This window comes from Ruegeria sp. AD2(2025) (assembly GCF_056542385.1).
The window spans coordinates 56,732-114,402 of the sequence record NZ_JBQFZS010000009.1; the positions used below are offsets into that span (position 1 = coordinate 56,732).

Genomic DNA, 57,671 nt, shown 5'->3' on the forward strand with positions numbered 1-57,671 from the left:
GTCACTCTCTCGCGCCCTCAAACCCGTCACACAAAAAACGGCCACCCTCTTCCTCGAAAGACGGCAGCCGTTGGCACCAGACTTGTGATTGGGAGCGCTGCGCCCTCAGTATTCCGAGGGCAGCAGAATAGTCAGAACACGCCGGGTCTGATCAGGGTCGCTCGGCACCTCGGTGCCATAGCCGTAGTCGCGATCATAAAGATCAATGCGCCACCAGACCGTCTGGCCCTGTACCTCGAACACACCCATCTCATGCAGCGCATAGGGATCGGCATCCGGGCTGAAGGCATCAAATTCGGCGGTGAGCTGGATTGCTTCTTGCATGAAGGCAGGCCCGTGATCGACCACGCCAGGCGTGACGAGAAGACGACCGGCGATCGTGCCCGGTTTGGCTGGAGCGTCGATAATTGCACGGCGGAACTGGTCGTTCTGAGACGCGATCAGCGCGGTTTCGGCATTGGTGTCTGGAACCGCAGCGGCGGTGGTTTGTTGGGTCATTTGGGGAACTCCGCAACGGGCACCGGGAGCCTCTCTCCCGATCTCAAACCCGTCCCTCCTCCCCTGCCCGCCTCTGACTTTACCGGTGCAACAGTTGAGCAAACTGGCACCGGTGCGTCGAGATGTCCGGCACCATTAACCTCGCATAACCCGCCCCCAACCGGTTGCGTGCCAAGTGAAAAATCGTCAGAAAGGGCGCATCGTCGGTGCACCGACGCGGGGAAATCAGCAAGCCCTGTAAAATTTGAATGCACAGCCAGGCGGCCACAGCGCACGCCAATGGATTTTTTTACCCAACGGTTCTCGGCCGGATGGCGTAGAAATGTCCAGGACTTCGGTCTAAACACTGCGCTCCCCTGCCCTGGCCGGGGGTCTTGCTGACATCCGGCTGCATGCCGGTCTTCCCGATTTTTATCCCCGCGCATAATCTCCAACCACGATCCAATATAGTCGGCATGGCGCACGGTGGGCACGATCCCCAGGGATGCGCAGCTGAAGGCGGCGGTCAATTCCGCGCATTATCCTGACAGTCAACTAAGAAAAGGCCCTTGTTGAGCAATCTCAACACTCAAAAACACGAGATCTGAGACTAGCCCCAAAAAATGGCGTCCAACAAAAAAGGGAAAAGCACTGCGGTCAGGAAACAGCTCTAACCTAACATCTGCTTTATGGGTAAGTTGTATCTCTGCAGTACTCCGATGTATTCAGCTAATCTGCTCAATAAAATTCAAAGGAGCACATCTATTTTTCCTTGGGCTTGGTCCTAAAATCACCGTCGATCTGAGGGACAACTTCTTGCAGTTTCCTAAGAACGGTATCGCCCACATTCGGTCCGGACAAATGAATTCCAATCTCTGACGTCAAGTCCTCGTCACCAACCGTCGCCGATGCCCAATTTAAGCTAGTGACGACCGCATCATCGCCATCCCATATCAGGAATTTTCCGTGAATCGGCGTCCGCTTCTTCTGCGTGTCTAAGTGTACGAATTTGACACCTTTCGGTTCGTACTCGCGACGCAGTGCGGTCACATCGCTTCGGAATTGGGGTTTTCGGATCTGAGTGTAGACTACCCGCATGTCAGTCACGTTCCGAGCAGCGTTTGCAGCTGCTACCAACATGGCCTGTTCTGCACTTGATCCAAATCGATGTGAGCCAACAACCAAACGGCCCCTCGCTTCCGTGGCGGCCCTTCTTATAATGCCAGCATGTTCGTTCGCAGGAACAATTCTAACCGTAACTCCCTCAATGTCAGGGGACAAAGACGTCTGAACGATGGCGTCACCCCAACGGTTCAACGCTCCCAGAAATGATACAAGGTCATTCGAAAGCGGGGTATTAGAGAAGGCTGTACGGCACACAGCCGCAATCTGAGCGATTAAAGGTGGGTGCCGCAGCACAACCGATATCTCTACAGCTCTAAACGGTGTCGAAAGCCAGTTGCACGAGCCTGTTACCGCCAGATAACCTCCTTCTCCATCGTCAGCGATCAGAAATTTCGCATGAGACATAACTGACTGCTTGTGCATCCGGATCCGGCTCGAATGCCGAGATGATGCAATGCGCGCAGAGAGAAGTTGTGCCCTCTCCAAATGTTTGCCTGCATCTTCTCCTGCGACACCATACAGAAGATCGACCTGTACACCTCTTTCGGCAGCGTTTTCAAAGATGGGCCAGACATCCTCGACGTTTTCCACGTCAATAAAGGTGGAGAGGATCACGACACGGTCGGTTGCTGCCTTGACGATCTTTTCGAGAAGAGACTTGTGACTGGAGCCGCCGATGACCACATCGTCTGGGTCCCAACGAATCGTCTGTGGCTCAAGAGACAGCCGCTTTCGCTCCGTTACTGGTGCAACCTTGGCCAACGCCCCACTACGTCGCGATTTCACCAGAATGGCGACTTTCCGCGCGTCATCTTCCGCTAAGTTTGCTAGAGTTTCTTGACGAATTTCTAAGTACCCTTCGCGGATATCGATTGATTTGGGATCTATTGAACGCACGACTTCGTTTGGTCTCAACCGAACGGTTTCTGTCAAACGGTCGTAAATCGTTTCCATTTGCTCTCTGTTGTTCAACTCATGAGCGAGCGGGATCAACATCCCAGCATCTAGCCGACTGTCTTTTGAAGGTACAAATCGAACGTCGGAAGTTCGCATGATACTACCGGTCAGAGGCAGAAACACAGCACTTATGGGTCGCGGGCGTACTTCTTCATCGACACGCGGCTCTGCGCCAGATGCTATTAGATCTGCACCCAATCCCGTCGCTCTGAAGTAACCGATCCCTTCTTCGAATGTGAGCTCAACAAGTCCAGCACGCATTAGCCGCGAGATCGTCGCCGTAAGGATTTGCGCTTCGATCGCCAATTGTTCACCCAATTCGCCCATCGAAGCTTGCGCGCGAACAAGCTTAAGTAATACCGCTTCGTGTAGCGACGTCCATCGCTGCTGCCGCGCAACAAATGCACGAAACCGCCATCGTACGGCTGATAAGAAAACAGATTGCATTAGCCCAACTCTCCCGGCTTCAAGAAGCGGACCCCACTCGAATTGTTATCCCGTTCCCGTAGTTCCCTCACCAAATCTCGAACAAACACCCATTTGGGGTCTTTTCCACTAGGGTTCATTCCTTTGGCTGCGAGATCCATAAACGTCATGCTGGTAACGATAATTAGTTTGTGCTTTGCGCGGCTAATCGCGACGTTCATTCGACGGCGGTCCCGCAAGAAACCGAGTCCTCCGCCTCCTACCTTACTGTTGTTGCGAACCAAACTAAGTAAGACTACATCCGCCTCACTTCCTTGAAATGCATCGACTGTGCCGACAAACCCAAGATCCTCTCGGACTGGCCGAAATCCTTTAGGAGCCCCAGAATGAGGGAAAGCTTGGAGCAGCTTTTGCCGTATCAACTCCACCTGACCTTTGTAAGGCGATAGGATCGCGAGGGTGGGCTCGTCACCATTCTGGGAATTTCCCTCCAAACATCCTAGGGCTTGGATTATCTCATCTGCCTCGCTTGGATTCGAAAGGGATTTTCCTTGTCGTTGTTCGAAGGCATACTTTCGATCGGTGCTTTGAAGGCTGGGGAAGTCAATCACAACGATTGGGTCAGAGGGCAACACACCAGTCACCTTGAACGGGTCATCCCGCACCTCTGCATCCTCTGCAGTTGTGAGTTTACCCGTATAGAAAACTTGAGATACCACCTCGGCTATGGTTGGGTGCATCCTTCGCTGTTCGGTAAGAGTCACTGAAACTCGTCGATGACTTTTCCCGTTCAGTTCCGCTTCTCTCTCGTCCTCTGTTACCAACGTACGAAAGGGTTCCAGCAGTCGGTTCGAACGACCGATAGTTTCACTGAAGCGCGTGTCATCTTTCACTAGTGCTCGTAGCATCGGTAGGAGTTCTTCGGCTTCGCTTGAGAGGTCCAGGCGATCTTCGGCTATTTCGAGAATTTTCTTGGCGACTTCAGGCTCGAAACGTCGCGCAACCTGGTCGGCCCTGTGAGGGGGGAGTTGGTTGTGATCGCCAATCAGTACTTTGCGAGGTGCGAGGGACAGGGCACCAGCCAACTCTGGTCCCAACGCGCGCGCGGCTTCCTCTACGATGAGCCAATCGAATTCTTCTGAACCTTCGGCAAAATCGCTGATCGTCATCGAATTCAAACCGGCCAATACTACGTTTGCCGAGTGCATCACGAGGTCGCCAACGCGAGCAATCATCTGAGGTCGTGAGCTTTGCTCTGGGCTATATTCTGTCAGCGTATCGTCTAATGAGCGCCGAAAGTTTGCGAAGGACAGTTCCTCGAGCGCATTGCTTCTGCGTAGTTTCGTAAGCGCATCCAGTGCCGCCGCGTCGAGTTCGGCAAACCGATTTTCGTCGTTTCCGATCCTTACTGCAATGACGTCGTCGGACAGCACAGTGGAAAGCGTTTCGTGGATGTTCTTCAACGCTTCATGGCTTTGAGCTGTAACGAGTATGCGTGCATTTGGTTTGCTGACCAATATCTGCTGGATCATGCGTGAAACAAGATAGGTTTTCCCTACCCCTGGCGGCCCCACAACGTAGACGTATGGTTCCGTCTGAGCGATCAACTCGAGCGCCCGTAATTTAGGTTGATCTAACGTTGCATCAGGCGGACCAGATAATTCAGCTGCCGGACGAATACGCCTGCTGTTCCAGGGGTCATCAAGACCAACGGTCACATCGGTTCGACCATCTAGCAGCACAATATTCCGAAGACGTCGACGAATTTGGCTTTCTGTGCCAAGTTCGCGTGGCGGCTTGAGGTAGAGCTTACCTTGAGGGATCTCCGAACATTCGAAGACGTACTGCTGCCCACCGCTACTGGCAAGCTCCGCCTGAATGAAATCAATATCAATATCACCTGCTCCACTCCATCCCAGTTTGGGAGAATTCGAGAGCCGCCAAGGAGTGTCATCAGATCTGTCCAACTTATCCGCAAGACGTTCAGCGTCAGGACGTAAGCCTGCCTGCTCGACTAATTTTTGGTGATCTGCGCTTGATTGGAGCCGAAGAACGACACGCCCCGCATTAGCGTTTGTCTGCTCTAGAGTGACTGGGAAAGCATCAAAGGTCGCGGCAACCGCTTCGATCACTTCGATAGCAAGTAGGGCATCTCTGACATCCGCGGGTGCAAGCTCATCGGCCTCAGGAGGTCGTGCAAAATGATCCCATTCAATCGCCGATGCCCCTAATCGTCGAGCCGCTTCAATTGCTTCCTTCCGGTTTGGAACAACTTGGACTGGTGAGTCCAGCTGCCTCGGCTCAGCGGCCCCGGTCCCTCTACCGTCGTTGGGAATCAAGAACTTGAGGTATCCAATCCGCCAATCGGTAGCATGCCGCATAGGCTCGACGATGTAGCGGAATGCACTAGTTACAAGTTCACATTGTTCTCGGTCATCACCCTCAAAACGCGCTGCAACGCGAACGTCAGACCGTAGGTCTGCTTGAATCCATCTGCAATGTGCTTCAAAATCATCAGGATCAATCTCTATCTCGGGATGTGCTGTCAACTTAGGACCGAGAGTAGTCGGATTGGGTAACAATATCAGCTGGCCGCGCCTACCACTTTCCAACCGTCGAAGGTCTGCAATTACCGCTTCGATATCACGTGCGACGATCTGAGCATCAAGAGGCTGGTTCGGCCGCGGTACTCGCAAAAGGTTTAGAACACCATTCTCAAGAGCCGTTGTATTTGTTCCGCCAACGCCTGTTTCCGGATCTGGGTGTTCTTCACCAAGAAGCTTGGCAGCTATAGCTCCGAGCGCGGCCCAATCGGCTCGGAACGAACACGGAAGGTTTAGACGACTCCGGGACCGGGCCACCCGCCCAGTGTCCTTTTCTGACTCCAAGCGCACGCTCCACTCAAAGCCGCTCAGTCGAAAGTCCGGCTCGTTGCTGCCTTCGGAAAAAATGCAATCTAGAGTAAGCCGTCCATGAACGATAGCCTGATCATGAAGAATGCCCAATGCACGTGCGACACGGGAAATATTTTGCCAAATCAGTATCCGCTTGCGACCGACAGGGACTTCTTGAGAGCGTCCACGGCGCATGCTCGGAGAGAGGGGATCACCGCGGTCGGCTAAAAGTAGTGCAAACTCCTGATCGTCCTCAAGTTCCTCCAACACATCGACGATAAGGTCGCTTGCGTCACGATAACGCATAAGACGACGCACTTGCCGCATTTCGTGCCGCCATAGAGAACGCAACTCGTCGTCAATATCTCCCCCAGTTTTTTTCCATGTCCGCAGCCTTCTTTCGGCAGAGCCATTGGCGTTATCATAGACGCGCCAAAGCGTCCCTTGCAGCATGGCTTCATCGCCCGGTGCGACGGCGTCATCGTCGAACTCAAAGCGATCTGTAAGTGATTTCATCAAAAATAATTCCCTGACCCCAAAAGTTTGTTCAAATACTACTCTCTTCCACTTGCTGTGAGCCTATGCTTTCGCCTTTGGAGTTATGAGCCATATTTCGACTTTGCAGAACAAGTCATAGTTGCGCAACATCCGATGGCTAAATCAGCTTCAATTAAAGATGTCATTGCTCTGAAAACTCCCTGATCACATCACAAATACGCTCGTGCTCCGACTTCAGAGATGACCGTTGCACATCCGACAGTCGCTTCTCCTTTAACAGCGATTTGGCGTCTACGGCCGCTTTCTGCCAGGCCGGAAGATGCCGGGCACGGATGCAGGCGTTGGGATACTTCGATGGTTGACACAGCGCGGTCTGTGGCTTGCTCTGATCGGTAGCGGCCTTGAGGCAAAGCGCCAAAGAGGGATCGAAGAAGCAATCTGCCAAGACACCGACATGCAAGGTGCGCGCAATATCGCCCAGCATCGTTCGCAATCGCCCCCGATCAGCGATACGTGCAGGCAATGCATCAAATTGCTGTGCTGTTTCGTGAAACGAAATGCCCAAGCGCGGGGCTGCAGGTCCAGCAAAAGTGTCGCCGATCTGGTGTGCATCGAAATACTCCAGAATGTCCTCCAGTTGGCCGTATTGGCGTTCTTGCTCGACCTGCAGCCGAAACCCCGAATGGCTTGATCCGGAATATCCCTCAAAAGTGGCGACTGAAGCATGTTTTTACTGGATCATGCCGGCGAGACCCACGATGTTTCACTGATTGCATCTTCCGGTAAGGCGAGAAATAAATTTGAATTGAAAGTGCATACACTCTTTCCCGCAAAGGACTGTCGTTGCGATTTAATAAGCCAGAACTAGAAACACCAAGGCGCTATTCATCCTGCGCGACCATAAATTCGAAAAGTACGTTGAAACCATGACCCTCAATAAAGAGAACATTCTCCGCTACTGGCGCGCCTCCCTCGCCGATGGGGCACTCGGAGAAGGTAAGTTCCGACACGAAGATCGCAGCAAATTTGTGTCGCTATCACCTGAAACACTCAAGTCCGGAGAGTTACCATCGGACCAAGTCGAGGAAATCTTCGATGGTAAGGACAAGGACGTCGATACAGTCTCGGTCCGGTTCTGGCCGCTGGTGACCGCACGAAAGAGTTCTCATGGTTCCGCCGTTGGGGACAGAATGCCGGAAATCGTGGCTCCGGTGGTCACGGAAGGCTACATAGACCGGAAAGGGACTATCACACCAACCCGGAACGCAATCGCGCGGGATGTTCTGGCTCCGATCCCGCAAGGCGTTTTCTCCATCGGCACGGTCGAAGATCTGGACGGCTTCCTGACAGAGCATCCACTGTTGCTGAAAGACGGTGAATCTCCCTGGAAGCAATACTTGGCTCATTGTCGCAAGATGGTGGATTCCGTTGCTCAAGATTGGCCACGCGGTGACGATGACTACAAATCCATTGGTGAAGGGTTTCTCGAGACGTCCGATGGCGCATCGGCAACGGTGCGTCGCATTCTGAACCTTTACGATGTGCTGCTGAAAGAGAAGCCGGACACTCCGCTGCTCACCCAATACGCCCTGCCCTCTCCATCGGATACCGCTGAAACACCGGGCGTCGATAGCAATTTTGGAAGACGACTTGGGCATTCGAATGACAAGTTTGCGCTGGCCGATCAACAGAGGCAGGTCCTATCCTGCCTCTCGGATCAATCTCCGGGCAATGTGCTCGCCGTCAACGGCCCACCCGGAACCGGCAAGACCACCATGCTCTTGTCCGCCATCGCCGATGCCTGGATCCGGGCCGCCGTGGCTGAAGAAGAACCTCCTGTGATCGTCGCCGCATCCACCAATAATCAGGCGGTGACAAATATTATCGACGCCTTCGGAAAAGACTTCGCACGCGGGGAAGGTCCGTTTGCAGGGCGCTGGTTGCCCGACATCGAGAGTTTTGGCCTGTTCCTGCCCGCGGCATCCCGGGAGGCCAGCGCCTCGGCAAAGTACCAAACCGAAAGGTTCTTTCAGAAGCTGGAAAGCCAGGACTACTACCTGAAGGCCAAACAGGCCTATCTGGACGCGGCTGCAGATGCCTTTCCGGAATTGGTCGAGCCCGATGTAAAGAAGATCGTGGCAGCGTTGCATAGGCAGATATCGGCGGATGTCACACTGCTCACTGACGTGGAGAGCGCTCGAGCGTCATTGGATACCAGTCGCAGAGCTGTAGAAAAAACACTTGGCTCCGACCCGGAGGCTGCGGAAGCAAAACGGCGCACTACCCGGAACCTGCATGCAGCAGAAGTCGAGAGCATGAAAAGCGTGAGGATGGCCTGGGACCAACATCAGGCGGAAGAGTCATTCCTCGTCTCCCTTTTTGGCTTCCTGCCGTCCGTTGCACGAAAAAGGCTGCTGCGTGCGAGGTTGGCGCTGGATAAGGCCGGGTACAGAAAAGACTTGTCTGACTGCCGGGATATTGATGCCCTAGACCGTGCCATACACAGTGCTGTGACGGAAGCAGCGAGGGCCTTGGAGGACAGCGAAACGGCTTTGGCGAGGGCGCAGACGCTGCGCAAAGTTCTGAAAACCACGGAAGATAACTGGGAAAAGGCGGTGACGGCACTTGGGGTCACCAGCCCATTGCCCGTTGAAGATTTCGCAAAACTTGATCGTTTTGCGGATTGCAGCATTCGGTTCCGCCTGTTTCTGCTGGCCACCCATTATTGGGAAGGCCGCTGGTTGCTGACAATGGAAGAGAACCTGAAGGACATCGTCTCCTCGCACAAGAAAACCGGAAAAGCCGCGGTAGTACCACGCTGGAGGCGGCGCATGATGTTAACGCCCTGTGCGGTTTCGACGTTTGCCAGCCTGCCCGGCAAGATGATGTTCACGAAGGGACCGGTTGATGGCTTTAAAGAGCATCATCTTCTGAATTTCATCGACCTGTTGATTGTTGACGAGGCGGGACAAGTCTTGCCCGAGGTTGCGGCTGCATCTTTTGCGTTGGCCAAACGTGCCCTCGTCATCGGCGACACCCAACAAATCGAACCGATCTCTTCTGTGCCCGGCCCGGTCGACATCGGCAATTTGCAGGACTGTGACATCCTGCCGTCCGATTTTTCTTCTGAGGATCTGCAGGCTGTCTCATCCCGCGGCCTGCGAACGGTTGGTGGCAGCGCCATGCACCTCGCCCAGGAATCCTGCGCGTTCACCCCTTACCCGGAATTGGAGAAGGGTCTCTATCTGTTCGAACACCGGCGCTGTTATGATGAGATCATCGGTTATTGCAATGCTCTGTGCTACAAAGGCGCGCTGCAGCCCAAACGTGGTACGGCCAAGGACAACAATGGGTTGCCTGCCATCGGATACCTTCATATCGACGGGATCGCGACGAAGTCAGGTGGCAGCAGATCGAATGCGGTTGAAGCACGTACCATCGCGGCTTGGCTGGAGGACAACCGTTCCTCCCTTGAAGCGAAATACGGCAAACCACTTGAGCAGATCGTCGGTGTCGTCACGCCTTTTGGACGACAGGTACGCGAGCTTCGGCAGGCATGTGCGGCGCATGGGATCGATGCCGATCTGCGTACTGGGATGACGATCGGCACTGTTCATTCTTTGCAGGGCGCAGAGCGACCAGTTGTGTTGTTTTCGCCAGTCTATTCGAAACACGCGGACGGATCATTCATCGACATATCCCCGAGCATGCTGAATGTGACCGTTTCCCGTGCGAAAGACAGTTTTTTGGTCTTTGGCGACATGGACGTCTTCTCAAACGCCGCGCCGGGCACACCCCGCGCCTTGCTCGCGAGTTTCCTGTTCGCGGAGGAAGGCAACACGCTTCATTTCCAGTCGGAACCCAGGACCGACCTGCAACCAGATTTGGGGCAGTTGATCACTTTGCGCGATGCTACCGAACACGACACCTTCCTTCTGAAAGCACTGGCCTCCGACGCGGACCGGTTCGTGATCGTTAGTCCATGGATCATAACCTCGACTATGAAACGTGCAGGTTTGTTCGATGGCTTGCGCGATGCCGTAGCACGAGGGGCTGAGATCGAAATCTTCGCTGATCCCAAATTGAACGAGAATCTAAACAGTGATGGCGTCAGCCAGCTTGAAACCGCGGAGCGTGCATTGTCCGATATCGGAATCAAACTGCGAAAGACCAGACAGCTGCACAGCAAGATCGTAGCGATTGGTACCAGTCAGCTGTGCATCGGTTCATACAACTGGCTAAGCGCAGACCGGCAAGGAAAATACGCTCGCCATGAGACATCGCTCGTTTACCAGGGGCAGCGTTTGAAACGAGAGATCGACGTCATCACCGACAGTCTGCGACAGAGGGAGGTTGGATGATCAGCCTCCAGAATAATTTGGACAGCAATAGATAAGCAATGGGACAAAAGGAAAACAAACCGGATCCTTTGGTGGTGTTGAAACAAGCGCATCGGAGATTAGCGATACTCCGACACCTGTCACGCGCACCTCGATACCGCTTGAACGAGCTACTGCTCGACGATCTGCTGACGGCCATAGGATTGACTGGTAGTGTTGAGGAACTCCGAAGCGATCTGGAACTTATCGTGGCTTCAGGTTTAGCAGAAAAAGAAACCGTGGGCGAAATCCAAGTTTTCAGACTTACGCAATCTGGCCTCGAGGTTGCCGAAGGAATGCGATCCGTAGAGGGCGTGCTGAAGCCACCACTAAATTGCCATTATTAAGTATGCAGAGGCATCTATCGAGCGAACCCCGAAAAGGGCGCTACCGCACAATCAAAAGCATCAATCAACCCAATGAATGGCGAATGCATGAACCAAAAACCGTCCGAAACGTTCCAATGGGGTGACCGAGTCGATCACAACCGATTTGGCCTCGGAACCATCTGTGAAGAGCCTCAGGGCGACAAAATTACCGTAAAATGGGACGATCCCAATCGGAAAAACTCCAGTGTCGTTAGCTCGTTTCTGCGTCTCGTTACGCGTCCCGACGAAAAAGGCGGCGCATTTTGGCACAATGAATACGTGAAACTACTTGGAACCGTAAAGTCCGCGCGCGCGGCATCAGATATTACCCTGAGCCGTGCATTTCGACCTGCCAATGGAGACGGTGTCACAAAGCTTGATCAAGCTCTGGCTGTGGAAGTCGAAGCTTTGGAAAAGCTGCGAGCGTTTCTGCGTCAGGATGAAAACGGTGAACATCGTTAACTATGGAAAGGAGGGAGGCTTCGCAAAGAATAGCCAGAGCGCTCCCGCTAAATTGTGCTTAACCCAATTACTCTACCGCGATCAATCGGTGAGCTCATTAATAGGACTAACCAGTGCCATTCGACCCAGATATGACTTTTGCTAAAACCGGCTTGCGGGCCGCTCCCAAAAATCTACCAGCCGATCTATCTCAGGTAATCGAATACCGCAAATCAGGGCTCAGCCTTAATCACGTTGTTGGATGCCCGTTGGATTGTGGCTACTGCGTCCGTCATTTGTTCGAAAACTTCGATATGAAGCGTCCTCATCTCATTGTGTCCGACGAGGACGCGGTGGATCAACTCGTCACACACGCTGCTTTCCAACCGCACCATACTCCTTTGCAGATTTTTAATAGGGCGACAGACCCGTTCCTCCCGAAGGTCAAAGAGCATCTGCACCGAACTCTGGAGTTACTTGATGCGCTGAGGCTGACCAACCACGTACTTGTCATCACACGTTGGAAAGTGACAGAGGAGGATGTGGCACGACTGGAAACGTTGAAGCATTTACGCGTAACTGTCTTGGTCACTTGGTCCGGAATAACCGACGTGCGTATTGAGCCGATAGACAGTGCTATCGCGGAGAGATCCCTCAAAACGTTAGCAGAAGGCGCTTCGAGAGTTCGCCGGGTTTTGTACTGGAGACCGATTGTCGCCGGGTTAAACGATAGCGACGAACAGATAGCGAAGGCTGCAAATCTGAGCCGTTACGCAGACGCGACTGTCTACACCGGCCTGTTTCACAGAAAGGAAATCCGGGACTATCTTCGATCTGTCAATGTACCGGATCTCTATGAAGATATTGCCCGTCGCAAGATCTTGCCCCGCGCCGTCGAAAACAAAATTCAACGGCAGTTTGACGGACTGTCTTTGTTCCGAAAAACTTCTTGTGCCGTTGCTTTTGCGCATGGAGTGCCGGACTATAACGGCCACTATGGTATCGAACGGATCTGCGACATTTGCCCATCTCACCAAAAGGAAATTTGCGCGAAGTCGCATATTGTGCCCTCTTTCGATCTGTTGAAGGCGCTTTCGGTCCAAGTTGGATTGGAGAATAGCAGTATGGAAGTCCATCCCGGACATGTGTCAGTTGCGAACAGCACAGAACAGCAGCGCTATTTCATTCAACATGCGACAGGCTTTCAAGTGCATGATCGCGCTCATCCTCATCTTCCTGGGCGCCATGGTCGAGCGGAAGAAGGTTGGGCAGAATGAACCGACAGTGGGCAATTGATATTGAAGGGAACGGTGCCAACCCACCAGAAATTGTCGAACTCGCGATCGTCGAAATGGACGGCCGTAAGCTGACTGGGAACTTCAAAAATTGGCGCTTTAGGCCAGCTACACCCATCACGCCGATTGTGACAAGAATTCACGGAATAACGAACGACGATGTTGTAGATGAACCGCCAATAGAAGAAGTGATTGATGATATCTATCTTTGGATAGAGCAATGCCCAATCGTTGGTCACAATGTGAGGGTTGAGTTGGAGGCGTTGACTTCGGTCTTGCCAGACTGGGCGCCGACAGCAGCCTATGACACATTGAAACTGGCTCGTTTTTTGTTACCCGAACAAGAAAAATATGGGCTCGAAGCCCTCGGAACGGCACTGGACCTAACAAGCGCCGCAAGTCTGGCAATAGGAGGCGGCACCGCCCATTCGGCCCCATATGACGCTGCTATGTCTGCAATTTTGTTTGATCGGTTGCTTGAACCTCTGTCTCAGGCGGATCGAAAAGATGCTTTGGCTAGAGTTGACATCACTTTGGGGCAACAGGGTTCGTTCTTATGAAAAAAATACGGAAGATAGCCGTCGCAGGTACACATTCCACGGGAAAGACCAGTTTTCTCGAGCGTTTGAAAACCGTATTGGAGTCCACCGGCCTTAAGGTCGCCTATGTGCATGACAGCGCTGAGGAGGCTCGGCAAAACGGTTTTCCAATTTTGAAAGACCATACTTTTGAAAGCACTTCCTGGCTCATCGGACAAGCAATTCGCCTCGAGGCGTCTGCAGCTCTGAAAGCTGATGTCGTCCTCATTGATCGACCGGTACCGGATGCATTGGGCTATCTTCTCGCCGCATTGAGCGTGACAAATCGGACTTTGGAGCGAGACAAACTGAAGCGGCTTGAAGCCATCTGCGCATCATGGGTAGGTGAGTATGACCTGGTTTTCGAAACTGAACTTGACCCAACAATACCTCTGGGACCTGGCCGTGATGGAGACCAGAGTTTTAGGATAGCCGCTGGAACTGCGATTTCGGATGTGATGAATCACATCGCTCCTGATCGCCACAGGTTGCAGAGTGACAATGTCGAGTTGTCTATTGAGATCGCGGTTTGCTGCGCCACCACTGCATGAACAGCACAGTTCGTGAACAGGCGTCGGAAGCTGCAGCTACATTTGCCGGGCCATATCGGATCGGCGTCGGATGTATGGCCATTACAGGCCTTTATGGCCATGTACCCAATGATCAGGCGCGATCTGTTGTCCGTAGGGCAGCCGATCTGGGTTTCCGTCTTTTTGACACCGCTCCACTATATGCAAATGGCGCGAACGAAGAACTTCTAGGAGATGTATTAGGCCACGATCCGGGCACGTTCATTTCGACAAAATTCGGCCTCTATGAGCAAAAAGATGGCTCGCTTCTTCGCGACAGTCGCCCAGCTGTCATCCGTGCTTCGGTAGAAGAGTCACTTCGGCGCCTGAAGAGAGACCGAATTGATCTGCTTCTTCAACACCGACCGGACCCTAATGTTGATGACAACGAGGTGGCTGACGCGGTGAATGAACTTGTTTCAGAAGGAAAAGTTGACGCATTTGGTTTATCTGGGACCGGAATAGATAGAGCCCATTCAATAAATGCACGCTGCAGTGTGGCAGCAATCCAAAACGAGCTGTCACCGTTGAGCGGTTCAAATTCTTTGCGAAGTCCAACAGATATTGCTGAACTCGGAGCTGTTTTTATGGCCTATGCGCCCTTGGCCCGCGGCTTGCTGACAAAAACAAGGGCTGCAGAAATGGACAGCGATGACTATCGCTCAAAGTTACCTAGCTTTAGCAACCCTGGAAGTTCAGTCCCCGACACCCTGAGCAACGCTATCACGCGCCTGGCCTCGAAATATGAAGTCCCTCCTGCCGCAGTGGTACTTCATTGGGTCCGATCAATAGCACCAAATGTTATCCCCCTGCCCGGACCTCGCCGACTTGAACACTTATCCGACTTGTTACTTGCAGCTGAAGCAAAACTCTCATTGGACGATCTGTTGGACGTGGAAGAATCCCTGTCAGAAGGGCTAAGCGTTCCGGAGTAAGCGGCTGATTTTCCCAAGCACTTCCGCGCCCAGTAGGAACTAAGCGAATTGGTAGCCATTTTAAAAAGCCGCTCTAATAAAACCGAGGTGTTGGCAATGCTTTACGCAACTATAGCTCCACGCTCACCTGTAGCTTTCAGCAGCTACAATGCCTTGCCAATTGGTGCCGCAGGCCCCTTCAAGAGTTAGCGTCACGCCTGTTGGCATTCCAAACAGGTGGCACCACCCGCCAGCGTTCCCAGCTTGAACACAGTCGGTGCAATCCGGCTCGCCATTCTCGTATCCTTTTAAAGGTTTAGGATACACGTTGGCCAACTGTCCAGTTTTCCGGGACCACTTCAAGCCCAACTGTTAGGAATTAGCCAAACTCAAATCCAAGCGAAGTCGCAACTCGTCGTCGAGAAGCACCGCGTAATATCCTGACGCGTTCTTTGGGAAAAAAATGAGGTTGACAACCTCAAGGTTCTTTTGTCGCTCAGTAAGCCATGCACCAATTTTCTTGGCCTTCCATTTCAATCTTTTGGATGGATTAAAAAACGTAGAAATTTTCCCATCCACAAGCGGAAACTCCATGTCCGCAAGTGCATCGGAGTAAGCACCTGCAGCTAAATCGGCGATAGAAAGCGCGTCTTCTATCACAAGCGAACCATCATCGGACTTCGCTGATCCAAGTCGAAAGTGCCCTAAATTGTGGTTTGAATGTGCTAATACTTGCTCGCCAAATAGTTCCGCAAACTTCGTATGTTGCTCAACGTTACCCAATACTGAATCCTGGTCTAGAAACACGAGAATATTCTGGTACGAATGAGATTGGCTAGCAGCTAAGTACGAACCGAAGGCTATGATTTTTGCTGCCTTATCTGCGGTCTTTGGCTTCCAATGACAAAAGTCTTGCTCTGCCTCATCAGCCTCAGATGACTCAAATATCGATCCTGCATTCTTGGGAAGAGCCACATTAAATAGAACCGCCTCAAGCTTGCCAGCCGCTTGTAAAAAAGGGGATAGCGTCCGTTTCCGAAAGTTATCGTTGAGTGACTTGTAGCTCATTCTTCGACGCCGTAGACCCGAATACTGTCTGAAATTGGCCTGCCAAGTCATCCAGTTCCGTAGTGCCACATCGGCAACGAACAAAAAGCTGAATGTTTCGAAGTTGGCCTGCTTATGTTCCCCCGAAAAATCGCAAAAACCAAAAAGTGTTGAGCTATGCCGAACATGATGTGCACCAACATACGTTGCGAGTCTGCGTTCGAGAACCGGCTTTAAAATCTCGCCTAAGCCTCTACTAGAAAATTGCAAATTCATTCTCCCAAGGCGGGTTTGTCAGTGTATTCATCATGATTTAATCAGTGTCTTCTGGCGGGGACGACTTGCTTGGAATTGGCACACCGTTCTGGACGTGCCGCAGTTCGATGCCGCCCCTTTTGACAACATTTTTTGTGACAACGGTGACGAGCTATGGGTCTTAACCGGACGGACGAAATCCACGTTGATGCGACGCGGATCGCGATGACGAGCGGTCTGGCACGCAAGCGGGTTGCTTCAGATTTGGGTGTGGCGTGTCGACGCTGAACAAATGGGGGGCAGCGCATCACGACACTAGAAGTAGGCATTGAAAACAAGCAATCCTGCATTGGCCGCTGATGTCGTAATCTTCGCATCTACTCTGCAGCATCGTAAATATTATGAACCTGACCAAATTCATCAACACGGCGCTTGATGATGCGCTTCCTCAATTGCTTGCTTATGGCTTTAGCCCGTTCGCAGATAAAAGTCTCATAGTCGTCGTTTAGGATGCCGAACTTTTCCAAGTCTCCAATCAGATGAGTTTTCATCGTTTTGGTGAGGTCAGGATTCCCATCCTCGAATTTCTTCATGTACTTCGAAGGCGGCTTTGCACCGATCTCCCGCTTGTTCAGATAATCGTCCACAATGGTGATGTTGACGATATTGTTAGCTTCATCTTCAGCGATACCAGCCTTTCGAAGAAAGGCGCGAGGAAAGTAGTGGTGATAGTTTTTGCTATTCGCCTGCTTCAACCAGTAGTTGCTGATATTAACAATCCCATTATCATTGAATGACAAGGGGCGCTGATAAGCCATGATGCACAGGATTGCCTTTGTGAAGCTCCGGCCTGCGTTGAACCAACCGTTTTCGATCAGGAACTCTGGCGAAATATCAATGCCCCAATCGTAGTCTGGCGACTTGTCTTTCAAGATGAGCTCGATGCGGTTTACATCCTGCGCGAGTTTGCTTTCAACAGAGGACGAATAGCGGCCACCGAGAGAACAGCGCCAGAAGAAATCTTCAAGCTCAGCCTTTTGTGAAGGAGATGGCTTCTTGTTGCCGTTATGGTAGAAAAAGTAAGCGAAGGGCACGATCAGAGTTAGATACGGCAACAGTTGCGAGACGGGTATCCGCATGACATTCCGAAAATACTCAACTGCCCTTTCGACGCTATCAATGGCCGTTGGCCAAGCCTTTATAAACGCATCCTTTTCTAGCTTCAGGATTGTTCGACGCTTGCAATCTTTCTTCAGGATTAAGGCAATGAGTTGAAGGATTGTCTGATCAGAAATCGTCTCAAAGTCGATCGGAGCAAGGCGTTCGACCAATTCCGAGTACTTCTCAGACAGATCAAAACCTAGTTTCTCATCATAAGTCTTGGCGACCATGATCTCGAACACGGTTAGCGGCTTGCCACCGACATTGATCCGCGTGAAAATTTCGGTCGCTACGTCGATTGGAACATTGCGTACTTCTATGATCGGAAAATCATATGCTTCGATCCGGCGCTTGTATTCTTCAAGCTTGGCATGGTGCTCCTGTGGAAATGCAGCAAGTTTTGTCAAACTGCCATAGAGTAGGTCGGTTAGCCTAATGAACGAGTTCACCGCCAGTTCATCAACATCCGTTGTGACGATGGTGTCCGACTCGCTGGCGTTTAGGTCAATGTAAATTTCAGAGAAATCCGTTTGTTGCCCGCTCTCGCGGGTAATCTCCAAGCCCTTCATTGCAGCAAAGAGACTGGTTAGCCGCTGCTGGCCATCTAGCACGAAGGAGACTGTCTCACCTTTTTTAGCGGAAGGTAGCTTTGCGTTTCCGAGTTCCTTAACGCTACGCAAGCGTTCGCGCGTAAGCCAGAAAATAAAGGTACCGATTGGGTAGCCTTTGACTACGCTATCGAGAAGTTCGGCCGAACGCTGAAGTGTCCAAACAAAATCCCTTTGAAATTGAGGGATTTTGATCTCGCCGTTCTCAATATTGCTGATCAGTGTTGTGTAGTTCTTATGCGTTGGTTGGGGTAATTCCATGCCACCCATCCCTCCATTATATTATGTCCGCAAGCCGTCCCAACATTTGCACAGCGAGGATTTCATGCTTCAAAGTCGTTTTAGGGAGTGTGCCGGGAAAAGGTGCTTTTGAGTGGTGACTCTGACCAAGTCTTCATCTTTGACGGAAGAGCGGCGCTTGTGCCCACTTGGGGCGAACACCTCTATATCCTGGTTCTCGATCAAGACTTTTTTAAGATCATCCGAGTGAATTGTGGTGTCGTTGTAGATTGATGCCTTTAACATGCTAACTGGGATAGTGTCGCCAAATTCCGCTATGAATTCAGGTAGATCATTGTGCAAAGCCTCCACGTTCTTTGGGCGCATATCATGTCCCCAATCAAGGGTTCCGATGCCGCTATCATCGCTTCTGTAGTCAAGCATTTTCAAACCCGACTTGCCGAAGTGCGCTTGCCCGCCGGCATTGAGGTGCAATACGTTATTGTACACTTCTCTGGCGCGGTGGCTCTTTGAAAAGTGCATGAGCCAGTAGTTATAGCCCGAGTTGCTCGCACGGTTTATTGCGAAAGGACTAACATAGTTTGCAATGTTGAGGACTTCGGAGTGTAAAATACGTTCAACAGCTCCTAGCCATTCGCCCTTTGTACGCAATCCATCGTCGCAGAAAAACTCATCCTGATTTATACCAAAGTCTTGGATCAACCGATGAGTTTTCTGGGGGTTGTTCCATGAGGAGTAATTGAACAATGCCCCGATCATAAACGTGAAAAAAACTTCTGGGTTTTTAAAAGAAACGATAATGTCTTGAATAGTATGGAGGCCTACCTGTGTGTACCCGCACGGGTCAAGGTTGAACAGAACATTTGAATGTTTGCTTTCGAGGATGCGGGCTTTGATTGCGCCATACACATCCTCAAATTTTTTCTCTAGGCGGACTATTGTTACCTGCAGCCTGTCCTTGGAGGCGTGCTCCTCTTCCCAAGCCGAGAGCAGAGGACTCAAAGACTGCCAAGCTTCCTTGGAATTGTCGTTTACAACGAACAGACATTCAATCTCGAGGTCTGGAAGGCCTTGGTCTCTGCGCCAAATTGTAGTTTCGTCGAGAAACGCGCTGAGCTCGTCTAGGAACACTAGCGGAGAACCCGGAAAGCCTCCTTGATAGATGCCTCCACCGGCCATTCCATCAACGATAGCAATCCTAAAACGCCTATTTAGTGGGGTGCATTTCACACGCAGGTAATTGTGAAAATAAGAGCGCAATATGTCGAGTTTTTTTCGGGTATGATCTTCTAGAACGACTCCCGAGGGCCAATCGTATTCTTTTTTTGGCAATGTGTTTTCCCTAACAACCTGGATTCTTCGAGCACTTAAGTACTCGTCTGGGCCGGCATCTCATCCCACGTACGTCCCCGGTACTGTCTCCCATTCAGCTTTTTTGAGCGACGTTTGTTATCTTTTCCCCATGTACCCCATTGTTTAAAGAAAAAGGCCGTTTTGCTCTCACGACAGGCCTCGTGGATTTCATCAATCCACTCCTCTTTGACAGGCCGCGCGCGTGGGCCGCTCTCACCACCTACAATTGCCCATTGAATATCTGATAGATCGATCTCTCCAACGCTTGCGATAAGTGGTTCAAATGATATGAAACGAATTGCTGCAGGCACCTGCCGCAACTCGTCAATCCGCTCGACAACCTCTTTGCTTTCCACACTGGTACCCAGCCAAACGTTCGGAAGCGGCACTGACTGGAAGATCGGTACAATTTCAGCCATCCTATCAGGCCGTTTGGTTAATATCTGATAATGATGCTGCGGGGTGCGTGCCATCACCTCCCAAACATCTTTGATGAACTCAGCCGACACACCCGGATGAAACAAGTCACTCATAGAGTTCACAAATATCTTCCGAGGCTTCTTCCACTTTATCGGAATATCTAGAGATGGACGGTCTTCCCGAACAACACCGTTCCAGACAGTTCGATGCCCGGATTTACGTGTTAGGCCGGAGTACTTTTCAACACCCATTTTTTCCAAGCGGAAAGCCATCTGCATTGCATAGCAATTCGTACACCCGGCTGACATGATGTTGCACCCCGCGACGGGATTCCATGTTGCATCGGTCCATTCAATTTCGGTTTCGGCCACTGCTTGCCTCACGCAATCACTTTCCTACTACTTAAACGTCAAAGGAGTGCTCCACGCAACACAGTAGGTTGAAAGGTTGGCATTTTTGCAGCAGAGAATTGGCCCTCAAGTTCACCCCTACGATCAGTCCTACCCAGGCGATCTGGCCATCTTAGATGGTACCTAACTGTTTAAAGCGCCTTCGAAACTGTACTCCGAAACCACTCGCTCACACTGCATCAAGTAGATACAGAACCACCTCAGGCAGCAATTGTTGTCACGAACCGAACGGGCGCAAACCAGTGTTCCTACAAATGACCGCATACTGCTCTGGGCTATCGCCTACCTGCGCTGGAAACCGTCGTCCCGATGAGTCAAAGGCCCCCTCTGTTTTCCTAACCATAACGGCGGACCACTTCAGTGGGGAGGATCAGAAAGTGGTAACTTGCATAGGTTGGCTCCTCTCAATCGTAGACCACGGCATCTGCACTATGGCCTATTGCGGCACCGGGGACTGGTGCCGTAGCTTCAGCCCCCTACCCTTCTCGGTCCAACTTTAGCCAATAGCGTGTGTACCGGAGTTCACCAGTTCGGGTCAGAGCCCCCTTCTCTACCAGGTCCTGCAGATCCCGCGTCGCAGTGGCGCGCGACGTTCCGGTGATCGAGATATAGTTCTCAGCACTTAGTCCCCCTTTGAACCCATCCGGCCCAGCTTTGAACAAACGTGCGATTACTTTGCTTTGCCGGGCATTAAATTGATCACGATGCAGGTCATAGAAATGCGTCTTGGCAATAAAGAAACGAACCCGCTCAAGTGTCACCTGTTGTGCTGTCAGGACAGTTTCAGCAAACCATGTGAGCCATGGCGTGACGTCCAGTGTCTTTTGATGGCGTTCAAGCTGGTCGTAGTAAGCCTTCCGCTCTCGCTCGATCGTGAAAGCAAGCGCAATCAAGCTTGGCTGACCAATGTTTTGTGCCAGGGACTTTTCAGCCAGCGCCCTGCCCAACCTGCCATTACCGTCTTCAAAAGGGTGAATGCTCTCGAAATACAGATGGCTCAATCCGGCCCGGATCAGTGCGCGCAATGGTTCGGGACCATTTGGTGCGGTCCGGTTGAACCAGGTTACGAACTGATCCATTTCAGCCGGAACCTGATGTGAAGGTGGCGCTTCGAAATGCACCGTCGGGCGGTCGAGCCTGCCTGAGACGATTTGCATCGCATCCTCATGGCTCCGGTATGATCCAATCGTTTCCAGATGCCTGTCATGGGACAGAAGCATGTCATGCCACCGAAACAGGGTGTCGTGTGACAGTGGTTCCGAATAGTTGGAATAAACATCAACCATCATTTCAGAAACGCCCTGCTCGCGCGGTTTGGATGGATAGCTGTCCGGAGCCAGTCCAAGATGGCGACGCAAGGAAGATTGCACGCTAAGCCGATCCAGCATCTCACCTTCGATCGCGCTGGTCTTCATCGCTTCTTCGCTTAGCAGGTCGATACGCAATTGATCTCGATCCGATGTGTTCACGTGATGAACCGCTCCAAGAACTTCCCCTGAGGACAACAGGAACTGTTGCTCGTATGGTTCGAGTCTAGTGGCATCGTAATGAAAAGTCGGCCAGTCAGGATTCTGCCAGTTCCACATCGTGAGGTATAAGCCTCCTTTCTATAGCTCACCATTTATGGCTATTTGATTTATAGAGGTCAATCCTATTGCTCACCTTTTTCAAACTCTTCAATCCGATCATCGATTGGACGTGAAATCTGAAAACGGTAAATCTCATCCGGTTTCCCCAAATTTACGTAGCATTGGAGGTTCGCGACAGCATTGCCTTTGGGGACAGCACTCCCTTTTCAATCTTGGCCAGTAATGAAGTCAGGTAAGCCCTTGGAGACTGTATGTTCTCAGCACGTTGAAAGATGTATCCGAGAACGATGAAACGAATAGCAGGGCCAAACGCTGACTTCATTGCATACCAGGTTTGGCCAAGCCGAAGATACTCGGCGATATCATCCATAAGCCGATCACAGTGGTGCTGATCTTTTGCAAAGCGTAGTTCTGAGCATAGCCGTGGAAAACTGCGCTCCATTTGTTCTGGAGAAACCTGAATCTGAGAAAGTTTTTCTTTCTTAACTTTCGGATTCAAAGAGTCCTCTTTGTGCCCCTCAATTTCATTGTCAATGTCCCTGAAATTTTCTGTATCTGCCTGTGTTATCTCAGAGATTTCCACAGAGATTTCAGCCAGCAGTTTGCTGAGTACATTTGCATCTGGTTTGCGACGCAGAGCATTGCGTACGGTGGTCATTAAATCAGAGATCGCGGTGTCATTTGCTACGAGGTCCCTAAGGCGCGCCAGAGCGGCGGAAACCTTGTCGCGGAGTACAGTGAACTCGAGAACGCGATCAGCATGCCGCTGGGCTTCTTGGATGAACTCCGCATGCCTTTCAGACAATGGCATCAAGGACAGACCAGTTGCGGTGACCACCCTGCCCTGTCGATCCCGGCGCGCCCATCGCTTGCCGTTTGCGCTCATGATGCGACGAATAAGTCCAAGCTCAACCAGCGTCGAGATATGACGCTCAACTGTCTGCACGCTGACATGAGTTCGTTTGGCGATCGCCGCGTTGGAAGCGAAGCAGATGTGATGATCATCTTGGTCCGCAGCAATCTGATCACCGCCCACAAAGGAAATCATCGCTCTCAGGACATTGAGAGTTGTGGACTTTATACCAAGAGGTTCTCTGGCCTCTTCAACGGCGCGAAGAAGTATCCATTTTTTGGGCGTACTACTCCCCTGCCCTGCCGTTCCCGACAAGGTTGCTCCACTTGGAGCCAATGCTGCTAGTGTTTTCATGAAATTTTGTCAGCAGACAAAGAAAACCTGTTCACCCAGAGGCGTTTTTTATTGTGTCGTGATTCGCGGGCTGTTAGGGTTTAGGTGTCTAATCTATAACCACTAGTTGGTTTTCAGCCCTCGGAGCCTCAGGTTTCGGGGGTTTCTTTTTTGCTTTTCTCCTCTTTGCTCGTTACCTCATGTAGAGTTAACACCTGTTAACTCGCTTAGTCCTCGGCGCTTTCTTTGAAACGCCCGTAGGAATCTTGAATGAGTTGACCAAGGTTGTCCGAAAGCCAGCTAGTGTACGCTTCATTGTCCCCGGCCCTTTTGATCGTCATGTTCACCGCAGAATTGCTGGTCTTGATAACAATGTCGGGCGCCGGTCGGACTTCCTGTGCTTCTTTCTTAGGAGTCAAGCTGCCTAGGAGCCCGTTTAACCGATCGTCTGAATTAGCAACGTTGAGCGTTTCCAGGAGTTTCTTAGCCTTGTCCGCTGTTATCACCCCTTTCCGCAACGCATCGGCGAGTGCTGTCCATTTGGGTCGCCCGGATTTCGGTGCTGGGCCAATCATATCCCCGAGATCGTCCGGAATATCGTTTGTGACTCGCTCCAACTGTGACAGCGTGTTCTTGGAAATCGCTAGCGCTGTGATCGCTTCCGAGCGGTCATACCCCTGGTTTAGAATTTCGCGTGCGAACCGGGCTCTCTCGTAATAGCTGAGGTCAACCCGGGAAGAGTTCTCCAGACCCTTTGCCTGAAGCGCTTCCTTATCATCAAGCGTCCTTACCAGCGCGCGAACTGGCTGGTTTAGGTGCTGACAAGCTAAGATGCGACGGCGGCCGTAGATAACCTCGAAGTGACCGTCGACTTCCTCGGAAGGACGCAACAGGACGGGAACCTGTTGGCCTCCTGCGTCCTTGATGCTTTCAGCAAGGTCCAGAACAGCTGAATCGACGTACGCCTCGGCGTCAGAGTTAACAGGTGTTAACTCGATCCCAAGCCTGTCTTTCGGGCCCCAGGGCAAAATGAGTGAGGTATCGATGTCTTGGATACCACCGGCTCCAACACGGACCGATGCAATCGTACCACGTGGAAGTGCTGCATTGGCGCGTTCCGTCTTTGTAGGTGGAATTGGCGGGTTTCCAGCTGCCGCTGCAATCGCCGCAGCCATGCTGGTTTTGTTTTGTTTAAGTGCCATTTCAACGGCCCCACGCGGTTTGAATCATGTTTGAAACTTCGTGCCCGACAGCATCCATGCTCGAGCGGGCGCGGTCATAGGTCGACCGCGTCATTTCTGATCGAATGACTTCGTACATCGTCATTTTCAGCATCGCGGCATCAGCAATGGCAGTGCTTCGTAGCGCAGTTGCACCGATCACCCGATCCTGAAACAACGCCCGCATCAGGCTGACAATTTGCTGAGACGGGGTATCTGAGGGGTCATCCCGTGTTATCAGAAACTGGAAATTGTCATGGACGATCGGAATCCCGGAATTTTCAAACTCTTCAAGGTACGCGGAAGTCATTTCCAGAAACTGCTGGGTGGAGGCTACGTCCAACATGCTCGGTGTTAGCGGCACAATCACAGACGTTGCCGCGAACAATCCCGCCAGCGTCAGGAAGCCCAAAGAAGGCGGGCTATCGATAATGATAACATCATAGTCTGCCTCAACCGTCTCGATTGCGTTAGCGAGCCGATTATAAAAGGGGACACCTTTTCGGGCGTAGACAGCGGTTTCTGTTTCAAACTCTGACAAGATCAACTGGGCGGGGGAAAGATCCAAACCCGGGAAATAAGTGGCCCGAATGCAATCGGACATCGGGACCGGATCCTCGTAGCGTAAAGCATCATAGATCGAGTTACCCTCAAATTCGATCTCGGGCTGAATACCGCAGAATCCGGTCAAGCTGCCCTGCGGGTCAAGGTCGATCGCCAGAACGCGATAACCTTGAAGCGCAAGATAGTGACATAGGTGAATGGCCGAAGTGGACTTTGCGCTACCGCCTTTGAAGTTCATAAGTTGAATGACCTGAAGCCGGTCGCCATCGCGACGACCGGGCAGGTATTTTCCTGGCTTTCTGGAGCTGCCCTCAAGGATCTGGCGCATCGCCGAAACCTCAGCTCCGGAGTAAAAGCGCCGACCATTCTTGTTGACTTCCGGCTCTGGAAGAGAACCCTCAGCATGGCCTTTTCTAAGGAACTGTCCGGTTGTGCCAAACAGGTCGGCTACTTCTGTCGCACTGAAGAGACGTAGGGTCTTTGACAACTCGGGAGAATACGCCTGAGTTAAGTGGGTCGTCAGTGCAACTTGTAGACGATCAGAGATTTCACGTGTAACGTGAGACTGCGTATTCGCAGCAATGGGAGTGGTCTGTAACATAGTTGCAGTTTTCCTGCTCATTTTTGTATGGTTGCGCAACTCGAGTACATTTAGGCACTCGTATTCCGATTCATGTCAAGAGAAAAATCAATAACTTGTGGACCGTTTTGCAACCAACACAAGCGCCCTGGAGTTAACAGCTGTTAACTCCAGGGCGCTTGTAGCACTCCAAAGGCGATTAGTGACAGCAGGTTGCTAGTCCGAACTCGATCTCAGAGCTCGCATTTAAGGGCAATCAGGCATCCAGTGCGTTGTTTTATTTTGACTAAGCGACGATCTACAACTCGTATAATAAAGCAGCCGCTACTTGCATAAATTACAGGCGGGAGCCTCAATTAGGAACAAAGCCGTAAGGCATTTTGGGACCGGATAGGTGGGTGCTCTTGGCAGGTTTCGACACATTGTCCGGCGTGTTAGGGCAGGGCGGGTGTCCATTTTGACTGCAGAGTCGCTCAGCTGACGAATTGTCCCTGTAGTTACATCTTTTCAGGTTCTGACCTATGGGGAGATGAAAGCGTTGATCAAACAAATGATGGGGTGGCGGATCAATTGAACCGTTGCTGACCTCACCCCAACAAATCCGCTGCCGGGTTCTCTGCAATATCGACATCGTCATAATACTTCTGCGCCTGAGCCATGGAACGGTGTAGGGACAGGCGCATGGCGGCCTGGATCGGGGCGCCGTCCAGCGCCGCTTGCGTCAGGAAGCCCGAGCGCAGCCCGTGGGGTGAGGCAAAATCCTGCGGCAGACCGGCCAACCTCAACCGGTGTTTGACGATCTGTGCAATTGCATCCGGGGATAGGCGGCGGTTCAGAACGCGGTCGGCTTTGGAGATGGGGCGGAACAGCGGGCCGTTCTCGATCCCGCTGACCTCGATCCAATGCACCAGCGCCTGGGCCGCGCGACCCTTGAGCACCAGCCGAGGCGTCTCGCTCTTTTGGGTGGTCTTGGTTTCCAGCAGCGAGAGCCAGACCAGACCTTCCTTTTCGAACGATTTCAGGCTGACATCCTCGCGCATCAGTCCGGTGATTTCCGACCGCCGGCGCCCGCCGCTGGCCCAGCCCAGCATCAGCAAAGCCCGGTCGCGGCAATCGCGACGCGAGCCCCGGCAGGTGGCCAGCAGCTGCTCCAGAATATCCCGAGTAATCGGGTGCTGCGACTTTGGGGCAGGGGGCCGGGCTGCCGCACGACGGGCCTTGGACCGGGCCTGTTTCACCTGGGGCGCATCAAACGGGCTGGCGAGGTTCTTCATCCGGTGAAACGCCAGCCAGGAGGCGATGCGCCGGTCCAGCGTCGACGGAGCCGGGCAGGCCAGCGACTTGCGCAGCCCTTGCGCGATCAGTGCCTCCGCGGTTCGGCGGGCGTGATCATCTGGTGCCGCGTCATTTAGATCGCGGGCGTGATCGAGAATGAAGGCCAGTGCGGTAGCCTCGGACTCGGGCCAGTGCAATGCGGCGCTGAACCGGGCAGATTTCCACGCTGTGACATAGATCAGATCCCGCTCATAAGCCCTCAACGTGTTTGCTGGCGTGCCGCGGACATAAAGGTCGGTCAGCGCGTCCTGATCCGCCTGAGACAGGGCCGGGGAAGCGGCTGGGAGGTATGGGGCAGGGGGCTTCATAAAGCCTGTTCTGCGCCCTTTTCCCGGCAATATCAATAAAACATGATAAGGGATACTTATCGGACATAATAGAGGTTTGATAGCACACCAAAAGTAACGATCAAAAGCGTAATATTTTGCGTGTCAAGCAGGCGAAGGATATTCCATGCAGCGAAAATATCAATTCTGTATTACCCATCATCAAAAGACGAATCCACCCGATGCTCGGCTTCAAATCTTTTCTTCGGCTTTAGCGACTCTCACATGATCTGTTGCAAACTTTTGGATGTTGACGACGTCAGATGCTGCGGGTGAATGACTTTCGGCAGAGTCAGTCGAAAGTCCGTTCATGATTTCCTTCAAAGGCGCGCAATATCCGAAGGATGTGATCCTGTTCGCGGTGTTTTTCTATGTCCGATACGGTGTGTCTTACCGGGATCTGGAAGAAATCATGGCCGAGCGCGGTGTTTCGGTGGACCACACCACGCTAAACCGATGGGTAACACGGTATTCTGGTGCAATCGCTGAGGTAGCACGTCGCCGCAAAGGGCCATGTGATCGTTCGTGGAGAATGGACGAAACTTACATCAAAGTGAAAGGCGCGTGGGTTTGCCTCTATCGAGCTGTCGACAAGCACGGCAAGACCCTTGATTTCATGCTTTCACGACGTCGAAACAAACCAGCCGCCACCAAGTTCTTCGCCAGGATGCTGGAGATCAATGGATTGCCGAGGAGGAATGTGATCGACAAGAGCGGTGCCAACACCGCCGGCATCAAGGCCGTCAACAAAATGCTCAAAGGCCTGGGCTGCCCGATCCCAATTGAGATGGTGAGGCGGAAATACTTGAATAATATCGTGGAACAGGACCACCGATTCATCAAGAGACGCACGCGGCCAATGCTGGGGTTCAAGGCCTTCGCTTCAGCAGCGGCAACGCTCGACGGAATAGAAGGGGCGCACATGATCCGCAAGGGACAGCTCACGCCCGGACTCTGCCCATTTCAGCAGTTCGCTGAGCTCGCCACCTGACTCACAAACGATTTCTGAAACAACTCAGCGGGCTCAAATCTTTGCAACAAAACCTCGCAAGGCAGATGCATCGCTTGAGGTTTTCTTGGGTTTCGCTGCTGCTTCCGCCGAAGAACTCGATGCTGTCACAGGACGCGAAGTTGCGGCTCCCGCATTAGAAGCTTCGCAGGCCGCGTGGCAGGCCTATCGTGATGCTCAATGCGAGTATGTTGGCGCGTCCTTTGGAGGTGGGTCAGGAACTAGTATCGGAATAGACTCTTGCAAGATCGAACTCGCGCGTGACCGTGAGAAAGAACTCCGACGCTATATTCAGTGAAAATGGTAGCGGAAGGGCGCTTTGAGCATGGGTAAGCCAGTGACGCACCCTTTAAAGGCAAGCTGCTTGTTCTGAGCATTTATCAAACCATTCGAGAAGCTATCCCCTCTGGGCTGGTTGCAGCCATCTGATGACCGAAGGTGAACAGGGGAAAAGTCCCGCATCTCGGAAACCGCAACTCCAGTATTGAATGTCAGGATAAGGTTGCGTCTTGCAGGGAGCCACGACAGTAACACCCTACCTGAGGCGCTCGTTGAATTGCACCTGCATTTACAGCAATCCTTTTGCCGCAGCGTAGATAGAAATGAGTCCGTGGTGCAGCGGAATAGTGGTCTCTGATGTGGGGTTCAAGGCGGTCAACAAAATGCTGAAAGGCTTTGGCTGCCCGATCTCGATTGAGATGGTAAGGCGGAAATACCTTAACAACATCGTGGAACAGGACCATCGTTTCATCAAACGAAAGATCAGACCCATGCTAAGATTCAAGGCGTTCGCTTCAACGGCGGCAACTCTCGAGGGAATCGAAGTGGCACACATGATCCGCAAAGGTCAAATCACGCCCGGAGTCTGTCCGTTTCGGCAGTTTGCAGAGCTGGCCGCTTAGCCCCGGTACAATGCTATCGCTGTCTCCAGTCAAAACTTCGCAACAGATCCCGCCTTCGAGGTTATTTTGCGAGCACTATGATGCCACGCACACGGTATACTACGAGTTAATCGTTGGAGCGGGACGATAATCAAGGTATCGCGCCGATGCCTAACGTCCCGCAAGCAAGAAAACTGCAAAGGCAGCAAAGATGGTGCTGCCTCAACAGTGCTTCCGGGGGCCACAGTCTCCCCATCAATACAGACCGCAGGGCACTGTGTTTCCGGATCTCCTTCGAGCTCCTTCATGAAACTTGACGCTTGTTACAGCGGCCGGCAAAGAGGCCGAGCTCAGTGCCCCGCCTCTTTGGGAAGAAAGCGTCCCGAGTTAACGTCCTGTTCCAGTTCGTAGTAGAACCAACGTTTGGTGTCTGATCCTTTTTCGTTTCGAAAGGCCACCACTGCACGGCGGCCGTCGGTACGCAGATTTATAGCGCCGTAAACACCAACGTTGCGCTTGAAAAGCTGATCGAGAATCTTGTCGCGCTCTGCCTCTAGTTTCTCGATTTTCTCCTCGTCATCCTCTTCTCTCACAAGCAAATCGTTGATCTTTTCCAGCCGTGGTCGCAATTCCGGGTCTTCGCGCTCGCGCGTTGAACGGAGGATTTCCGTGCAAAGAATGAGAGGCCTGTCGCCCGAGCCTTTTCGGCCCAGTAGACCAAGAAGGTCTGGTCGCGGATGAACATGACTTTCCTCGTCACCAGAAGATACGACGTAGGCCGCAGGGGCAGTTGCTTCCAGAAACTCGTCGGTAACATCCGACGACCCGTGATGGCAGCATTTCATCAGATCGACAGAAAAGCGTTCTGCGGCTCTTTCGATCATTCCTGGAATTTGCGAACTGGTCGGTTTCTTTCCGTTGTTGCCGTAGTGACGTGTCAGGAAAGTTTCCGCCGGAGAATTTAGATCGCCGCCAAAAAGCACATTCAGACCTCGGTAGCTCAAGCGCATCAACACCGAGTGGCCGTTTTTGGTTTTGCCGTTATCCATCGATCTGGACGTGAACGTACTGCCGAAAATGCGAAGCCCGTCCTTGCCATTAGGAGCTTCTTGCACCACCGGACCCAGAATTTCGATTGTTAGCTCCGGATTGTCGGATGGAGCAAAGCCCGGCAGCCAGCTTTTGTCGTCTTCTTGCGTGCCATGCTTGGTCGACACCATCTCGATCGCACCAACCCGGCCACTGTCCAGCGCTGTCCACATCAGCTTTGGAAAGTGTGTTCTACCGCGGTTGGCTTCGTCCTGTAAAAGCTGCCGGAGGCTGTTGGTATCAGGTCTCAAATCCGTGACAAAACCGTCTTCGATCTCTCCGAGCCTCAGCTTTTTGGAGGGTGCTTTTCGTTCGATTATTCCGTTGTGATACACTTTCTCGAATGCAATTTTCTCATGTTCAAAAATAGGCTGGAAGCCGCGGTAGTGATCGGCGTCCGGATGGGTGACAATCGCTGCATGAAATTTGAACTCTTTCTTAAAGTCACGGAAACGCCAGTTCAGGAACCGCATCATGTTGTCGCGATCCCCTGCGTCGACGATCATGATCCTTTCGTCGTTCCCTGTGCCTGGCGTAGTCAAAATACACCCGTCGCCCTGTCCCACATCCAGAAAAATGATTTCCAGGAGCCTTTCTTCCTGAAAGTCATCCTTGTGTATTGCGAACGTGTTTTTTCCCCAGTTGACTTCAAACCAATCACTATCGATTGGATCACCGACCCTCAGCCAGTCACCCCACAGAAGCTGTTTACGCCTTTTAGATGATTTCTTTTGGGGGTCGTTGCGATCGTACAAGTAGACCACGGGGCCTTTGGCGTAGCGAATTCTCGGCATCAAATCCTCCTTGGAAATATACCTTAAGTGTACACAACCTCTTCATTTTTTCTAATAGATTGTGCTGAGATTCACGGAGCGTCTCGTTTGCCAACTGTTCTTTTCGGCTTCTACCATGCTGACACCAGCATCAGTTTTGATGTGAATGTCGAATTCGCCTGACGTTCTAAGTCCTTTCTTTCTTGTCCCTTGATGGCCGGTACGAAAGTGTTTCTGCAGGTACTTACGATATCTTTGCAATGCACGACGTTTCCGGCGCTTAAAACACTGAACCATTACAACTAATCTCGGCATCACGTGTTCGCTCTGAAATAGCCGTACTGTTTATGATCACAAAAGTATGGATGAAGGTTGGCTTAGCAACCGATTCAACTTCGTCGGTGTAGACGACGGAACTCGGTCGGTGAGCAATTGTTGCGTCCAGAAAATACCCTTGAAAAATAATATGGATCAGAGAACCCTGTGGTTTCAGCAATCTTCGAGATCGGTGCATCGGTCTCGACCAAAAGCTCCTTCGCTCGGGCGAGGCGTACTGCGGTCTGCAGCTTTTTTGGTGATACACCGGTAAGCTCGATGCATCGGCGGCGCAGTGTCGAAAGCGCTACCTCGAATTCTTCAGCTATGCTCTCGATACAAAGCTCTTCACCTGCATTGTCTTGTATCCAGTTGATCAGCTCTTCAATTCTGCAGGCACTCTCTTGAGCGGTGACCTGCCGTTCCAACATAGCACATTTCACCAACAACGCATGTAGATCCAGAGCAGCATTCATCTCGCCAATCCGGGAACTGCCTCGGGGCCGAGAATGAAGATCAGCAAACAATCGTCGCGTTTCTGCTGGGTCACCAAGCTGCAACACCGGCCTCTGCCGGGATAGCAGAGCGTTGTCGAAGAATTCGTCTACAAGCACACCATCGAACAATACCCAGCGCTCATGCCATGATCCTGAGGAGGTCGGGCCATAGGTGTGTCGCAAGTCGGCAACCAGAAAAATCAGTGCCGGGCCGACGACGGGTATCGCTGCGCCCTCGCCCGACCGCATGAACCCTGAGCCGCTTTCAACAAAGACCAAGCAATGTTCCTTCAAGGTTCTCTCTGAAATCACCGACTCAACGGTCTGCACTCCGGAGGCAATGATCGATAGCGCGGAGCGAGTGGCATGGAGCGATGACCCAAAATGCGATAATCGTCCCAGGCTCATAGCGTTTTGTCCATCTTGGCTGATTTCTGCATGGAGAAATAACACGTAAATCACGTATCGACCAGTCATTCGGTTACTTATAGGGGAACCGTTTTCGTGAATTTTGGGAGAGGCAGATGTTAGATGAAGTTGGAAATTACGGGCATTTTCTTGAAAAGAAATTTGATTTGAGGATGATCAATCTGTCTTTGACAGATATCCAAACCAGCTGTGAACGATCAGTTGAAGCACTTGAATGGGACTTATACGAATGTGACAGGCGACGCGTTGAGTTTCTGACCGAAACGTCAAAAACCAACAGCAAGATGCAGTCCTTCCTTTCTGAATGCACACCCGGCGCGCTCCTAACGGAAACACAGTTAGGAACTGCAAGAGAGCTTCTTGGTGGACTGCAACGTGCTTACTTTGACGATATTGCCCCTCGGCGCAAACGCGCCCTCGGGCGCGTTTGCGCGGCTCAAGGGGCCGAGGGCTGGGTTTTAAATTGGCAGGGTGCCAGCGACTTTGCCCAGTCGGCAACCGACTTTTACCCGGCGCTTCGAAAGTTTCCACCTATCGGGCAAGAGCTTCGGGAATGCCCGGTACTGGCCGGGTTGATCCAGTCAGCACTAGTCGAAATCGCCCATCTCAGAAGTAATGTTTTCAAGGCTGAGATTTTTGTCCACCATGTTCAGCTTCACTGCACGGCGCGAGGACTGGGCGAAGGCGCGCCAGAAGGGATCCATCAGGATGGTGCGGACTTCATCGTGCCAGCATTTGTCGTACGGCGAGACAATGTGTCAGGATTCATCAGCCAAACCTATCTAGCCCAAGACGGGGTGCTGGTTCCGCTGTCGACGATCGAATTGGCCGTGGGCGAATGGGTTTTGCAGTGCGATTCAAACAGCCCGCTGTTTCACGATGTATCGCCCGGCTGGCGAACCAGATCCTCAGAGGTCGGCATCAGAGAAACACTTGGTCTGGACATTCATCTGAGGTAGCAAACATGGAATCTAATGTGCAAATTGTTCCGGGCACCGACAGCCTTTATTGTCAGTTTTTCAATCTTTCCTCTCTGCCGATCAATCTGAGGATCGACGGGCAGTCTCTGACCATTGAAAGCGGTGGCGAAGAAGTTTTTCCAGGTTCGCGGCAAAAAATTCAACTTGCCAATGCAAACAACGACCTACGTTGCGCACAATATCTGACGGGTGAGGTGAGCAGCGTCTTTGTCTACTCCGATTCCGATGAACCTGACGGGCACCCGTGGTTTCGGTCAAAGATGCGAGATTTCCACTGGTTGTCAGGCCTCTCCCCGCAGCGGTTGAGAGACTCTGGCGAAGCCGAAATTGACGAGGACATTGAAGGCGTTTTCTCGTCAAATCAGGCACTGAAACCATTTTTCTTACCGACCTTGCGCAATCAGATCGACCTGCTGCACCAGCATTGGGTCGGCGCACGGGAGCGGCTGGAGAAAGCAGAGGTCAGCGGGACCATTCCCCATATTTTCCATTTCGTCTGGATTTCCGCGGAGTTTGGAAAACCGGTGGCAAAACTGCGCAAGAGCCATCTTGCCCGGGCCAAGAGTTGGTTGCGGGAAAACGAAGATGCGTTCGAGTACTGGATCTGGACCGACGCAGAATCCGAGGACGCTCTCAATATTGAGGAACTTCGCGAATATGCGCGAGAACTTGGGATATCGGAACGCCTGAGAGTCATTCCGATGGATCAGCTCAGGATTGATGCAAAGCGTCATTTTCGCCCTGATCGATTCTTGAAGCTAAGCGACCGTACAGGATCCGAGGTCGGCGTTACCTATCAAGATATTCTGAATGTGATCCTCGAATTCGCGGAGTCCCCAAATGTGGGGATCAGATCGGATGTCCTGAAATTTACAATCCTGTATCTGTACGGTGGCGTCTATCTCGACATCAACGACACCGAGTGCATTAAGCCTTTTGCGTCCCTTATCCAGCCGTTTGACTTTGTCGCTTGTATGGAACCACAGGGGTACATCAATACCGCCATGGCCGGTGCGCGTCGTCATTCCGAAGTGCTCTTGTCTTATTTGTTGATGCTCTGGTGGCAACGGAAACAAATAGCTGGACTGAATAATCAGATCGACAACTATCGTCAGCGGCTTGCGTCCGAGGCATGTGATGAAAACGAAGCGCTGCGAATTCGCAACGCTATCGACAAGCTTGTTGTGCGGCGTACGGGACCGATCGCATTTACCAAAGCAATTTTGGGCTATCTGTCCGAGGATGCCGGAGCAGAGAAGGTGGCCGTTTTGCCGTCAGCGTATCTCTATCCGGGCTGGGGCCTAATGCGCTCTCATACCCGTGATGAATGGCTCAAACCCGTTTCATACGCCAATCACTACGACGAGAGAGCATATGTCGGTCACACGAACATATCTGTGGACGATGACATCCGTCGTGCGCTCGGGCAGTTACCAGGTAGCTCAAGCGTCCGTTCCAGCGGGTATCTGTAGGCGATACCACGACTCCTCCTAGATTCAGGAACTTTTCAGGCCCAGCAAATGACGGATACCCCAATGAACCGCCGAAGCGTCACTGCATCACTTATGTCAATTGCCCTTCCGCTTGTTGGAGGGCTGGCCGCGCAAACCGCGGTCCAGATTATTGATACCGTTATGCTGGGCCGGTACTCGGTGGATGCTCTCGCTGCTGCTGTTGTCGGAACCTCCATGCTGTTTCTGTTCTTCACAATTGGAAGCGGCATTGCATCGGCTGTGCTTGCGATCAGCAGCGGTGAAGGCGGTCATGAGCGCCCAACGACACTTGCCGCGGGGCTCATTCTCTCGGCGGGCTTTTCCATTATGGCCTGGTTTGTGCTGTACCACGCAGAACCGATATTGCTTTGGTTCGGCCAGCCCGCACAGATTGCAGCTGACGCCGAGAAGTACTTGCGTCTGGCGGGCGCCGGCTTGCTCCCCGCTGTTCTCACCATGACTTTGCGTAGCCATGCCACCGCGCTTGAGCGCACCCAAATTGTTTTTTGGGTCTCGGTCGCGGCTTTGCCGATTAATGCGTTTCTTAACTGGATCTTCATCTTCGGTCACTTGGGTGCACCAGAGATGGGAATCCGAGGAGCAGCCCTTGCTACGCTTGTGTCCCATGGTGTCAGCTTTATTGCGACATATGTGTGTATTCAGCGGATCGACCAGTTTGCTGTCAGCCAAACTCTTCACTCAGACTTTAGGGCCATAGCGCGGGTTTTCGATCTTAGTTGGCCAATTGCAATGTCTAATCTGGCCGAGTTGGGAATGTTCACGGCGATCACCCTTATTGTCGGTTCAATGGGGGTACTGCAGGTGGCCTCCCACGGGATCGTCGTTCAGATTACTTCTGCCGCATTCATCGTTCATCTTGCAGTTTCCCAGGCTGCCACGACGAAGTTGGGCCAGGCGCATTCGGTCCAGGACCTGGTGATGATGCGCCGGGTCGGTTACGCCTCGGCGGGACTGTCCTTTGGCGTGGTCGCGCTGACCACATGCGTCTTTGTGTTGTTTCCGCCAGCTCTGGTATCGCTTTTCATCAGAGCTGATGATCCAAAGTTTCCGGCCATACTTGGCTTGGCAAGCCTCGTGTTGATCGTAGCAGCGATTTCACAGTTGATGGATTCTATGCAGATTGTCGCAATGGGTCTTCTACGCGGAATGAGGGACACCAAAATTCCAATGATCATCACAGTGGTATGCTATTGGGGACTCGCTATCCCTCTGGCTTTCTTGCTTGGCAAGCTACAAAGGCTGGACGTTTTGGGAGTATGGATCGGTGTAGCGACCGGATTGTTGGCCGCAGCAGCGCTTTTGTGGACCCGCTTTCTTCTGGCTACAAAAGCTCGGGACCAGACCCGCGCTGATGCGGTCTGCTGATCTTGGACATGAGGTACCATCGATGCACCTCCGAAGCAGGCATTGGCTGCAACGCATCATTCTTGCAAAATGGGCTCACAGTCAGGTTTCGCGGCGCCATGTCGGAACGGCCAGTTCCGGTCTGGGTCAGAAATGCTTGACGCTTGGGTCGAAAATGCGTGACGCGGCGCCCTGATATGATTCAGAAAATCTACCGCCGAGAGTCGGGAACTTATGACGGTCCACAGAAAGAGGGTGGCCGACTTGTAGCGGTTCTTCCCGTAAGCGCGGCTGTTGCTGAAACACCAAAACACCTCGCTTTCTGCAGATGGGCCGAGAAAGCAAATGGTGGCCGTCTGTGGGGTCTATTCTCAGATCTTCCACCAGAGAGCTTTGCGGAGGCCGGAACACGGATCAACACGGTCATTCTGTCTTTGTGGAAGTGACCGTCAGGGCATCGCCGCAGCGGTGCCCCAAAGCTTCGCCGTTTTTTGCTAGTCCGGCGGGATCTGTTGCGAAGTTTTAACTGGAGACAGCGATAGCATTGTACCGGGGCTATGCTCGTTTGCGAAAATTGAGCAGGCTGACAGGGCGCTTGGGGCATATCTTTGTCGAAGCTTGTTTGGGGATGGCGTCTGATAGCTCCAAGCCCGTAGATGTATATCTAGATGCTGCCCATGATGTATGCCTGATTAATGCAGCACGAGAACGACAGGCTGGTCGCCCGCACAGTATACTCGGGTTTGAAATACAGCTTGCTTCGGTATGTCGTAAACGTGAACAACTATCTGCGGCCGAGATCATTTTGGACGCCGCATATTCTTCTATGTTGGGAAGTGGCGGGTCCATACGAACTTATCTCAGCCTGTTGGAGGAAGCGGGTCGAACTTTGATTTCCCTGGGACAGGTTGAGAAAGCTTACTATCTTTACCTAAAGCGACACGTGACAACCTGCCAACGGCTAGGTTTCAAGAATCGTGCCGAAAAAAGTACCCAGATTGCCTATCAGGCTTTGAAATCCGCAGCCGAGGGGTCGCATCCAAACGAGTCCAAATGGCAAGAACGCATCGGCGACGTCGTCGCATCTTCCTCGGTGCTCAGTTCGGAATTCGAGGTGGGGCCTGGTAGCGCCCCGTTTGATGCGCCATATTCCGGCTATTGGCATCCGTCGGCTGTATCTCGTTACCAGGAGATAGACTTAGGTTCTCCGCCACATGCCGAGCTTAGAAGTTTTGAGAAAGAATTTATTCTAAAGCACAGTGATCAGCCTTGATGGTTCTGTCGCAACCTCAGTCCCACCTGTCAGATCGAACGCAGTTGTGTTAACGCGGGCCCGATATGACAGGAGCAGGTCGTGACGATTTCATTTAAGGGTGCGCATTTTCCTAAAGACGTGATCTTGCACGCGGTTTTCTTCTACCTGCGCTACGGTGTTTCATACCGGGATCTGGAAGAAATCATGGCTGAACGTGGCGTTGATCTGGATCATGCAACGCTTAACCGTTGGGTCGGTCGATAAGCTGGCCTCATCGCTGAAACAGCACGGTATAGAAAGCGTCCCTCAGACCGTTCGTGGCGGATGGATGAAACGTATGTGAAAGTGAAAGGCGAGTGGCTTTATCTTTACCGAGCGATCGATAAACACGGCAAAACCCTGGATTTCATGCTATCCAAGCGCCGGAACAAAGCGGCTTCGACCAAGTTCTTCGCTCGTGCGCTTGAGGCGAACGGTTTACCGAAAGTTATTCACCCGCGGCATCTGGCGTCGTCAACAGCCAGAAGTTTGCAACAGATACCTCTTGTTCAATGTCTGAAGGTGGGACGCTGACTGGACATCAGACAGTTCGCCGAAGCCAGTCGTTGGAAGGTCGGACAGGAATCAGCGATCTGCCAATCGGATCAAAGCGCTTGCCATTGTTTCTGCGAACATCCAAGCGCGCGCGAAATGCGCTCCGCGTGTTCAATGAGCATTGGCGCGTATCCTCTAAGCCGCTCAATCGTTAGGCGGCTGGCCGGTGCAGACAGGCCAATTGCGGCGCATACCGCTCCGGTATTGTCGCAGATCGGTGCGGCGACGCCTATTACGTCAGTGCGCCACTCGCCGGCGTTCAGTGCAAAACGATCGCGACGGATCGCTGAGACTTCATCAGCAAAGCTACGCGGTTGAGCAATCGTTTTGTCGGTAAATTGTTCTGCTGAGTTTAGACATGATTTGACCTGCGCCTCCTCGGCGTAGGCCAACATCACCTTTCCCGTGGCCGTGCAATGGGCCGGTGCACGACCGCCGAGCTGAGTGTAGGCGCGCACTGGTTCTTGGCTTTCGATTTTTTCGACATAGAGTACCTCGCAACCGTGTAGCTCGGAAAGATGCACCGTTTCGCTTGTTGCCTCCGAGAGAGCTCGCATGGAGCCTCGCGCAAGATCACGGAGATTGAGTCTAGAAATAACCGCGTTTCCCAGTTCCCAGGTTTTGAGCGTTGCTTTGTAGTCGCTGCTGGGCGTTTGCTGGACATAGCCAAGTGTCTGCAAAGTTTGTAGCAGGCGGTGAACATTGCTTTTGCCAAGTTCCGATAGGTTGGAGATCTCGGTGACCCCCAAAGGGGTTTCGGACCGTGACAAAATTTCCAAGAGGCCGAATGCCTTGACGACGGCTTTGTCCATATGTCTGCCTCATCCATTGGTCTGTTTTGTAGTACATTTATGGCAAAGGAGCGGTTTGAGCAATCGGTGCTTACGCCTACAAGAAAGCATCTTGTTCACGAGGGTGCCTCGGCTCTGAACGGGTCGCGATGGCGATTATCACCTAAACCAAATCACCAGATCAGGAAGAAAAGCCAACCAGAAGCAGATCAGCACCAGCATCGAAAAAGCAGGGATCGCCCGGATAGCGATGGTCGTGAATGCAACTCCGCTAACCGCTGAGGCCGCAAAGAGGTTGATGCCAACCGGTGGCGTGATGAACCCCACGGACAGTGTACACACCACGAAGACGCCGAAATGAACTGGATCGAACCCAAGTTGCGCGCCAATTGGGTAGAGGATTGGCATGATCACCAGGATCGCTGCAATGGGTTCCAGCAGGCAGCCGACGATCAAAAGCAAGGCCACAATCAGTGCCACTGACAATGTGAAGCCCGTTCCCATCGTGGTAAAGGCTGACACCAGTTCATCCGGGATGCGCAGGACTGCCAGAACCTCGCCAAACAGGATCGAGAACGCAATGATAGGCGCGAGAATGCCCGTTGTGCGCGATGCGGCAAGAAAAATCGAAGGAATCTCACTGAACCGGATTTCTCGTACCAACACCAGTTCAACAATGAAAACATATGCGACGGCAACGGCGGCTGCTTCGGTCGGTGTGAAAAACCCGCCATAAATGCCACCTAAAATGACGGCCGGTGCACCGAAACCATAGCGCGCATTCCAGATCGCCCTGAGCAGTGCGCGACCGGAAAACGCAGTCCTTTCATTCGCACCCCAATTCCCAAACAGGCAAACAAAATAGTTCGCGACGCAAAGCCCGGCGGCGATCATCAGGCCCGGCAGAATCCCAGCGATGAACAGATCCCCGACCGAAGTGCCGGTTGCGATGCCGTAGACGATGAAAATCAGGCTGGGCGGCACGATGACGCCAAGTATCCCGCCGGATGCAGCAAGCGAGGCCGCATAGCCAGAATCATATCCGCGTTCGCGCAGCGCGGGCACCATGATCTTGCCGATGGTGGCCGTATCTGCCGAACTGGATCCGCTTGTTCCCGCAAAGAAAAAGCAGCCAAAGATTGTCGCCATGCCGAGCCCGCCGCGGAGCCAGCCCACCAGCGCTTCACCCAGGCCAACAAGGTCGCGCGCGATGCGCCCGCGCGAAATAGTCTCGCCTGCCAGAATGAACAGCGGCATAGCTAGAAGCGCCCAGCTGTCTAGACTGTCAAAGAGCGTGGTGCCGAGACTGGACAGCGAATAGGCGCCAGTCAGGAGCATAAGCGACAGTGAGCCGACCGCCAATACAATGAACAGGGGCAAACCAATCACGAGATGCACAAGCATCAGCAGGATGACGGCCCAGGCGATGTGAATGTCACTCATGTATGATTGCCTCTTTGTTCACCTCGCCTGCCTTTTGCCAGCGGCGATGTGCGCGTTGCGCAATTCGGATCAGCATCAGGCCCCAACCCAGCGGTAATGCGGCCTGTGCCCAAGACAGATTTAGCGGCAGGCTGTGCATACGGATGTTCGCCATGCGCTGAATCGACATCAACTCGACCGAATACCAGATTACGGCACAGGCGATTCCGACGCAGAGCAGATCGATGTAGCTCTCAAGGATCATCCGGGCACGTGGACCCAAACGCTGAGGGATAAGATCAATGCGAATATGTTCATCGTGCCGAAAGGCTTCAGCTGCCGCGAAATAGGCGAAATAGACAAAGGCATAGCGTGCCGTCATCTCGCCCCACGGGGTAGAATGCGACAGGAAGTAACGCAGACAGACCTCGGCCAGGATGATCAGAAAGAAATAGGCGTAAGCCAATACAACGATGGCGCTGATGGCCGGGCCATCGAGGAAACGGAGGAAGCGGGATAAAGTGTGTGTCATTGGATACCTGATGCAGGTGCCCGGCTGACAAACGGAGGACAGCCGGGCAATCTGCTTTCTGCGGCGGGACTCAGACCTGGCCCTGCAGGTCGAGAACGGTGTTCAGCGCGTCGCGCCCGAACGCCTCTTTCAGATCTTCATATTCTGGGCGCTGGTGACCCATCGTGTCGATCCAGAGTCTCTTCTCATCGGGCGAAAGCTGGATCACTTCGATCCCGCTATCGGTCCAGAGCTTGACCATATCCTGATTGGCCTGAAGTTGTTTTTCGCGCTGATAGGCATAGCTTTCCTCGCCAGCGCGCATGATCGCCTCTTGCACCTCTGGTTCAAGCCCGTCGAACCAGCGTTTCGAAAGCACCGTGATATGGCAGTTAAAGTTCAGCTCATACATCGTCGCACTGCTGAGCGTTTCGTGGATCTTGGTTGCGGTCAGCGGGCCAAGCCCGACGCTGAGTGCGTCGGCAGCGCCTTGTTGCATCGCCTGATAGGCCTCGGCCCAGGCGATGGATACGGGACTGGCTGACGTCAGCTTGAACATCACATCCTCCACCCGCGTTCCGTTGGTGCGGACTTTGAGGCCTGCCAGATCTTCGGGCGTGCGTACGGTCCGGCCCACCTTGTTCGAAATGCCCAGAACACGGAACCCGGCATTGGCCCACATGCCCGGTACAACCTGGAACCCGCTGGAGGCAGGGCGGGCGATGAAGTCAGACTGGCGGAACCCGTCTGTCTGGATCACATCCTCGAAGTTGTCGTTTGACGGGAACAGGAACGGGAAGTCGAGGATATTGTAGACCTCTGAGTAGGCCACAAAATTGCCGGTTGAAAGCTGACAGCCCTGGATCGCATTGGTCAGCACTTTTTGTGGCAGTACGTTTTGACCGCCCAAGCTGCCGGCATTGTGGATATCGACCTCTAGCGCCCCATCCGCATATTTCTCGGCGGCCTGTTTGAACTGCTGAAGTCCGGTGATCATGTAGGCTTCGGTCGCGGGGCCGAAGGTGTGACCGAAAGTCAGTTTGTGCTTGGTACCTGCAAGCGCCGGATTGGCAATGATCGGTGCTGCCAGACCCGCGGTAGCGGTCGTTTTAAGGAAATTGCGTCTGCTGTAGTTGGTCATTTTAGCTCCCCATCGGTGTGACACGGGCCGGTGTTGGTAACCCGACTGTGTCAAACGGCGTTGATTGATGGTCTGTATAACAGAACATTTTTCTATTTTATGGAAAACTAGTTTTAAAGCAAGCGTGCAACTGATTTTGAGTGATTGCAGCCTCTGGTGAGGCGTCAGACGCGCTGCTGAGTCCGCCCAAAACCGTATGTACTGATCGCACTGCTCAGTTTTTGAGCAACTGACAAAGCAAGGCTATCCTGGTGGCGGGGCGCGATGACTTGAATGCCAAAGGGGAGGCCATTGTGGTCAGTTCCACAGGGTATCGAAACGACCGGACAACCGGTCAGAGAAATCACCCAGGTCAGGGCATACCAAGCGGTATAGTTATTTAGTTTCAAACCATTGATAGTTTCTGGGTACGGCATATCAACCGGAAACGGGGATACACCGGTTGCAGGTGCAAGGACGACGTCGACCTCATTGAAAATTGCTTGAAAGCGGCGCAGTAGTTCCGAGTGCTCCGCTGTGGCGCGGGCAGCATCGGACAGCGTTATGCTGCCCGCTTCGGCAAGGTTGGCGCAGATATTGTCACCAAGTCTCGGGTCGGTTTCGACGCCATGCTCGTAAGCTGTGGCACATACATCCGTTACACGTATCACGCGAAATGCGTTTGGGGCTGCTGAAAGATCGGGCGTAACGGTCTGCTTTGCGGAAAAATGTTCTGCAAGAACAGTCAGCCGGTTATTAGCCAAGGCGCGAACCTCATCGTCGAGCGTTGCGATCCCGAAATCCGTCGACACTCCGACGCGGAGGTCATTCAGATCTACAGAATCTAGTGCGCTGGACGAAGGGAGCGAAGCGGATCTTGGATCACCGGGCTCGGCCCCTTCGATTGCCGACAGGCATAGGGCGGCATCCTCCACCGAACGCGCCATTGGCCCTTCGGTCCAGAGCGGGGAATTGCAAACTGCCAGAGCGGAACACGGCACGCGGCCGGGTGTCGGGCGCATGCCGACGACACCGCAGAACGAGGCGGGAATGCGCAGGCTCCCCCCAAAATCCGAACCGATCGCCAGCGGGGCCATGCCGCATGCCACGGCCACCGCCGACCCTCCTGAGGAACCACCGCATGTCAGCGTGGGGTCGTAGGGATTGCGGGTAGCGCCATAAACTTTGTTGAAAGTGTTGGCCCCAGCGCCAAATTCGGGCGTGTTGGTCTTGCCCAAAATGATAGCTCCCGCTTCGCGCAGACGCCGAACGATATCTCCGTCAGTATCAGGGACATTGGTTTGGAAACATAAAGAACCGTAACTTGTGGTCAGCCCCTTTGTTTCAATCAGGTCCTTCACAAGAACAGGTAGCCCGAACAGAGCGGGCAAGTTGGCCTGACCTGTGCGTGTCCGGCCCATTGCATCAGCGGTTGCGCGCGCGGCGTCATAATCGGTCGCGACGACTGCATTAACCTTCGGATTGACGGTTTCAATCCGCGCGATGCAACTTTCCAGCAAATCGCGCACGCTGAGACGACCGGCTTTGATTTCAACGCGTGCTTCAACTGCGCCCAGATCACATGGCGGTGTGTATATCATTTCGCTTCTCCCGGAGGTTCAGGCGGATTCTGCGAGTTTTCCACCAGCTGGTAGCGCAGAGGGATAACATAGGCAGTTCGCCGCACAGTCTCGGTTTCGAAACGCAGATACCGTTCCGAACCATAGGCCGTGCGCCCAGCTGGATCGTTCATGACGACTTCGGCGTGCCCTTGCAGTGTCAAAACATCGCCTGATGCGAAATCCGGGAAAAGCAGGCCACAGCGCGGGTCCTGTAGAATATTACCAAACGCGTTGAAGAAATTATTGCCGTCATAATCGGGTACAACCAAAGTGCGATCGCTTAGAACTTTCACAAAACCAGGCAGGCCGCCCCGGTGGTTGACATCCACCCCGGCGCGGGGGTCATCCGTCAAATCGGGCGCGCGCGAGGCGATGAACAACATGTCCGCGCTTGTTATCTGTGTAATATCTTTTGCTTGGAACGCCTTGGTCTCGGTGACCTGTCCAGCTTGCGCCGGGTTCATGGCGCATGCCTCGCGTATATGGATGTAGCGCGGACAGTTGCCAAAGCTTTGATCTACTTCGATCTGCAGCGTATGGCCGTCCACCTGACGGACTGTGCCGTTCATCCGGTTCCGCCGTTTGGTCTCCACCTCAATACCCAGCACGCTGATCTTGGCACCTTTGTGTAGCCGCAGGTCTGCAGGCTCGCCCGGCAACGAAGCCGACGTGATGTTTAGATGCCGAGGATCGGGTGAAGACATGAAGCCTGGTGTACCAGTGCGCAGAAAGGGCCAGATTCGCCCCTCGGCATCGACAGCGCTGAGTACGACAAAGCGAAGCTGGGCAAAGAAGTCGCGGTGTTGGTCGGGCATGTAGTCACGTACCACCCTCTGCCCGCGCGACTGCATCTTCTCTTCTATATCTAACTCACGGTGCAGTCGTTTTTCACCCTCATGCCAGATCGAGTGCGGGGTGCTCATTCTTTCAGCACCATCTCGACAAACCCTTCCAGGCCACGCACGCGCTCCATCCAGGCGGTGATATTGGGGTAGGGGCTCAAATCAAGCCCACCTTCATGCGCCACGGCGAGGTATGAGTAGTTGGCAATGTCGGCCAGTGTGGGGCTATCGCCCGCCAGCCATGCACGCCCCTGCAAGTAAGCCTCCATCATCCTGAACAGCTTTTCCGATTGTGCGACGGCCATGTCATAATCCAGATCAAGCCCGAACAGTTTGACCAAACGGGCGGAATTGGGCCCCCGGAACTGGGTGCCCGCCGCGATGGCCAGCCATTCGTCCATGCGCGCCTCGCCCTGAGCGTCCTGCGGAATCCAGCCTGCATCCGGCGCATATGTGTTGGCGAGATAGCGGATGATTGCGATGGAATCGTTCAGCACAAAATCTCCGTCCTTGATCGCGGGCACCTGTCCCAGTGGGTTGATCGCCAGATATTCGTCCCCCTGACGCTGGCCTTCCATTTCCATCACGGGCACGAGCGTCAGGTCGACCCCCATGAGGGAGGCGGCAAGGCGGACGCGATGGCAGTGGCCGGATGGGGGAACATCATAGAGCGTGACGGGCATGGGTTTTCCTTTTTGGGTCGGAGTCCCGGACAGCTTGGCTTTTGCATCATTGACAGACCAGAACGAAATTTATGACAATTCCTGTGCAAAACCACACAGGGTGACATCACAGATCATGCGGGATCGGAACTGGGAAGATTTACGTTTGGTACTGGCCATCGCCAATGGGCACGGTCTGTCTGGGGCGGCGCGTCTTTTGGGGTTGCACCACGCAACCGTGCTGCGGCGGCTGAACGCGTTCGAGTACCGAATGGGCGTTGTGCTGTTCGATCGTCGGCCCTCGGGATATATGCCGACAGAATCCGGCGAGGAATTGGCCCGGATCGCAGCAGAGATCGAGGAACAGGTGGACGGGGCCTATCGCAAGCTTGCGGGACAGGATTTGCGATTGTCGGGGACGATCCGTCTGGCCACGTCAGATTTTCTCGCCCAGACTTTGCTTGTGCCGGTACTGCGCGCGTTTCATCAACGCTATCCTTCGATTGAAATCGAAACGGCAATCTCGCCGCAATTTGCATCTTTGACCAAGCGGGATGCCGATGTCGCGCTGCGGGCGGTTAAGAAAGTGCCAGACCATCTGGTTGGGCAACATATCGCATCAATCGCTTACGGAGTGTATGGCCGTAAAGACGTGGTGGTCAAGCGTCGCGGCAGCGGGCTGGAGCAGTTGGATTGGGTCGGAGATGATCACACGATTGCACATGTCACCACCAATCAGTGGCGGCAGGAGAGTTTTCCCAATGCACGGATCAAAATCCGCTATGACAGCCTGATCGGCAAATTCACTGCGATCCGCAGCGGTATGGGGGTGGGGTATCTGCCGCATTTTCTGGCGGCGACCAATCCCGATCTTGAATGCGTTTCAACCAATCCCGCGGCGTGGCGGCTGGATCTTTGGATCCTGACCCATCCCGATCTGTCCCGCATGAACCGCGTGCAGAGCTTTTTCCGCACAACCCAGGATGTGCTCGGCGCGATGCAGCTTTCTCAGATCGATGAATCGTCGCCACCGGTTTTGTAACGCAACACTCTCCTTTACCCCGGTCTGACCATGTGAGAGGGATCATGAAAATGATCACGGACATGATCGATAAAGGCCAGCGTTACGCGCCGGTAGACATCCCGTTTCAGACTAATACAGCACAGTTTCAACGGGCGGTGGGTGCCTTCCAGGGGAACATAGCTGACCTGCGTGCCGTCATAGTTCGTCTGGTTCTTGGGCTTCAGGTTGAGGATCGAATATCCCAACCCGTTTCCGACAAAGGACCGGATGGTCTCGAATGAGCCGACCGCTTGTGACTGCAAGGGACGCAGGCCACGCTGCTCGAAGAGCGAAAAGAAGTAATTCCGGCTGTGCGGCAAATCCAGGTAGATGAATTTCTGATCCACCAGGTCTTCCAGACGCACGCTTTCTCGATCTGCAAACGGGTGTTCAGGCGCAAAGATGGCTTGCGGCGGAAACACCGCGACAAAATCGGTGCGGTAGCTGTTGGGCAGGTTCAGATCAAAGGTCAGCCCAATCTCGTATTTGCCGCTGTCGATCGCGTCATAGACCTCTTGCTGGTTGCCAATCCTGAGATCAATGGAGACGCCGGGATAACGGTTCTGAAATGTGCGCACGAGCGATGCCATGAATACCGGCGCGATGTTGACGAAGGTCACTATTTTTAGTTCACCAGTGACTTCGTTGACGACGCTGGTCGCAATCGCTTCGAAATCCTCGGCATGAGACAGGATGACCCGCGCCTCACGTAGAAGGATATCCCCCGATGGCGTAAGCATAACGCCTGCAGTGTTGCGACGCAGAAAGAGCGCGACATTGTACTGCTTTTCAAGTTGCAGGATGGCGCTGGAAATCGAGGGCTGCGATACGTTGAGAAGCCGCGCCGCCTCGGAAATCGAGCCGTGATCGGCCGTCGCCACAAAGTAGCGCAATTGGCGGAGCGTGTATCTCATAGATTTTCCCTATGGGTGCCACTCAAACATTATATTAGGTAAATGGGTACGACTACCCCATCGTATCCAGGCATGCAGTGCGCCCGATCGGAAAGGGGCAGTGCTCATTTCACCTCAGACCAAATTTTACAGGTCGGCGGCATCCGGCGTGATGCTTTGCGCCTGGGCGCGGGCCTGTCTTCCAACGGGGAACAAAAGATAATGAACAAACACTTGAGATCAGCACTGTGCGGTGCGCTTACCGCTGTTTCGATTGGTTTGGCTGCGCCCGCCTTGGCCGAAGATCAGAAGGTCGATATCATGGTGTCGCCGCAGGGTACGGGCCCCTATCTGGCCTGGGCTACGATCCAGACCTATGCCAAGGACTTTCACGACACGCTGCGGCCCATCGCGGTTGAAACGCCCGGGTTTGTCTACAACGTCCGCTTTTTTGCGACCAACCCCGATCTGTGGAAAAACACCATGATTGGTTCGGGCGAGGTGGTCGAGTGGGCGGCGGCAAACGGCGTTCCGCCGTTCTTTCCTGAACCGCTGGAGGCGGCAAAGGACTTTCGTGTGATCGGCACGATGACCCAGTCTTCGAACCTGTTTGTGGCAACCGACCCCGAGATTCAATCACCGCATGATTTCGAAGACAAGCGTATCGCCACGGGATTGCTAAGCCAGAATGAGTGGGGGATGCACCAGCGCCTGATCGTCGATGGCATGGGCATGATGGATAAGGTCGCCAGCTATAGCCCGCTGGGACCCAATGCCAATGTCGAGGCCCTGCTGGATGGGCGGGCGGATGTGGGCACGGTTGTGCTGCACTCGGCCTATGGGTTGAAGCGCAATCTTGAGGCCGGGCCGTTCAAGACGCTCGAATCCTCGGGTCGCGACTGGCACTATGTGTCCATCGACCCCGCCGATATCCAAAAATACATCGACGACACCGGGGCGCCGTTCAAGATCCGCGAGATCCCGGCTGGTACGATGAGCAACCAGCCAGAGAAAGTGACAACACTCGGTAACAACGTTCTGCTGACCGCCCACAAAGACATGCCCAACGATGTGGCCTACGAGTTCGTGAAACTCTGGATCGAGATGGGCCCAACGGTTGCCGAGTATAATGCGGTGGGTGGTATCTGGGATGCGGAAAGCATTGCGCATATGGCGAAAACCCAGCCTGAACGCATCCATCCCGGTGCGATGCGCGCCTACAAAGAGCTAGGGCTGGTCGACTAGCACCAATTCGGTCTCAGAAAGCGTCGCGGCCTGACCGGGCCGCGGCGCATCTTGGACAATGCTGCACAAGCCTCACGAACAAGATCTGTGAACCTGGAGTTCCATTTTGAGCCAGACCGAGATACCGACCGGACATGCCATAGACCCCGTACCCCTGCCGCTCAGGATGCTGACACTCGGCATCACAGCGGCGTTAGTTCTGTACTCTTGCGCGACCGTCTGGTCCTCGCTGACAGGCGCGATGGAGCATTATACGATCCACATCACGATGATCTTTGCACTGGTGCTGAGCGAGATCATTCAGCAGCGCTATCGCGACAATCGGCCGGTCGCGGCGCTGGCGGGCGCAATGCTGATCGGTGTTGTGGTGTGCGGCCTTTACTTCATATCGCAGGCCAAGGTGCTGGAGTTTTCGCAGCCGTTCATCTCCACCCGAGATTTCATCTTTGGCCTGGTACTGGTCGGGATCATCCTGTGCGTGGCCTGGATGACCTGGGGCGCGGCACTGGCGCTGATTTGTCTATTTGCAGCGCTTTACTTTGCCTTTGGGCACATGCTGCCCGAGGTGTTGGCGACCAGCCGTAAATATGAGCCCAGCCTGATCGTCAGCTATCTGGCGGGGATGGGTGGGCCGCGCGGTATCTTGAACTACGCACCGCTATCCGCTGACGTTATCTTTTTGTTGCTGGTGTATGGCGGCACCCTGCACGGCACGCGCATCATCGATATGTTTGGCGAGATCGGCAAAGCCATCGGGAACCTTTTTCGCGGCGGCGTTGCGTATTCAGCGGTCACGGCCAGCCTTCTGATCGGAATGGTCACCGGGCAGTCGGTGTCAAATATTGCGCTGTCCGGCTCGATGACCATTCCAACCATGACCCGCAGCGGGTTTTCCCGAAACGAGGCTGGTGCGATTGAGGTGCTCGCCTCGACCGGATCGCAACTTTTACCACCGATCATGGGTCTTGGCGCGTTCCTGATGAGCGTGATTTTGGGGATTTCTTACATCGAAGTGGCGATTGCCGCGATTGTACCTGCCATTCTCTATCTGGTGGCAGTTGTGTCCGGCATCGTCTGTCTAATCGCAGCGTCCAAGGACATCCCCTATGATCGGCAAAAGGTGGATTGGCGTTTGATCAAATGGGTCGCGCCGTCGTTTGTGATTTCGTTCCTGACACTTATCCTGTTGCTGTCATGGCGTTACTCGGCACCGATGGGCGGGTTTTGGGGGATCATTCTGGCAGTCGGGCTCAGCTGTTTGCGGCCGCGCGAATATCGCCCAAGTCTTGTCGGTCTGGGCAATGGATTTGTCGAAGGGGCGCTGGCCGGGGCCAAGCTGACTGTGATCCTGTCGGCCATCGGCATCATTGTGCAGATGCTCGTAACCACCGGAACCGGCCTGTCACTGGGCCGGTTGATGATTGAGATGTCACGCGACAGTCTGGCCATCGGATTGTTGCTTGGCATGGGTGTTTCGCTGCTGATCGGGATGGGTCTGCCGACCCCGGCCGCTTACGCCTTGATTGCGATTGTCGTCGTGCCTTCGCTGATTGATCTGGGGATCGAGCCGCTGGTGGCGAATTTCTACGGTTTCTACTTCGCGATTTTTTCGACCCTGTCGCCGCCCGTTGCCGTGGGTATTCTGACTGCCATCCGCATCTCGAACGGCAGTTTCATGGGAACCGCATGGGAGTGTTTTAAGCTTGGTGGCGTCTGCTTTCTGGTGCCGTTCTTGTTTGTGGCCTTCCCCAATGTGCTGGGTTTCCCCAATATTGAGCCAGAGACCCTTGGAATGATCGGAGCCTTCCTGTTGGCTACCATCATGTTGTCCGCGGCAACCTATGGTGCTGTTCCAAGCCGCCGACTGGATAGCATGGAACGTGTTCTGGTCGCGCTTCTTGGGCCTGTGTTGTTTGTGCTGACCCTCTTTCTTAGTGGCGCGATCTATCATCTGATCACCCCGATTTGTTTTGGCCTCTGGATGCTGTGGCATGTCAGACAGCGGCGCGCGAACGCGGCACAAGCCCCCACCTGAAAGGACATTACCAGATGGTAACCGAAACCATGAACAAACCTCCGGCAGATGACGCGGCCCATGACCTGATCGCTGAGCTTGTGGCGCGCGCGCGGCGCGCGCAGACCGCGTTTGAGGCCGGAGCGGATCAGGCCCGCTACGATATGGCGGCGCGCGCGGTGGGCTGGGCGTTGTTGGATGGGGCCCGCAATCGGGAACTGTCCGAAATGGCTGTCGAGACAACAGGCCTGGGGAATGTGTCGGACAAAATTCTCAAGAACCACCGCAAAACGCTGGGCTTGTTGCGCGATATCACCCGGGCCCGGACGCAAGGTGTCATTGCTGACAACCCCGATACGGGTCTGACGGAGATTGCGCGGCCAAAAGGTGTCGTGGCGGCCATCGTTCCCTCGACAAACCCTGTGGCGACGCCGACCAATAATGCGATCAATGCGCTGAAATGCGGTAATGCAATTATCCTGGCTCCGTCGCCCAAGGGCGGTCGGGTTTGCGAAAAGCTGGTCGGCTATATCCATGCCGAGCTTGCCAGGCTTGGTCTGCCGGTTGATCTGGTGCAGATGGTGCCGCTGCCTGCCAGTAAGGCCAAGACCCAGGCGCTGATGGAAATGGCGGACATGCTGGTGGTCACCGGATCACAGGACAACGTGCGCCGCGCTTACACATCGGGGACGCCTGCAATCGGTGTCGGTGTTGGCAACGCGACCGTGATTGTGGACGAAACCGCCAATCTTTCCTCGGCAGCGGCTAAGATCGCGGCGTCGAAGTGTTTTGACAACGCAACCTCATGTTCGTCCGAAAATGCTGTTGTCGTTGTCGATTCGGTGCGCGAGGCGTTTCTGGCCGAGCTGCACAGGGCTGGCGGTCGTGTGTTAAGCGATGCAGATGCGATTGCAGTGAAAAAGGCGATGTTTCTCGGCGGTCGTCTGAACCCGCAAATCATCGCTCAGGACCTCGGCAAACTGCTGGAGGTGACAGGCATCAAACTGGCCGAACCCGGGGGCGCGCGGTTCCTGGTCATGCCGACCACTGGCATTGGACCCGACCACCCGGAATCCGGTGAAAAGCTGTCTTTGGTGCTCGCGCTCTATTCGGCGCAGGACTATGAGGCGGCGGCCATAACGGCAGCGCGCGTTCTTGCCTATCAAGGGGCCGGCCATTCGATCGGCATACACACAACCCGCGACGAACGGGTCCGTGACCTTGGTATGACGGTTCCGGTTTGCCGGGTCATCGTCAATCAGGCGCATACATTCGCCACTGGCGGATCTTTCGACAATGGGTTGCCGTTCTCTTTGTCGATGGGCTGCGGCAGCTGGGGTGGCAATGCCATCGACGAAAACGTCAACTATCGCCACTTCATGAACACCACCATGATTGTGCGCCCCGTCGCACCGCGCGAGCCGACCCTTGAAGATGTGTTTGCGGACTACTGGAAGGAAACGGGGCAATGAAGGACTGGGCTGCGCTTACGGACGAGCGATCCATCCGGGACTTGCTGGATCAACGCGTCGAACAAACCCCCGATGCGGCGTTCATCATCGACGGGGAAAGTGGCACGTCGCATACCTATCAGGATGTGCAGAATGCCGCCCGCGCGGTTGCCGCGCAGGTCGCTGGGCGCGGTGTCGAGCCCGGGCAGAATGTTGCGTTTGCCATGAGCAACGGAGCGCAGGCCGCCCTTGTGATCCTTGGCCTGTTTTATGGCGGTTATCATGCGACGACCATCAATCTGGTCGCCGGGCACGATACGATTGCCTATGTGCTTGAGCATTCGGATGCCAGGCTGGTTCTGGCGGATACCGATGCGCACAGTCTGATTTCGGCGGCTTATAGTGACCGGGCGCTGCCGCCCGAGATCGTACGAGTCGATGCCGATCTGTTTTCCGGCTCACCGGGTTCCGAATTCAAACTGCCCAAACTGGGCGCCCACGCGGATGGTTTGCTGATCTATACATCCGGCACGACAGGCAGGCCCAAGGGGGTTGTGCTCAGCCATGCAAACCTTCTGGCGGGCGGTGTGAATACCTGTCTTGCGCATGAGCTCACCGCAGAGGACCGTGCGCTCTGCGTGCTGCCGCTCTATCACATCAATGGGTTGTGTGTGACCCTGCTGGGCCCGCTTGTCTCGGGTGGCAGTGTTGTTATGCCCCGCCGGTTCGGGGTCTCCCATTTCTGGACGCTTGCCGCACAGCACAACGTCACTTGGATATCGCTGGTTCCGACGCAGATTTCCTATCTGACTGATGACGCCAAGAAAACGGGAGGGTTGGCCGAAAAACTGCCCAGTCTGCGCTTTGCCAGATCCGCATCAGCCCCGCTGGCACCCGATCTGCAGACAGCTTTTGAGACGATGTTCGGCGTTCCGATTATTGAAACCATGGGTCTGACTGAAACCGCCGCGCCAATCCTGTCCAATCCCTTGCCGCCCGGTCCGCGCAAGATCGGCTCGCCCGGTATTCCGTTTGGCAATGAGGTCATCGTCGCCGATCCGATCGGCCAGCCGAGGGACCGCGGGCAGGAGGGAGAACTGCTGGTGCGCGGGCCGAACGTAATGCGGTGCTATCTGAAGAACGAGCAGGCAACCTCAGACACGTTGACCACAGATGGCTGGCTGAGAACCGGTGATCTGGGCCGGATGGACGAGGACGGCTATGTCTTTGTGACCGGGCGTCTGAAAGAGCTGATTATCAAGGGTGGAGAAAACATTGCCCCGCGCGAGATCGACGATGCGCTATATGCCCATTCGGATGTGATCGAGGCGGCGGCCTTTGCCGTGCCTTGTCCCCATTACGGGGAAAAGGTTCACGCAGGTGTCGTACTGACCACCGGATCAAAGCTGAACGAAGCCGCACTGATTGCTCTGTGCATCGACAGGGTGGGCACGTTCAAGGCGCCGGACCGTGTTTATATCCTACCGGAATTGCCCAAAGGTCCTTCGGGCAAAATACAAAGGATCAAACTGGCCGATCAGGTCAACGCGCAGGAAAGCGCGGCGTGATCCCATCAGCCATCGACATACTGGATTGGCAGCAGACCGGTACGTCCGTGGCAGTTGATATATTCAAACCGGGACGCGCGGTTTTTCACATAGACCTCGTGATAGGTTCGCAGTTCCAGCTTTTCGCCGTATTTCTTCCGCTCCATTTGCGCGCGCGAATAAATGGCCAAATGGGTCGGGTGCTCTTTGGACCAGCGTTCAAGATGCCCGAGCGACAGGAAGTATCCGACCGAATAGGCCTCTTGCGCGTCTGCCCCGTCTGCGCCGATGACACGAACCTGACGCAAGGACATACAACCGGTCTCTTCCGGGTTCTGGCGCAGGAACTCCATGCCAATATCCAATTTGGGCTCGATATTCTCACGATAGCTGTTCAGCTGTTCCTCGCCGCATTCCGCCCACGACACGCCGGATCGGATCAAGCAGATATTGTCCGGCGCTTCGACCGAGACCTTTCGTCCCAGCGTATCTTGTCGCGGGACAAACTCGATCGCCTCTTTCGTCGGCTCAAACGCGTCCTCGCCAGAGGCGGGAATGCGATCCCTGGCACCGCCCCAATAGCCACTTTCGTCCATCGCGGCGATTTGCGCATGTGGGCAAGCCGACAAGCCACGAATGTACTCTTTGAAGGCGATAGTCTCGGCGTTGCGCAATGTCGAGGACAAGCTTTCCCAAAAGTACCCTATTTCACCGGTCTGCTTGGTCGGGTCGCTCCACCAGGTGACGACATCTGCCGACGCGCTCCAGCGTTCATAGGCTGCCTCATCCGTCCAATATGCGACGCAAAAGGCCGTATCAAAGCCCTCAGTGTCCGTCAGCCGCGCCATGTCGACATGGGCGGGTCCGTCGGTCAGAGCAAAAAGGCCGTTTGCATCTTTGAGAAATTCAACCAGCGCCGGGCCCAAATCTCTCGGTCCTTGAATGCCCAGATACAGCGCGCGCACCGTTTGAACGGTTTCGGGAAACTGCGCCGAATACCTTTGCACTGCGGGTTTGTGACCTTCTGGCTTGGACATCGGAAAGCGGCGAGGATTGGTCTGGGTCAGCATCTACAAGAATTCCAAATAGCAGAACGGTATTCCAAAAGTACCTTTGTTAGGCTAGATTTGCAAATGCAATTTGCGCTGCCCAACACAAGTCCGATTGACATGACATGGTCGTCCTATTATTTAGAACATTGTCATGCAATATGGAATATGAGGTTGATATGGGTGCGTTGAACGGGATCCGAGTGGTTGAATTTTGCGAAATCGCAGCAGGACCATTTTGCGCCATGTTGCTGGCTGACATGGATGCCGAGGTTATCAAGGTCGAACGTCCAGGCGGTGACGCGATGCGCATGTGGCCGCCGATCAATGATGGCTATTCCGAGAATTTTGCGTCGATCAACCGGTCCAAAAAATCTGTCGTTTTGGACCTGAAAACCCCGGAAGGCATTGAGAATGCGTGTAATCTTATCCTGTCGGCGGATGTCGTGGTCGAAAATTTCAGACCCGGTGTGATGGCGCGAAACGGGCTTGATTATGCGACGATGTCGGCAGAGAAGCCCGAGTTGATTTACTGTTCAATATCAGCCTTCGGGCAGACGGGCCCTCGGGCTCGGGAAGGCGGCTTTGATTTGACCATGCAGGCCATGGCAGGTGTCATGAGCATCACCGGCGAGCCAGGAGGAGCCCCGGTCAAATGTGGCGTGCCGCTATGCGATTTCGTCTCCGCTCTTTATGGTGCGATGGCGGTCAATGCTGCGCTGGTCGAGCGGGGCCGCACGGGTCACGGACAGCATATTGATGTCGCGATGCTTGGGGCGACGATGGCCATCGCTGCGTTGCAAACCAGCGAGTATTTTGGAACCGGTCAAGATCCGCGCAAATTGGGTTCGGCGCACCCCCGAAACGCGCCGTATCAGGCGTTCGAAGCTGCGGACGGTCATTTTGGTATGGCCGCGGGGAACAACAACCTCTGGTATTTGGTGTGTGAAGTTGTGGGCCGCGAGGATCTCAAACAGCATCCAAATTATACCAACCCGGCACTGCGTGCCGCCAACCAGGCAGAACTAAGATCCACGCTTGAAAGTGTTTTTCGGATCAAGCCGGTCGCGTACTGGTTAGAGGCATTTTCCGACAAGGGTGTACCATCGAGCCCAATCAACACCTATTCCGATGCTTTGGCCGACAAACAGGTGCAGCATATGGGTTGGGTGCAAGAGCTTGAGTTGCCCAACGGGGTCAAGACCCGGACATTTGGTCCGGCGTTGCGGATCAATGATACAGCGGGTCAGATAGCGGCGCCACCGCCAGAGCTTGGCGCCCACACAGACGAAGTGTTGGCAGGTCTGGCCCAAACCGAAAGGCGTAGTGCATGACCGGTTCAGCGCTTCTGATTGCTCGGCAGGAGGATATCCTGTCGCTGACCCTAAACCTGCCTGCGCAGGGAAATGCCCTGTCGCCTGATCTGGTCGAAGCGCTGATTGAAGTATTTGAAGGCTCTGTTCAGGCGCGGTGTGTCACCATTCGTGGCGCGGGACGTCATTTTTGCACCGGGTTTTTTCTGACTGATCTGGCTGATCTTTCGGATGGAGATATCCTGTGGCGCATCCTAAGGATCGAGCATCTGTTGCAGCTTGTAAACCATTGTCCGGTTCCGGTTACAGCTTTTGCCCAAGGGCAAAGCGTCGGCGCCGGGGCGGATCTGTTTGCGGCTTGCACCTTCCGAATTGCCAGCCCTGAAGCAAAGTTTCGGATGCCGGGCTGGAACTTTGAGCTGGCCCTTGGAACCCGCCGCTTGACGGCATTGATTGGTCCAGATGCGGCTCGCGACATACTGATTGATACAAAAGTGGTCGCAGCCGAAGAGGCGCGCGAGACGAGCTTTGCCACGCAAGTTGCACCGCAATCCGAATGGGACGATGTCGCGCGCGACCTTGCCGCCCGCGCGGTGGTGCTGTCGAAAACCGCTCTTGCGAATATGCTCGATCTGACCCAGGCCGATACGCGCGCGGCTGATCTGGCGGCAATCGTCAGAACAGCGGGTCGTCCGGGCCTGAGGATGCGCATCGCGGCCTACCGCGACAAGATGGCGGCGGCCAAACAGCAAAAGGAGGTTTCTTGACATGCTTCATCCCGACACACGTGGCATTCATGACCTTGGCGGGGTTCTCGATGAACCTTTTAGCGAAGACGAACACGATTATGACCCATGGGAGAAGCGGACCCATGCGCTGCGCGAGCTTCTGGCGCGCAAAGGGCTGTTGAAGGTCGATGAGCTGCGCCGCGCGGTCGAGGGTATGGGAGAAGAGAAATACAAGAGGCTGACCTATTATGAGCAGTGGATTTGGGCGATGTCGCAAATCATGGTCGAGCGCGGTCTTGTAACAGACGATGCACTGGGCCGTCGGATTGCCGAAGTTGAAGAGCGTTACGCAGAGAAACGCGATGACTAAAACGGCATTTGGGAGCAATGCAACTGCTGCTTTCGCACCCGGCGATTGGGTGCGTGTGCGCGGGGCCTATCCCATCGGCCATTGCCGTACGCCGCACTATTTGCGGGGCGTGGCAGGTGTGATCGAGCGATATTGCGGTGCGTTTGCCAATCCTGAAGAGCTTGCCTATCGCCGAGATGGTTTGCCCGCAACGCCGCTTTACCGCGTTCGTGTTGCCATGAAAGACTTGTGGTCCAACTACGCCGGGCCTGCCGTGGACACTATCGAAGTCGAAGTATTCGAGCACTGGTTAATCCCTGAGGAACCTTGACCCATGCATGATCACCCTCATCACCATCCGCACCCCAACCAGCCGGATGAGGAAGACCACATCTCTGGCTATTATCAGTTCATGGAAATAGCCCTGCGTGAGTTGCTGATCGAGAATGGCACCATTTCGCAGGCAGAGCTGGTTGATGTGCACCAGATGATGGATCGGCGCGGGCCGCATAATGGGGCGCGTATGGTCGCCAAGGGCTGGAGCGATCCGACCTATCTGGATCGCATGCGCAACAACGCCACCGAAGCGGCGAGGGAACTGGGGTTGGAGCCAACATGGCTGAACCTCATCGTGTTGGAGAATACGCCCAAACTGCACAATCTGGTCGTTTGCACACTGTGTTCCTGTTATCCGTGGCCGCTTCTTGGGCTGCCGCCGGATTGGTACAAGAGCCGCGCTTACCGATCAGACGCCGTCGTGCGACCACGCGCATTGCTGCGCCAGTTCGGGTTCGAACTGCCTGAGGATGTGGAACTTCGGGTCCATGACAGCTCGGCCGACATGCGATATCTTGTGATGCCCGCACGTCCGGCTGGAACCGAAGGGTGGAGCGAGGAAGAGCTTGCCAAGCTTGTGACGCGAGACAGCATGATCGGTGTTCGTCCGGCTCTGAACCCGGCAGACTTGTAACGGTCGGTTACGCGGTAGGCTGTTACACTAGCCTTTGGCTTACGGTTTCTGCAGCGTTTCGCGCGCTTATCACAATCTGGAAGGTAGCTTGGCCTGTCGGAGGCTATCGAGTTGGATCTTATTACTAAGAAGTCCGCTCGAATCCCTGTGCAAGTTCTTGTATGATGTCCGCTGCGGGTTTTGC

General features: G+C 53.9%; 48 protein-coding genes and 3 pseudogenes (1 of these 51 cut by a window edge). 25 read left to right on the forward strand and 26 right to left on the reverse strand.

Annotation, left to right across the window (positions count from 1 at the left end):
* Window positions 1-105: 105 nt before the first annotated feature.
* The 5 genes from ACR1XV_RS16565 to ACR1XV_RS16585 form a co-directional block, all read right to left on the reverse strand.
* Window positions 106-498, reverse strand: coding sequence for a DUF3768 domain-containing protein (locus tag ACR1XV_RS16565; protein WP_480533315.1), 393 nt, complete (start codon window positions 496-498; stop codon window positions 106-108).
* Complete coding sequence (locus tag ACR1XV_RS16570; protein ID WP_480533317.1) at window positions 495-1,007, reverse strand: zincin-like metallopeptidase domain-containing protein; 513 nt, start codon at window positions 1,005-1,007, stop codon at window positions 495-497. Before ACR1XV_RS16570 ends, ACR1XV_RS16565 begins: the two co-directional genes overlap by 4 nt.
* 232 nt (window positions 1,008-1,239) lie before the next feature.
* On the reverse strand, window positions 1,240-3,006 hold the full coding sequence (locus tag ACR1XV_RS16575) for a phospholipase D-like domain-containing protein (protein WP_480533319.1): 1,767 nt from the start codon (window positions 3,004-3,006) through the stop codon (window positions 1,240-1,242).
* On the reverse strand, window positions 3,006-6,395 hold the full coding sequence (locus tag ACR1XV_RS16580; protein WP_480533321.1) for a DEAD/DEAH box helicase: 3,390 nt from the start codon (window positions 6,393-6,395) through the stop codon (window positions 3,006-3,008). Before ACR1XV_RS16580 ends, ACR1XV_RS16575 begins: the two co-directional genes overlap by 1 nt.
* Window positions 6,396-6,558: 163 nt before the next feature.
* A complete protein-coding gene (locus tag ACR1XV_RS16585; protein ID WP_480533323.1) occupies window positions 6,559-6,942 on the reverse strand; it encodes a hypothetical protein in 384 nt (127 codons plus the stop codon).
* Between the two features lie 361 nt (window positions 6,943-7,303).
* Between ACR1XV_RS16585 and ACR1XV_RS16590 the strand changes: the two genes are divergently transcribed.
* The 7 genes from ACR1XV_RS16590 (at window position 7,304) to ACR1XV_RS16620 (ending at window position 14,942) form a co-directional block, all read left to right on the forward strand.
* A complete protein-coding gene (locus tag ACR1XV_RS16590; protein WP_480533325.1) occupies window positions 7,304-10,738 on the forward strand; it encodes an AAA domain-containing protein in 3,435 nt (1,144 codons plus the stop codon).
* 38 nt (window positions 10,739-10,776) lie between these two features.
* Window positions 10,777-11,103 carry a VpaChn25_0724 family phage protein gene (locus tag ACR1XV_RS16595; RefSeq protein WP_480533327.1) on the forward strand — a complete coding sequence of 109 codons (327 nt, stop codon included), beginning with the start codon at window positions 10,777-10,779 and terminating at the stop codon, window positions 11,101-11,103.
* Between the two features lie 87 nt (window positions 11,104-11,190).
* A complete protein-coding gene (locus tag ACR1XV_RS16600) occupies window positions 11,191-11,586 on the forward strand; it encodes a hypothetical protein (RefSeq protein WP_480533329.1) in 396 nt (131 codons plus the stop codon).
* A 113-nt stretch (window positions 11,587-11,699) separates the two neighbouring features.
* On the forward strand, window positions 11,700-12,842 hold the full coding sequence (locus tag ACR1XV_RS16605) for a radical SAM family protein (RefSeq protein WP_480533332.1): 1,143 nt from the start codon (window positions 11,700-11,702) through the stop codon (window positions 12,840-12,842).
* Window positions 12,839-13,420 carry a 3'-5' exonuclease gene (locus tag ACR1XV_RS16610; protein WP_480533334.1) on the forward strand — a complete coding sequence of 194 codons (582 nt, stop codon included), beginning with the start codon at window positions 12,839-12,841 and terminating at the stop codon, window positions 13,418-13,420. Before ACR1XV_RS16605 ends, ACR1XV_RS16610 begins: the two co-directional genes overlap by 4 nt.
* A complete protein-coding gene (locus ACR1XV_RS16615; RefSeq protein WP_480533336.1) occupies window positions 13,417-13,989 on the forward strand; it encodes an AAA family ATPase in 573 nt (190 codons plus the stop codon). Before ACR1XV_RS16610 ends, ACR1XV_RS16615 begins: the two co-directional genes overlap by 4 nt.
* Window positions 13,986-14,942: an aldo/keto reductase gene (locus tag ACR1XV_RS16620; RefSeq protein WP_480533338.1), complete on the forward strand. Its 957-nt coding sequence runs from the start codon at window positions 13,986-13,988 to the stop codon at window positions 14,940-14,942. Before ACR1XV_RS16615 ends, ACR1XV_RS16620 begins: the two co-directional genes overlap by 4 nt.
* A 351-nt stretch (window positions 14,943-15,293) precedes the next feature.
* Here ACR1XV_RS16620 and ACR1XV_RS16625 read toward each other — a convergent pair whose 3' ends face one another.
* From ACR1XV_RS16625 to ACR1XV_RS16665, 9 genes are all read right to left on the reverse strand, one after another.
* On the reverse strand, window positions 15,294-16,244 hold the full coding sequence (locus tag ACR1XV_RS16625) for a hypothetical protein (RefSeq protein WP_480533340.1): 951 nt from the start codon (window positions 16,242-16,244) through the stop codon (window positions 15,294-15,296).
* A gap of 356 nt (window positions 16,245-16,600) precedes the next feature.
* On the reverse strand, window positions 16,601-18,253 hold the full coding sequence (locus ACR1XV_RS16630; protein ID WP_480533342.1) for a GmrSD restriction endonuclease domain-containing protein: 1,653 nt from the start codon (window positions 18,251-18,253) through the stop codon (window positions 16,601-16,603).
* 69 nt (window positions 18,254-18,322) lie between these two features.
* Window positions 18,323-19,564 carry a three-Cys-motif partner protein TcmP gene (gene tcmP, locus ACR1XV_RS16635; protein WP_480533344.1) on the reverse strand — a complete coding sequence of 414 codons (1,242 nt, stop codon included), beginning with the start codon at window positions 19,562-19,564 and terminating at the stop codon, window positions 18,323-18,325.
* A 35-nt stretch (window positions 19,565-19,599) separates the two neighbouring features.
* The gene (locus ACR1XV_RS16640; protein ID WP_480533346.1) at window positions 19,600-20,376 is read right to left on the reverse strand and encodes a DUF5131 family protein; all 777 of its coding nucleotides are present in this window, start codon (window positions 20,374-20,376) and stop codon (window positions 19,600-19,602) included.
* A 515-nt stretch (window positions 20,377-20,891) separates the two neighbouring features.
* Window positions 20,892-22,001 carry a DUF4172 domain-containing protein gene (locus ACR1XV_RS16645; RefSeq protein ID WP_480533348.1) on the reverse strand — a complete coding sequence of 370 codons (1,110 nt, stop codon included), beginning with the start codon at window positions 21,999-22,001 and terminating at the stop codon, window positions 20,892-20,894.
* Between the two features lie 154 nt (window positions 22,002-22,155).
* Window positions 22,156-23,211: a helix-turn-helix domain-containing protein gene (locus ACR1XV_RS16650; RefSeq protein ID WP_480533350.1), complete on the reverse strand. Its 1,056-nt coding sequence runs from the start codon at window positions 23,209-23,211 to the stop codon at window positions 22,156-22,158.
* A 206-nt stretch (window positions 23,212-23,417) separates the two neighbouring features.
* The gene (locus ACR1XV_RS16655; RefSeq protein ID WP_480533352.1) at window positions 23,418-24,392 is read right to left on the reverse strand and encodes a ParB/RepB/Spo0J family partition protein; all 975 of its coding nucleotides are present in this window, start codon (window positions 24,390-24,392) and stop codon (window positions 23,418-23,420) included.
* A gap of 1 nt (window position 24,393) precedes the next feature.
* A complete protein-coding gene (gene repA, locus ACR1XV_RS16660; protein ID WP_480533354.1) occupies window positions 24,394-25,575 on the reverse strand; it encodes a plasmid partitioning protein RepA in 1,182 nt (393 codons plus the stop codon).
* A 566-nt stretch (window positions 25,576-26,141) separates the two neighbouring features.
* Complete coding sequence (locus ACR1XV_RS16665) at window positions 26,142-27,197, reverse strand: tyrosine-type recombinase/integrase (protein WP_480533356.1); 1,056 nt, start codon at window positions 27,195-27,197, stop codon at window positions 26,142-26,144.
* Window positions 27,198-27,525: 328 nt separating this feature from the next.
* Between ACR1XV_RS16665 and ACR1XV_RS16670 the strand changes: the two genes are divergently transcribed.
* The 3 genes and pseudogenes from ACR1XV_RS16670 to ACR1XV_RS16680 all read left to right on the forward strand — a co-directional run.
* Window positions 27,526-28,206: an IS6 family transposase gene (locus tag ACR1XV_RS16670; RefSeq protein ID WP_480533358.1), complete on the forward strand. Its 681-nt coding sequence runs from the start codon at window positions 27,526-27,528 to the stop codon at window positions 28,204-28,206.
* A gap of 10 nt (window positions 28,207-28,216) precedes the next feature.
* Window positions 28,217-28,522 carry a lysozyme inhibitor LprI family protein gene (locus tag ACR1XV_RS16675; protein ID WP_480533552.1) on the forward strand — a complete coding sequence of 102 codons (306 nt, stop codon included), beginning with the start codon at window positions 28,217-28,219 and terminating at the stop codon, window positions 28,520-28,522.
* 343 nt (window positions 28,523-28,865) lie between these two features.
* Window positions 28,866-29,126: pseudogene (locus ACR1XV_RS16680) on the forward strand (DDE-type integrase/transposase/recombinase); the annotation flags it as partial.
* Window positions 29,127-29,455: 329 nt separating this feature from the next.
* Here the strand turns inward: ACR1XV_RS16680 and ACR1XV_RS16685 are convergent.
* Window positions 29,456-30,988, reverse strand: a complete 1,533-nt coding sequence (locus ACR1XV_RS16685; RefSeq protein WP_480533360.1) for a ComEC/Rec2 family competence protein — start codon at window positions 30,986-30,988, stop codon at window positions 29,456-29,458.
* 368 nt (window positions 30,989-31,356) lie between these two features.
* Window positions 31,357-32,256, reverse strand: coding sequence for a helix-turn-helix domain-containing protein (locus tag ACR1XV_RS16690; RefSeq protein WP_480533362.1), 900 nt, complete (start codon window positions 32,254-32,256; stop codon window positions 31,357-31,359).
* A 47-nt stretch (window positions 32,257-32,303) separates the two neighbouring features.
* Between ACR1XV_RS16690 and ACR1XV_RS16695 the strand changes: the two genes are divergently transcribed.
* The 5 genes and pseudogenes from ACR1XV_RS16695 to ACR1XV_RS16715 all read left to right on the forward strand — a co-directional run.
* Window positions 32,304-33,167, forward strand: coding sequence for a 2OG-Fe dioxygenase family protein (locus ACR1XV_RS16695; protein ID WP_480533364.1), 864 nt, complete (start codon window positions 32,304-32,306; stop codon window positions 33,165-33,167).
* A gap of 5 nt (window positions 33,168-33,172) precedes the next feature.
* Complete coding sequence (locus ACR1XV_RS16700) at window positions 33,173-34,660, forward strand: glycosyltransferase (protein WP_480533366.1); 1,488 nt, start codon at window positions 33,173-33,175, stop codon at window positions 34,658-34,660.
* Window positions 34,661-34,723: 63 nt separating this feature from the next.
* Entirely contained in the window at window positions 34,724-36,067 is a 1,344-nt protein-coding gene (locus ACR1XV_RS16705) for an MATE family efflux transporter (protein WP_480533368.1), read from the forward strand.
* 574 nt (window positions 36,068-36,641) lie between these two features.
* Window positions 36,642-37,319, forward strand: a complete 678-nt coding sequence (locus ACR1XV_RS16710) for a hypothetical protein (RefSeq protein WP_480533370.1) — start codon at window positions 36,642-36,644, stop codon at window positions 37,317-37,319.
* A gap of 81 nt (window positions 37,320-37,400) precedes the next feature.
* Window positions 37,401-37,793: pseudogene (locus ACR1XV_RS16715) on the forward strand (IS6 family transposase); the annotation flags it as partial.
* A 152-nt stretch (window positions 37,794-37,945) separates the two neighbouring features.
* Here ACR1XV_RS16715 and ACR1XV_RS16720 read toward each other — a convergent pair.
* From ACR1XV_RS16720 to ACR1XV_RS16750, 7 genes are all read right to left on the reverse strand, one after another.
* A complete protein-coding gene (locus ACR1XV_RS16720) occupies window positions 37,946-38,707 on the reverse strand; it encodes an IclR family transcriptional regulator (protein WP_480533372.1) in 762 nt (253 codons plus the stop codon).
* 138 nt (window positions 38,708-38,845) lie between these two features.
* The gene (locus ACR1XV_RS16725) at window positions 38,846-40,129 is read right to left on the reverse strand and encodes a TRAP transporter large permease (protein ID WP_480533374.1); all 1,284 of its coding nucleotides are present in this window, start codon (window positions 40,127-40,129) and stop codon (window positions 38,846-38,848) included.
* A complete protein-coding gene (locus tag ACR1XV_RS16730) occupies window positions 40,122-40,640 on the reverse strand; it encodes a TRAP transporter small permease (protein ID WP_480533376.1) in 519 nt (172 codons plus the stop codon). The genes ACR1XV_RS16725 and ACR1XV_RS16730 overlap by 8 nt, the downstream gene beginning before the upstream one ends.
* 70 nt (window positions 40,641-40,710) lie before the next feature.
* Window positions 40,711-41,760: a TRAP transporter substrate-binding protein gene (locus ACR1XV_RS16735; protein ID WP_480533378.1), complete on the reverse strand. Its 1,050-nt coding sequence runs from the start codon at window positions 41,758-41,760 to the stop codon at window positions 40,711-40,713.
* Between the two features lie 164 nt (window positions 41,761-41,924).
* On the reverse strand, window positions 41,925-43,340 hold the full coding sequence (locus ACR1XV_RS16740; RefSeq protein ID WP_480533380.1) for an amidase: 1,416 nt from the start codon (window positions 43,338-43,340) through the stop codon (window positions 41,925-41,927).
* On the reverse strand, window positions 43,337-44,284 hold the full coding sequence (locus ACR1XV_RS16745) for a hypothetical protein (protein ID WP_480533383.1): 948 nt from the start codon (window positions 44,282-44,284) through the stop codon (window positions 43,337-43,339). The genes ACR1XV_RS16740 and ACR1XV_RS16745 overlap by 4 nt, the downstream gene beginning before the upstream one ends.
* Complete coding sequence (locus tag ACR1XV_RS16750) at window positions 44,281-44,886, reverse strand: glutathione S-transferase family protein (RefSeq protein ID WP_480533385.1); 606 nt, start codon at window positions 44,884-44,886, stop codon at window positions 44,281-44,283. Before ACR1XV_RS16750 ends, ACR1XV_RS16745 begins: the two co-directional genes overlap by 4 nt.
* A gap of 115 nt (window positions 44,887-45,001) precedes the next feature.
* On the opposite strand from ACR1XV_RS16750, the gene ACR1XV_RS16755 reads away from it, so the two are divergent.
* Window positions 45,002-45,907, forward strand: coding sequence for a LysR family transcriptional regulator (locus ACR1XV_RS16755; RefSeq protein ID WP_480533387.1), 906 nt, complete (start codon window positions 45,002-45,004; stop codon window positions 45,905-45,907).
* 14 nt (window positions 45,908-45,921) lie between these two features.
* On the opposite strand, the gene ACR1XV_RS16760 is transcribed toward ACR1XV_RS16755, so the two are convergent.
* Window positions 45,922-46,842 carry a LysR family transcriptional regulator gene (locus tag ACR1XV_RS16760; RefSeq protein ID WP_480533389.1) on the reverse strand — a complete coding sequence of 307 codons (921 nt, stop codon included), beginning with the start codon at window positions 46,840-46,842 and terminating at the stop codon, window positions 45,922-45,924.
* A 201-nt stretch (window positions 46,843-47,043) separates the two neighbouring features.
* Between ACR1XV_RS16760 and ACR1XV_RS16765 the strand changes: the two genes are divergently transcribed.
* The 4 genes from ACR1XV_RS16765 to ACR1XV_RS16780 all read left to right on the forward strand — a co-directional run bounded on the left by ACR1XV_RS16765 (window position 47,044) and on the right by ACR1XV_RS16780 (window position 53,099).
* Window positions 47,044-48,066, forward strand: coding sequence for a TAXI family TRAP transporter solute-binding subunit (locus ACR1XV_RS16765; protein WP_480533391.1), 1,023 nt, complete (start codon window positions 47,044-47,046; stop codon window positions 48,064-48,066).
* Window positions 48,067-48,172: 106 nt separating this feature from the next.
* Complete coding sequence (locus ACR1XV_RS16770; protein WP_480533393.1) at window positions 48,173-50,101, forward strand: TRAP transporter permease; 1,929 nt, start codon at window positions 48,173-48,175, stop codon at window positions 50,099-50,101.
* A 14-nt stretch (window positions 50,102-50,115) separates the two neighbouring features.
* Window positions 50,116-51,552, forward strand: coding sequence for an acylating sulfoacetaldehyde dehydrogenase (gene sauS / locus ACR1XV_RS16775; protein ID WP_480533395.1), 1,437 nt, complete (start codon window positions 50,116-50,118; stop codon window positions 51,550-51,552).
* Complete coding sequence (locus ACR1XV_RS16780; RefSeq protein ID WP_480533397.1) at window positions 51,549-53,099, forward strand: AMP-binding protein; 1,551 nt, start codon at window positions 51,549-51,551, stop codon at window positions 53,097-53,099. The genes sauS and ACR1XV_RS16780 overlap by 4 nt, the downstream gene beginning before the upstream one ends.
* A 5-nt stretch (window positions 53,100-53,104) precedes the next feature.
* Here the strand turns inward: ACR1XV_RS16780 and ACR1XV_RS16785 are convergent, their stop codons facing one another.
* Window positions 53,105-54,148: a phenylacetaldoxime dehydratase family protein gene (locus ACR1XV_RS16785; protein ID WP_480533399.1), complete on the reverse strand. Its 1,044-nt coding sequence runs from the start codon at window positions 54,146-54,148 to the stop codon at window positions 53,105-53,107.
* A 158-nt stretch (window positions 54,149-54,306) separates the two neighbouring features.
* Here ACR1XV_RS16785 and ACR1XV_RS16790 point away from each other — a divergent pair, with 158 nt between their 5' ends.
* From ACR1XV_RS16790 to ACR1XV_RS16810, 5 genes are read left to right on the forward strand one after another with little or no spacing between them, the layout of a single operon-like run.
* On the forward strand, window positions 54,307-55,461 hold the full coding sequence (locus ACR1XV_RS16790; RefSeq protein WP_480533401.1) for a CaiB/BaiF CoA transferase family protein: 1,155 nt from the start codon (window positions 54,307-54,309) through the stop codon (window positions 55,459-55,461).
* Window positions 55,458-56,207 carry an enoyl-CoA hydratase/isomerase family protein gene (locus ACR1XV_RS16795; protein WP_480533403.1) on the forward strand — a complete coding sequence of 250 codons (750 nt, stop codon included), beginning with the start codon at window positions 55,458-55,460 and terminating at the stop codon, window positions 56,205-56,207. The genes ACR1XV_RS16790 and ACR1XV_RS16795 overlap by 4 nt, the downstream gene beginning before the upstream one ends.
* A 1-nt stretch (window position 56,208) precedes the next feature.
* On the forward strand, window positions 56,209-56,538 hold the full coding sequence (locus tag ACR1XV_RS16800) for a ScnB-like protein (RefSeq protein WP_480533405.1): 330 nt from the start codon (window positions 56,209-56,211) through the stop codon (window positions 56,536-56,538).
* Window positions 56,531-56,848, forward strand: coding sequence for an SH3-like domain-containing protein (locus ACR1XV_RS16805; protein WP_480533407.1), 318 nt, complete (start codon window positions 56,531-56,533; stop codon window positions 56,846-56,848). Before ACR1XV_RS16800 ends, ACR1XV_RS16805 begins: the two co-directional genes overlap by 8 nt.
* Before the next feature lie 3 nt (window positions 56,849-56,851).
* A complete protein-coding gene (locus tag ACR1XV_RS16810) occupies window positions 56,852-57,487 on the forward strand; it encodes a nitrile hydratase subunit alpha (protein ID WP_480533409.1) in 636 nt (211 codons plus the stop codon).
* 124 nt (window positions 57,488-57,611) lie between these two features.
* Here ACR1XV_RS16810 and ACR1XV_RS16815 read toward each other — a convergent pair.
* Window positions 57,612-57,671, reverse strand: a pseudogene (locus ACR1XV_RS16815) (NAD(P)H-dependent flavin oxidoreductase); it runs 643 nt beyond the window's last position.

Coding starts and splice junctions, on each gene's coding strand:
- ACR1XV_RS16565 (WP_480533315.1), bottom strand. CDS start 498: ATGACCCAACAAACCACCGCCGCTGCGGTTCCAGACACCAATGCCGAA.
- ACR1XV_RS16575 (WP_480533319.1), bottom strand. CDS start 3,006: ATGCAATCTGTTTTCTTATCAGCCGTACGATGGCGGTTTCGTGCATTT.
- ACR1XV_RS16580 (WP_480533321.1), bottom strand. CDS start 6,395: ATGAAATCACTTACAGATCGCTTTGAGTTCGACGATGACGCCGTCGCA.
- ACR1XV_RS16590 (WP_480533325.1), top strand. CDS start 7,304: ATGACCCTCAATAAAGAGAACATTCTCCGCTACTGGCGCGCCTCCCTC.
- ACR1XV_RS16595 (WP_480533327.1), top strand. CDS start 10,777: ATGGGACAAAAGGAAAACAAACCGGATCCTTTGGTGGTGTTGAAACAA.
- ACR1XV_RS16600 (WP_480533329.1), top strand. CDS start 11,191: ATGAACCAAAAACCGTCCGAAACGTTCCAATGGGGTGACCGAGTCGAT.
- ACR1XV_RS16610 (WP_480533334.1), top strand. CDS start 12,839: ATGAACCGACAGTGGGCAATTGATATTGAAGGGAACGGTGCCAACCCA.
- ACR1XV_RS16615 (WP_480533336.1), top strand. CDS start 13,417: ATGAAAAAAATACGGAAGATAGCCGTCGCAGGTACACATTCCACGGGA.
- ACR1XV_RS16620 (WP_480533338.1), top strand. CDS start 13,986: ATGAACAGCACAGTTCGTGAACAGGCGTCGGAAGCTGCAGCTACATTT.
- ACR1XV_RS16625 (WP_480533340.1), bottom strand. CDS start 16,244: ATGAATTTGCAATTTTCTAGTAGAGGCTTAGGCGAGATTTTAAAGCCG.
- ACR1XV_RS16630 (WP_480533342.1), bottom strand. CDS start 18,253: ATGGAATTACCCCAACCAACGCATAAGAACTACACAACACTGATCAGC.
- ACR1XV_RS16645 (WP_480533348.1), bottom strand. CDS start 22,001: ATGTGGAACTGGCAGAATCCTGACTGGCCGACTTTTCATTACGATGCC.
- ACR1XV_RS16650 (WP_480533350.1), bottom strand. CDS start 23,211: ATGAAAACACTAGCAGCATTGGCTCCAAGTGGAGCAACCTTGTCGGGA.
- ACR1XV_RS16655 (WP_480533352.1), bottom strand. CDS start 24,392: ATGGCACTTAAACAAAACAAAACCAGCATGGCTGCGGCGATTGCAGCG.
- repA (WP_480533354.1), bottom strand. CDS start 25,575: ATGTTACAGACCACTCCCATTGCTGCGAATACGCAGTCTCACGTTACA.
- ACR1XV_RS16665 (WP_480533356.1), bottom strand. CDS start 27,197: ATGAAGCCCCCTGCCCCATACCTCCCAGCCGCTTCCCCGGCCCTGTCT.
- ACR1XV_RS16670 (WP_480533358.1), top strand. CDS start 27,526: ATGATTTCCTTCAAAGGCGCGCAATATCCGAAGGATGTGATCCTGTTC.
- ACR1XV_RS16685 (WP_480533360.1), bottom strand. CDS start 30,988: ATGCCGAGAATTCGCTACGCCAAAGGCCCCGTGGTCTACTTGTACGAT.
- ACR1XV_RS16690 (WP_480533362.1), bottom strand. CDS start 32,256: ATGACTGGTCGATACGTGATTTACGTGTTATTTCTCCATGCAGAAATC.
- ACR1XV_RS16695 (WP_480533364.1), top strand. CDS start 32,304: ATGTTAGATGAAGTTGGAAATTACGGGCATTTTCTTGAAAAGAAATTT.
- ACR1XV_RS16700 (WP_480533366.1), top strand. CDS start 33,173: ATGGAATCTAATGTGCAAATTGTTCCGGGCACCGACAGCCTTTATTGT.
- ACR1XV_RS16705 (WP_480533368.1), top strand. CDS start 34,724: ATGAACCGCCGAAGCGTCACTGCATCACTTATGTCAATTGCCCTTCCG.
- ACR1XV_RS16720 (WP_480533372.1), bottom strand. CDS start 38,707: ATGGACAAAGCCGTCGTCAAGGCATTCGGCCTCTTGGAAATTTTGTCA.
- ACR1XV_RS16725 (WP_480533374.1), bottom strand. CDS start 40,129: ATGAGTGACATTCACATCGCCTGGGCCGTCATCCTGCTGATGCTTGTG.
- ACR1XV_RS16730 (WP_480533376.1), bottom strand. CDS start 40,640: ATGACACACACTTTATCCCGCTTCCTCCGTTTCCTCGATGGCCCGGCC.
- ACR1XV_RS16735 (WP_480533378.1), bottom strand. CDS start 41,760: ATGACCAACTACAGCAGACGCAATTTCCTTAAAACGACCGCTACCGCG.
- ACR1XV_RS16740 (WP_480533380.1), bottom strand. CDS start 43,340: ATGATATACACACCGCCATGTGATCTGGGCGCAGTTGAAGCACGCGTT.
- ACR1XV_RS16745 (WP_480533383.1), bottom strand. CDS start 44,284: ATGAGCACCCCGCACTCGATCTGGCATGAGGGTGAAAAACGACTGCAC.
- ACR1XV_RS16750 (WP_480533385.1), bottom strand. CDS start 44,886: ATGCCCGTCACGCTCTATGATGTTCCCCCATCCGGCCACTGCCATCGC.
- ACR1XV_RS16755 (WP_480533387.1), top strand. CDS start 45,002: ATGCGGGATCGGAACTGGGAAGATTTACGTTTGGTACTGGCCATCGCC.
- ACR1XV_RS16760 (WP_480533389.1), bottom strand. CDS start 46,842: ATGAGATACACGCTCCGCCAATTGCGCTACTTTGTGGCGACGGCCGAT.
- ACR1XV_RS16765 (WP_480533391.1), top strand. CDS start 47,044: ATGAACAAACACTTGAGATCAGCACTGTGCGGTGCGCTTACCGCTGTT.
- sauS (WP_480533395.1), top strand. CDS start 50,116: ATGGTAACCGAAACCATGAACAAACCTCCGGCAGATGACGCGGCCCAT.
- ACR1XV_RS16780 (WP_480533397.1), top strand. CDS start 51,549: ATGAAGGACTGGGCTGCGCTTACGGACGAGCGATCCATCCGGGACTTG.
- ACR1XV_RS16785 (WP_480533399.1), bottom strand. CDS start 54,148: ATGCTGACCCAGACCAATCCTCGCCGCTTTCCGATGTCCAAGCCAGAA.
- ACR1XV_RS16790 (WP_480533401.1), top strand. CDS start 54,307: ATGGGTGCGTTGAACGGGATCCGAGTGGTTGAATTTTGCGAAATCGCA.
- ACR1XV_RS16795 (WP_480533403.1), top strand. CDS start 55,458: ATGACCGGTTCAGCGCTTCTGATTGCTCGGCAGGAGGATATCCTGTCG.
- ACR1XV_RS16800 (WP_480533405.1), top strand. CDS start 56,209: ATGCTTCATCCCGACACACGTGGCATTCATGACCTTGGCGGGGTTCTC.
- ACR1XV_RS16805 (WP_480533407.1), top strand. CDS start 56,531: ATGACTAAAACGGCATTTGGGAGCAATGCAACTGCTGCTTTCGCACCC.
- ACR1XV_RS16810 (WP_480533409.1), top strand. CDS start 56,852: ATGCATGATCACCCTCATCACCATCCGCACCCCAACCAGCCGGATGAG.